This window comes from Hymenobacter fastidiosus (assembly GCF_039539565.1).
Lineage (GTDB): Bacteria > Bacteroidota > Bacteroidia > Cytophagales > Hymenobacteraceae > Hymenobacter > Hymenobacter fastidiosus.
On the sequence record NZ_BAABDJ010000037.1, the window covers coordinates 1 to 56566 of the forward strand.

53 protein-coding genes and 1 tRNA gene (1 of these 54 cut by a window edge) are annotated in these 56566 nt (G+C 61.3%); 32 read left to right on the forward strand and 22 right to left on the reverse strand.

Annotated elements, in window-relative coordinates:
* The first annotated feature begins 132 nt into the window (after positions 1 to 132).
* The gene (locus tag ABD833_RS16220; protein WP_345074399.1) at positions 133 to 870 is read left to right on the forward strand and encodes a ZIP family metal transporter; all 738 of its coding nucleotides are present in this window, start codon (positions 133 to 135) and stop codon (positions 868 to 870) included.
* A gap of 74 nt (positions 871 to 944) precedes the next feature.
* Here ABD833_RS16220 and ABD833_RS16225 read toward each other — a convergent pair whose 3' ends face one another.
* The gene (locus ABD833_RS16225) at positions 945 to 1862 is read right to left on the reverse strand and encodes a DnaJ C-terminal domain-containing protein (protein WP_345074400.1); all 918 of its coding nucleotides are present in this window, start codon (positions 1860 to 1862) and stop codon (positions 945 to 947) included.
* Positions 1863 to 2237: 375 nt separating this feature from the next.
* On the opposite strand from ABD833_RS16225, the gene ABD833_RS16230 reads away from it, so the two are divergent.
* Positions 2238 to 2654, forward strand: coding sequence for a DUF6799 domain-containing protein (locus ABD833_RS16230; RefSeq protein WP_345074402.1), 417 nt, complete (start codon positions 2238 to 2240; stop codon positions 2652 to 2654).
* 57 nt (positions 2655 to 2711) lie between these two features.
* Here the strand turns inward: ABD833_RS16230 and ABD833_RS16235 are convergent, their stop codons facing one another.
* The 3 genes from ABD833_RS16235 to ABD833_RS16245 are packed head-to-tail and all read right to left on the reverse strand — an operon-like array spanning position 2712 to position 4203.
* Complete coding sequence (locus tag ABD833_RS16235) at positions 2712 to 2906, reverse strand: hypothetical protein (RefSeq protein WP_345074403.1); 195 nt, start codon at positions 2904 to 2906, stop codon at positions 2712 to 2714.
* Between the two features lie 54 nt (positions 2907 to 2960).
* Positions 2961 to 3350, reverse strand: a complete 390-nt coding sequence (locus ABD833_RS16240) for a septal ring lytic transglycosylase RlpA family protein (protein WP_345074404.1) — start codon at positions 3348 to 3350, stop codon at positions 2961 to 2963.
* Positions 3351 to 3363: 13 nt separating this feature from the next.
* Complete coding sequence (locus ABD833_RS16245; RefSeq protein ID WP_345074405.1) at positions 3364 to 4203, reverse strand: glycoside hydrolase family 25 protein; 840 nt, start codon at positions 4201 to 4203, stop codon at positions 3364 to 3366.
* Between the two features lie 146 nt (positions 4204 to 4349).
* Between ABD833_RS16245 and ABD833_RS16250 the strand changes: the two genes are divergently transcribed.
* On the forward strand, positions 4350 to 4613 hold the full coding sequence (locus ABD833_RS16250) for a VF530 family protein (RefSeq protein ID WP_345074407.1): 264 nt from the start codon (positions 4350 to 4352) through the stop codon (positions 4611 to 4613).
* Between the two features lie 81 nt (positions 4614 to 4694).
* Positions 4695 to 5021 carry a hypothetical protein gene (locus ABD833_RS16255; protein ID WP_345074408.1) on the forward strand — a complete coding sequence of 109 codons (327 nt, stop codon included), beginning with the start codon at positions 4695 to 4697 and terminating at the stop codon, positions 5019 to 5021.
* 176 nt (positions 5022 to 5197) lie between these two features.
* Here the strand turns inward: ABD833_RS16255 and ABD833_RS16260 are convergent, their stop codons facing one another.
* Positions 5198 to 5506, reverse strand: a complete 309-nt coding sequence (locus ABD833_RS16260) for an Hsp20/alpha crystallin family protein (protein WP_345074409.1) — start codon at positions 5504 to 5506, stop codon at positions 5198 to 5200.
* A gap of 303 nt (positions 5507 to 5809) precedes the next feature.
* Between ABD833_RS16260 and ABD833_RS16265 the strand changes: the two genes are divergently transcribed.
* Positions 5810 to 6580 (forward strand): PPK2 family polyphosphate kinase, encoded by a 771-nt coding sequence (locus ABD833_RS16265; protein WP_345074411.1) that lies wholly within the window; start codon positions 5810 to 5812, stop codon positions 6578 to 6580.
* Between the two features lie 14 nt (positions 6581 to 6594).
* Here the strand turns inward: ABD833_RS16265 and ABD833_RS16270 are convergent, their stop codons facing one another.
* From ABD833_RS16270 to ABD833_RS16285, 4 genes are all read right to left on the reverse strand, one after another.
* Positions 6595 to 7614, reverse strand: coding sequence for a Gfo/Idh/MocA family oxidoreductase (locus tag ABD833_RS16270; RefSeq protein WP_345074412.1), 1020 nt, complete (start codon positions 7612 to 7614; stop codon positions 6595 to 6597).
* Between the two features lie 45 nt (positions 7615 to 7659).
* Positions 7660 to 8265, reverse strand: coding sequence for a porin family protein (locus ABD833_RS16275; protein ID WP_345074413.1), 606 nt, complete (start codon positions 8263 to 8265; stop codon positions 7660 to 7662).
* Positions 8266 to 8311: 46 nt separating this feature from the next.
* Positions 8312 to 8698 carry a hypothetical protein gene (locus ABD833_RS16280; protein ID WP_345074414.1) on the reverse strand — a complete coding sequence of 129 codons (387 nt, stop codon included), beginning with the start codon at positions 8696 to 8698 and terminating at the stop codon, positions 8312 to 8314.
* Positions 8699 to 8787: 89 nt separating this feature from the next.
* Positions 8788 to 9189, reverse strand: a complete 402-nt coding sequence (locus ABD833_RS16285) for an NUDIX hydrolase (RefSeq protein WP_345074417.1) — start codon at positions 9187 to 9189, stop codon at positions 8788 to 8790.
* A gap of 148 nt (positions 9190 to 9337) precedes the next feature.
* Between ABD833_RS16285 and namA the strand changes: the two genes are divergently transcribed.
* The 9 genes from namA to ABD833_RS16330 all read left to right on the forward strand — a co-directional run bounded on the left by namA (position 9338) and on the right by ABD833_RS16330 (position 21090).
* Positions 9338 to 10411, forward strand: a complete 1074-nt coding sequence (namA, locus tag ABD833_RS16290; RefSeq protein ID WP_345074419.1) for an NADPH dehydrogenase NamA — start codon at positions 9338 to 9340, stop codon at positions 10409 to 10411.
* Positions 10412 to 10737: 326 nt separating this feature from the next.
* Positions 10738 to 12861 carry a M13 family metallopeptidase gene (locus ABD833_RS16295; RefSeq protein WP_345074420.1) on the forward strand — a complete coding sequence of 708 codons (2124 nt, stop codon included), beginning with the start codon at positions 10738 to 10740 and terminating at the stop codon, positions 12859 to 12861.
* Positions 12862 to 13273: 412 nt separating this feature from the next.
* Positions 13274 to 13531 (forward strand): hypothetical protein, encoded by a 258-nt coding sequence (locus tag ABD833_RS16300; protein ID WP_345074422.1) that lies wholly within the window; start codon positions 13274 to 13276, stop codon positions 13529 to 13531.
* A 224-nt stretch (positions 13532 to 13755) separates the two neighbouring features.
* Positions 13756 to 14121, forward strand: coding sequence for a BlaI/MecI/CopY family transcriptional regulator (locus ABD833_RS16305; protein ID WP_345074423.1), 366 nt, complete (start codon positions 13756 to 13758; stop codon positions 14119 to 14121).
* Between the two features lie 2 nt (positions 14122 to 14123).
* Positions 14124 to 15479, forward strand: coding sequence for a M56 family metallopeptidase (locus tag ABD833_RS16310; RefSeq protein WP_345074425.1), 1356 nt, complete (start codon positions 14124 to 14126; stop codon positions 15477 to 15479).
* A 615-nt stretch (positions 15480 to 16094) separates the two neighbouring features.
* Positions 16095 to 16700 (forward strand): pentapeptide repeat-containing protein, encoded by a 606-nt coding sequence (locus ABD833_RS16315; RefSeq protein ID WP_345074427.1) that lies wholly within the window; start codon positions 16095 to 16097, stop codon positions 16698 to 16700.
* A gap of 1558 nt (positions 16701 to 18258) precedes the next feature.
* Positions 18259 to 18666, forward strand: a complete 408-nt coding sequence (locus ABD833_RS16320) for a nuclear transport factor 2 family protein (protein ID WP_345074429.1) — start codon at positions 18259 to 18261, stop codon at positions 18664 to 18666.
* Positions 18667 to 18916: 250 nt separating this feature from the next.
* Entirely contained in the window at positions 18917 to 20572 is a 1656-nt protein-coding gene (locus tag ABD833_RS16325) for an MFS transporter (RefSeq protein WP_345074430.1), read from the forward strand.
* A 209-nt stretch (positions 20573 to 20781) separates the two neighbouring features.
* Complete coding sequence (locus ABD833_RS16330; RefSeq protein ID WP_345074431.1) at positions 20782 to 21090, forward strand: hypothetical protein; 309 nt, start codon at positions 20782 to 20784, stop codon at positions 21088 to 21090.
* A 124-nt stretch (positions 21091 to 21214) separates the two neighbouring features.
* Here the strand turns inward: ABD833_RS16330 and ABD833_RS16335 are convergent, their stop codons facing one another.
* Both ABD833_RS16335 and ABD833_RS16340 read right to left on the reverse strand, forming a co-directional pair.
* Positions 21215 to 21982, reverse strand: a complete 768-nt coding sequence (locus ABD833_RS16335; protein ID WP_345074433.1) for a creatininase family protein — start codon at positions 21980 to 21982, stop codon at positions 21215 to 21217.
* 190 nt (positions 21983 to 22172) lie between these two features.
* Positions 22173 to 22245: transfer RNA gene (locus ABD833_RS16340), tRNA-Met, on the reverse strand.
* Positions 22246 to 22551: 306 nt separating this feature from the next.
* On the opposite strand from ABD833_RS16340, the gene ABD833_RS16345 reads away from it, so the two are divergent.
* Positions 22552 to 23667: an alpha/beta hydrolase gene (locus tag ABD833_RS16345; RefSeq protein ID WP_345074434.1), complete on the forward strand. Its 1116-nt coding sequence runs from the start codon at positions 22552 to 22554 to the stop codon at positions 23665 to 23667.
* A 387-nt stretch (positions 23668 to 24054) separates the two neighbouring features.
* Here ABD833_RS16345 and ABD833_RS16350 read toward each other — a convergent pair whose 3' ends face one another.
* A complete protein-coding gene (locus ABD833_RS16350) occupies positions 24055 to 25917 on the reverse strand; it encodes a BamA/TamA family outer membrane protein (RefSeq protein WP_345074436.1) in 1863 nt (620 codons plus the stop codon).
* A 205-nt stretch (positions 25918 to 26122) separates the two neighbouring features.
* Here ABD833_RS16350 and hemW point away from each other — a divergent pair, with 205 nt between their 5' ends.
* The 4 genes from hemW to ABD833_RS16370 all read left to right on the forward strand — a co-directional run bounded on the left by hemW (position 26123) and on the right by ABD833_RS16370 (position 29656).
* The gene (hemW, locus tag ABD833_RS16355) at positions 26123 to 27259 is read left to right on the forward strand and encodes a radical SAM family heme chaperone HemW (RefSeq protein WP_345074437.1); all 1137 of its coding nucleotides are present in this window, start codon (positions 26123 to 26125) and stop codon (positions 27257 to 27259) included.
* Positions 27260 to 27310: 51 nt separating this feature from the next.
* A complete protein-coding gene (locus tag ABD833_RS16360; RefSeq protein ID WP_345074438.1) occupies positions 27311 to 27802 on the forward strand; it encodes a hypothetical protein in 492 nt (163 codons plus the stop codon).
* A gap of 304 nt (positions 27803 to 28106) precedes the next feature.
* Positions 28107 to 28877: a cyclase family protein gene (locus ABD833_RS16365; RefSeq protein ID WP_345074439.1), complete on the forward strand. Its 771-nt coding sequence runs from the start codon at positions 28107 to 28109 to the stop codon at positions 28875 to 28877.
* 77 nt (positions 28878 to 28954) lie between these two features.
* Complete coding sequence (locus ABD833_RS16370; RefSeq protein WP_345074441.1) at positions 28955 to 29656, forward strand: hypothetical protein; 702 nt, start codon at positions 28955 to 28957, stop codon at positions 29654 to 29656.
* 99 nt (positions 29657 to 29755) lie between these two features.
* Here the strand turns inward: ABD833_RS16370 and rpmA are convergent, their stop codons facing one another.
* Together rpmA and rplU are read right to left on the reverse strand one after the other, a co-directional pair.
* Complete coding sequence (gene rpmA, locus ABD833_RS16375) at positions 29756 to 30037, reverse strand: 50S ribosomal protein L27 (protein ID WP_345074442.1); 282 nt, start codon at positions 30035 to 30037, stop codon at positions 29756 to 29758.
* Between the two features lie 90 nt (positions 30038 to 30127).
* Positions 30128 to 30433, reverse strand: a complete 306-nt coding sequence (gene rplU / locus ABD833_RS16380) for a 50S ribosomal protein L21 (protein ID WP_345074443.1) — start codon at positions 30431 to 30433, stop codon at positions 30128 to 30130.
* A 492-nt stretch (positions 30434 to 30925) separates the two neighbouring features.
* Here rplU and ABD833_RS16385 point away from each other — a divergent pair, with 492 nt between their 5' ends.
* From ABD833_RS16385 to ABD833_RS16420, 8 genes are all read left to right on the forward strand, one after another.
* On the forward strand, positions 30926 to 31885 hold the full coding sequence (locus ABD833_RS16385) for a ribonucleoside-diphosphate reductase small subunit (protein WP_345074445.1): 960 nt from the start codon (positions 30926 to 30928) through the stop codon (positions 31883 to 31885).
* A 269-nt stretch (positions 31886 to 32154) separates the two neighbouring features.
* The gene (locus ABD833_RS16390) at positions 32155 to 33885 is read left to right on the forward strand and encodes a T9SS type A sorting domain-containing protein (protein WP_345074446.1); all 1731 of its coding nucleotides are present in this window, start codon (positions 32155 to 32157) and stop codon (positions 33883 to 33885) included.
* 19 nt (positions 33886 to 33904) lie between these two features.
* Positions 33905 to 34198 (forward strand): hypothetical protein, encoded by a 294-nt coding sequence (locus tag ABD833_RS16395; RefSeq protein WP_345074448.1) that lies wholly within the window; start codon positions 33905 to 33907, stop codon positions 34196 to 34198.
* Between the two features lie 546 nt (positions 34199 to 34744).
* Positions 34745 to 37126, forward strand: a complete 2382-nt coding sequence (locus ABD833_RS16400) for a ribonucleoside-diphosphate reductase subunit alpha (RefSeq protein WP_345074450.1) — start codon at positions 34745 to 34747, stop codon at positions 37124 to 37126.
* Between the two features lie 21 nt (positions 37127 to 37147).
* Positions 37148 to 38797 carry an RNA-directed DNA polymerase gene (locus ABD833_RS16405; protein WP_345074451.1) on the forward strand — a complete coding sequence of 550 codons (1650 nt, stop codon included), beginning with the start codon at positions 37148 to 37150 and terminating at the stop codon, positions 38795 to 38797.
* Between the two features lie 82 nt (positions 38798 to 38879).
* Positions 38880 to 39236, forward strand: coding sequence for a 4-fold beta flower protein (locus ABD833_RS16410; protein ID WP_345074452.1), 357 nt, complete (start codon positions 38880 to 38882; stop codon positions 39234 to 39236).
* A 6-nt stretch (positions 39237 to 39242) separates the two neighbouring features.
* Positions 39243 to 39920 carry an SLATT domain-containing protein gene (locus ABD833_RS16415; protein ID WP_345074454.1) on the forward strand — a complete coding sequence of 226 codons (678 nt, stop codon included), beginning with the start codon at positions 39243 to 39245 and terminating at the stop codon, positions 39918 to 39920.
* Positions 39921 to 40382: 462 nt separating this feature from the next.
* Entirely contained in the window at positions 40383 to 41654 is a 1272-nt protein-coding gene (locus tag ABD833_RS16420) for a M48 family metallopeptidase (RefSeq protein ID WP_345074455.1), read from the forward strand.
* Between the two features lie 245 nt (positions 41655 to 41899).
* On the opposite strand, the gene ABD833_RS16425 is transcribed toward ABD833_RS16420, so the two are convergent.
* Together ABD833_RS16425 and ABD833_RS16430 are read right to left on the reverse strand one after the other, a co-directional pair.
* The gene (locus tag ABD833_RS16425) at positions 41900 to 42094 is read right to left on the reverse strand and encodes a DUF433 domain-containing protein (protein WP_345074457.1); all 195 of its coding nucleotides are present in this window, start codon (positions 42092 to 42094) and stop codon (positions 41900 to 41902) included.
* Positions 42095 to 42166: 72 nt separating this feature from the next.
* A complete protein-coding gene (locus ABD833_RS16430; RefSeq protein WP_345074458.1) occupies positions 42167 to 43195 on the reverse strand; it encodes an SMP-30/gluconolactonase/LRE family protein in 1029 nt (342 codons plus the stop codon).
* A gap of 381 nt (positions 43196 to 43576) precedes the next feature.
* On the opposite strand from ABD833_RS16430, the gene ABD833_RS16435 reads away from it, so the two are divergent.
* From ABD833_RS16435 to ABD833_RS16455, 5 genes are all read left to right on the forward strand, one after another.
* Positions 43577 to 44605 carry an SMP-30/gluconolactonase/LRE family protein gene (locus tag ABD833_RS16435; protein WP_345074460.1) on the forward strand — a complete coding sequence of 343 codons (1029 nt, stop codon included), beginning with the start codon at positions 43577 to 43579 and terminating at the stop codon, positions 44603 to 44605.
* Between the two features lie 31 nt (positions 44606 to 44636).
* Positions 44637 to 44960, forward strand: coding sequence for a hypothetical protein (locus ABD833_RS16440; protein ID WP_345074461.1), 324 nt, complete (start codon positions 44637 to 44639; stop codon positions 44958 to 44960).
* An 86-nt stretch (positions 44961 to 45046) separates the two neighbouring features.
* Positions 45047 to 45247, forward strand: a complete 201-nt coding sequence (locus ABD833_RS16445) for a hypothetical protein (protein ID WP_345074463.1) — start codon at positions 45047 to 45049, stop codon at positions 45245 to 45247.
* A 119-nt stretch (positions 45248 to 45366) separates the two neighbouring features.
* Positions 45367 to 46668 carry a TPM domain-containing protein gene (locus tag ABD833_RS16450; protein WP_345074465.1) on the forward strand — a complete coding sequence of 434 codons (1302 nt, stop codon included), beginning with the start codon at positions 45367 to 45369 and terminating at the stop codon, positions 46666 to 46668.
* Positions 46669 to 46820: 152 nt separating this feature from the next.
* Positions 46821 to 47387: a GNAT family N-acetyltransferase gene (locus ABD833_RS16455; protein ID WP_345074466.1), complete on the forward strand. Its 567-nt coding sequence runs from the start codon at positions 46821 to 46823 to the stop codon at positions 47385 to 47387.
* 189 nt (positions 47388 to 47576) lie between these two features.
* On the opposite strand, the gene aspA is transcribed toward ABD833_RS16455, so the two are convergent.
* From aspA to ABD833_RS16485, 6 genes are all read right to left on the reverse strand, one after another.
* Entirely contained in the window at positions 47577 to 48983 is a 1407-nt protein-coding gene (gene aspA, locus ABD833_RS16460) for an aspartate ammonia-lyase (protein ID WP_345074468.1), read from the reverse strand.
* 166 nt (positions 48984 to 49149) lie between these two features.
* Complete coding sequence (locus ABD833_RS16465) at positions 49150 to 50199, reverse strand: UDP-glucose--hexose-1-phosphate uridylyltransferase (protein WP_345074469.1); 1050 nt, start codon at positions 50197 to 50199, stop codon at positions 49150 to 49152.
* A gap of 215 nt (positions 50200 to 50414) precedes the next feature.
* Positions 50415 to 51590: a galactokinase gene (gene galK, locus ABD833_RS16470; RefSeq protein ID WP_345074471.1), complete on the reverse strand. Its 1176-nt coding sequence runs from the start codon at positions 51588 to 51590 to the stop codon at positions 50415 to 50417.
* Between the two features lie 344 nt (positions 51591 to 51934).
* A complete protein-coding gene (locus ABD833_RS16475; RefSeq protein ID WP_345074472.1) occupies positions 51935 to 54418 on the reverse strand; it encodes a DUF5686 and carboxypeptidase-like regulatory domain-containing protein in 2484 nt (827 codons plus the stop codon).
* Positions 54419 to 54805: 387 nt separating this feature from the next.
* The gene (locus ABD833_RS16480) at positions 54806 to 55771 is read right to left on the reverse strand and encodes an NAD(P)/FAD-dependent oxidoreductase (RefSeq protein ID WP_345074474.1); all 966 of its coding nucleotides are present in this window, start codon (positions 55769 to 55771) and stop codon (positions 54806 to 54808) included.
* 136 nt (positions 55772 to 55907) lie between these two features.
* Positions 55908 to 56566, reverse strand: the end of a protein-coding gene (locus tag ABD833_RS16485) for a beta strand repeat-containing protein (protein ID WP_345074475.1). 2596 nt of this gene lie beyond the right edge of the window; the window shows 659 of its 3255 coding nt (coding positions 2597–3255); its start codon lies off the right edge, out of view; the stop codon is at positions 55908 to 55910.

Here is a 56566-nt window from a genome sequence, read left to right on the forward strand (position 1 = left end):
ATAAAGGGTCATATTGAGAAAGCGTTTCAATCCCAAACGAATACGACCACTTAATGTTTTTCAACCATTAGCACATTATTCACATTATTCACATTAGCCCATTAGCCCACCAGCCCATTCAAAAAGAGAACTATGTGGTTTGCCATTTTGCTGTTGTTTCTTACCGTGCTGGGTGCCGGCTGGCTCACCCGGCTGGTACCAACGGCCCGCACTACCTGGATGAAGCCCCTGCTGGCATTCAGCGGCGCTTATCTGTTCACGCTCACCGTTACGCACCTGTTGCCCGAGGCATTGGCGCTGGCTCCCACCGCCACGCACCGCGTCGGCTACTACGTGCTGGCGGGTTTCTTCGGGCAGCTGATTCTGGAAGTGTTTTCGCAGGGAGTGGAGCACGGCCACGTCCACCACAATACGGCCCACGTGGGACGGGTACCGTTTATGCTGCTGTTTTCACTCGTGATCCACTCCTTTCTGGAAGGCAGTGTGCTGGTGAAAGCCCCCGCGGTGGGAGCCATGAGCCAGGATTTCTACGCCATCATGGCCGGAGTAGCCCTGCACCACATTCCGGCGGCCTTCGCCCTGATGGCGGCCTTGCTGCTCCGGCTGAATAGCTTCCAGCGGGCGCTGCCCTACCTCGTGCTGTTTGCGCTGGCCGCCCCGGCCGGGGTTATCGTCAGCAACTACGTGGTGCTGGAGCAGCTGCTGACCGGCGGCCTGTACGCCGCGCTGCTGGGTTTGGTGGCGGGGAATTTCCTGCACGTTTCGACCACCATTCTTTTCGAAACCAGCCCCGAGCACCACCTTAACTGGACTAAGCTGGCGGCCACGCTGGCCGGCTGCGCGCTGGCGCTGGCGATGGATATCATTTAGGCAAACGCTGCCCGCGACAGTTCCTGCGACTTACCCCCGTTGTGCCCTTCTTCGCTGATAGCAGCAGGTTAGTGTTAGTCGGGCCGTAGTGCGGCGAGCTGGTGGAACAGCGCTTTTTCCTGCTCGGTCAGGTGTTGCGGCAGGCTTAGCGTCAGGTTCAGGTACAGGTCGCCGATCTGCTCGGGGTGCTGGTAGCGCGGGAAGCCTTTGCCGCGCAGCCGTAGGCGGGTGCCATTGGCGGTGTCAGGCTTGAGCCTGATTTTGACCGGCCCCGACAGCGTATCCACTACCTGCTCGCCACCCAGCAGCGCTTTGTAGATGCTCACCGGCACGTCCATCGTCAGGTCGTCGCCGGTGCGGGTGTAGCGCGGGTCGGGCTGAATGCGCAGGGTGATGAAAAGGGAGCCATTGGGGCCGCCGTGGCGGCCGGGTCCACCCTGGTCGCGCAGCCGGATAGTTTGTCCGTCTTCCACCCCCGGCTTGATGGTGAGGCGCAGACTTTTGCCGTTCACCGTGAGTGTGCGTGGCCCCCCCTGAAACGCCTCAGCCAGCGTCAGCTCCAACTCGGCCTGGTAATCCGGCCCGGCTCCGGCCCGTTGGCCGCCAGGGGGGCGCTGCCCGCCGCCCATACCGCCGAAGATGGAGCTGAAAAAGTCGGAGAAGTCGGCCCCGCCGAACGGGTCGTTGCCGCCGCCGGCCCGGCCACCCTGGGAATATTGCGACCAGTCGAAGCCGCCGGCCGGGCCGCGCCCGCCGCCCTGCTGATAGCGCTGATAGTCGGCCCCGAGCTGGTCGTACTTGCGGCGCTTGTCGTCGTCGCTCAGCACCTCATTGGCTTCGTTTACCTCCTTGAATTTCTGCTCGGCTTTGGGGTCGCCCGGGTTCACGTCGGGGTGGTGCTGCCGGGCCAGCTTGCGGTAAGCCTTTTTGATCTGGTCGGTCGAGGCGGCTTTCTCCACGCCTAAAATCTTGTAGTAATCTTTGTAATCCACGGGGGGGAGCAGGTTGAGGGGAATGCTAAAGTAACAGGCCGCCGGTATACGATCCTGAAACCAGCTTACCGCTTAGGGAAAGGACAAGTACGCGAATTCACCATCCCGTATTCACAGGCCAGCCCAAGACGGGTGTTTTCGCTCCTGCCTGCGGACCTGAGCCAAGCGGTATTCAGCACTGGTAGCGGAGTGGAAAGGGGGCTGACCGGCGAAAACATTCCGTGAAAAATCTGTGTGCAGCCGCCGTCAACCCTGGTTTGCCCCCCTACGGCGGGTTCCGCGCACGTCGGGAAGCACAGCCCGAACTTTTATCGGGCATTTCGTATTTTACAGGCCTTCGCGCTTCCAATTCTCTCACTCCTCAATCCCACTCGCATGAAGTTGAAAGTTTCTCTTATTGCTGCGCTGGCGGTGGTTGGCGCCGGCCTGACGGTTCAGGCTCAAACCAAGCTCGCACCCCGCAGAACGGCTGCTCCCCGGCAAAAAATAGTCAGCCAAGGCGAGACCCTGAAGGATGGCCTCGTGATGAAAGAAGGCAAAGTGCTGTTCACCCGGCAGGGTCAGACCAACACCGTAACCCAGCCCGTTTTGCTCATCAACGGCACCAGAATCAAGGCCGATGGCACGGTGATTATGACCGATAGCTCGAAGGCCATGCTCAAGGAAGGAGACATGATTTCGCTCAGCGGCCGCATGACCACTATGGCCATGAAACTCGAACAGGACAGCCTGATGATGGTGGCTAAAAATGGTGGGGCCAAAAAAAGCAAGGTGAAGATCAAGAAGAAATAGGCGAACTCCCAAACGCTAAAAAAGCGGGGCCCGGATATTCATCCGGGCCCCGCTTTTTTAGCGTTTGATGTAATCCTGCCAGATAGCCTGCACCTCGGCCTCGTCGCGGGCTTCCACTATTTCATCAATCACGAACTGGACTTCGGCTTCCGACCAGCCTTCATCTTCGGCGGCCTGCACAAAGCTGCTGAGGGCGGCAAACCGGTCGCCCATAGCAGGTGGGGTCCATTGTACTTTCTTACGGATGCGCATAGCAGATACTGTTGAGAGGGAATGAAGCGGAGAAATACCCCGGCCGCCGGGCCGCTAGCGGCGGGGGGAAGTTGCGGCCTTGACTACCTTAAGCTGCACCGGGGCCACCCCCGCATCGATGATAGCAATCTTGCGGGCCGCCTTTTTAGAAAGATCAATGATGCGCCCCTTCGCGTGGGGGCCCCGGTCGTTGACGGTGACTTTTACCGATTTATGGTTGCGCGGGTTGGTGACGCGGACCACGGTGCCGAAGGGGAGGGTATTGTGGGCCGCCGTCAGCTTGTTGGCGCGGTATGCCACTCCGCTGGTCGTTTTGCGGCCCTCAAACTTGTCGGCGTAAAAAGAGGCCTGCCCCGTCTGGGTGAAAGCCCCCCGGCTGCCACAGCCGGTCAGCCACGTGGCCAACAAGAACAAAACGGTAAAACGAAGCAGCAGGGAAGTCATGGCCACGGAAAGGCTACTTGGCGGTTGTAGCGGGTTGGTCGGGAGCCGGAATGCGCAGGGCGAGCAGGCTTTCGAAGCTGCCCTGGTACACGTTGAAGTCAACCGCGCCCCGAATCCCGGGCACGTGGGCTTCGTCGCTGTGCTGCCAGATGATCCACCGCTCGCGGGCCAGCTGTGGGCTCTCGACCTCGTAGTGCGCCAGCCAGAGCGGATACTGATCGAAGTGCCCGGCCAGGTACCGTTTGTAGAAGCTGTAGTTGGAGTACAGGATGGGGCGTACGCCATAATGGCGTTCCACCAGCCGCAGCCAGGTGGCCACGTTGCGGCGCATCACGGCCACATCGTGGAACTGGGGCGCCTCCACGTCGAGCACCGGGGGCAGGTCGCCGGGGGCCCGGGGCACGGTACGCACGAACAGGTTGGCCTGCTGGGCGCCGTCGTAGTTCGGCTGGAAGTAGTGGTAGGCGCCGCGGTACACGCCGGCCTTACGAGCCGCCCGCCAGTTGGCGCTAAAGCGGGAGTCGCGCAGCGTGATGCCTTCGGTGGCTTTGATAAAGGCGAAGCGTACCCGGTGGCTGGCTACCACGGGCCAATCGATACGGCCCTGGTACGACGAGACGTCGATGCCGTGAACGGAGTAGCCCGTCAGTAGCGGCGTCTTTTCCCGGCCGGTAAGGTGGCCGACGGTAAAGGTGGCGTAAGCCCGCCGTACGTAGCGGTTGACCTGCCGGCGGTAGCGGCCGTAACCGATCAGCAGCACCACCGTCAGCAGCAGCGCGCCCAGGCCCAGCAGGCGGCGCCACGAGGCGAAGGGGCGGCGGGCAGCCGGGCGTTTGGGGGAATTCTTCAGCATAACCATCCCAAAGGTAACGCACAACAGGCCGCTCAACGTGCCTTGCCCGGCGTAAAGTGCGGCTCCGGGATGGAAAAGGGGCGCGTAAAATCTGCTTTAACCGGCTTTTGCCGACCTTTGACTTTCTTCACCTGCTTTATTTTCCCATGCCCAATCCTGCCGACGCCCGCGACGAATCCGGCCACCTTATCCGCGAACTGCACGGTATCACCCTGGCCCAGATCCTGGAATACCTGGTCGCCCGCTTCGGCTGGCCGGGGCTGGACGAGCAGATCCGCATCAACTGCTTCTCGGTGAATCCGAGCATCAACTCCAGCCTCACGTTTCTGCGGCGTACGCCCTGGGCCCGGGCCAAAGTAGAAGCGCTCTACGTGCAGACCCGAACGACCGAGCTGCTGGGGAAGCGGTGAAGTTGAGAGAGGTGAAATCGTGGGCTCCCTTTTCCAGTTATCCTTTCGGCACCCCTAAAGCGCTGATCCACCACTTTCCCTATGGCCGACGTCTCCCAAAAATCCGGTTTCCGGGCCCTGCTGGCGGGCCTGGGGTGCTTCCTCGTCTTTGAAGTAGCCGCCTACTACCTGCTGAAATTTGCTACCTCCGGGCTGGGAGTGTCGGACCAGTTTCAGCCCGAGAATACTATCGTGAGCAACTGGGTGAAAACGGTGGTATTTATGCTCCTGCACCTGATACTGGTAGTAGTAGCGGTGCTGGTGCTCAGCAACCGGCTGCCGCGACACTACCGCGGGCAGGTGATGGGCTGGTTTTACCTGTCGCTGTTCACCGGCTTTCTGTTGCTGATTCCGCTGTTTAGCTCCTGAGGCCGGCTCATAAAAAAAGCCACTGGGATGAGCAGTGGCTTGGGTGGAACAAACAATGCCGGTCGGCCCCGGCGATATATATCCTCGTAGCGAAGTAGGGTGCGGGGCTTGCCCCCGCCCGTCGTTGCCCGAAAGCGGTGACCTCCCACTTCACCACGAGGATAGGCAGGCAGCTGCTAGCGCTGCCGGATGGTGATTTCACGCTGCTGCGTGGTCGGATCTTTGTACGGAATCCGTACGCGCAGCTCGTTTCCGGCGTGTACTGCCTCAATCCGGCTCAGATCCAGGGTGAGGGGCAGCTCGATGGTCTGATTGAACAGGGGCGCTGCCAGCTTATCGTCGGCCTGGTGCCGGTACTCGCAGTACACCGTTAGGCTATTGTTGTTGAGCACTACGTGAAAATTCTCGGGCCGCACCGATGGGGCCGCTACCCGAATCACCAATCCCTTCTCGCCTTTATCGACGCGCATTACAGCTTGCGCCATGCCACCGCCCAAGGTATTGAACAGGTTAAGGTGCGGAGCGATATTACGAACGAAATCTTTGCTGATTAAATCCATGGCTTTTGATTCTCCTCTCTTGGTTTCAAAGCACATAAGGCAAATGCTGTACCAACATAGAACCGGCCGCGACTGGAAAGCATAGAAGCCATTATGTCCTGATAGGGCATCGGCGGGGCTTTTTGGGGAGACATTATGGCCGGAATTAGCAGGGGCAGCCCCGCAAAGCCGGGTAAAGTTGTCGGCTGATGAAGGTGCGCGGGCCACGGTTTCCGCCTACCTTCCCAAATGAAATCCACGGCTTCTTTCGATCTGCTCAAAGCTTCCGCCCGCGCGCCGCAGTCCATTTCTAAAGACGAAACCCGGCGCGAAACGGAGCGCATCCGGCAGGAGCTGGTAGGCTGGCAAAACCGCCTGTATGCCGAAAATAAGCGCAGCGTGCTGGTGATTCTGCAGGGGATGGATGCCAGCGGCAAGGACGGCCTGATCCGGCGGGTATTCAGTGGTCTCAACCCGCAGGGCGTGCGGGTGCAGTCGTTCAAAGCGCCCACGGATGAAGAACGGGCCCACGATTTTCTGTGGCGAATCCACGCCCACGCGCCCCGCCGCGGCATGATTCAGATATTCAACCGCTCCCACTACGAAGACGTGCTCATTGCCCGCGTGTCGGGCCTGGTGGGTACGCAGGACGCGCAGCAGCGCTTCACGGCCATTAATGCTTTCGAAAAGCTGTTGCAGCAGGCGGGCACTACCATCCTGAAGTTTTACCTCCACATTTCGGAAGAGGAACAGTACGAACGGCTGCAGGCGCGGGTGAACGACCCGACCAAGCACTGGAAATACGAAGCCGGCGATGCGGAAAAAGCCCGGCAGTGGCCCCGGTATCGCGCCGTATACGAGGATGTATTCAGGCAATGCAGCCCCAAAAGCTGCCCCTGGCACCTGGTGCCCGCCGATCAGAACTGGTACAAAGCTTACGTAGTAGCCCGGGCCCTGCGCGATGCGCTGGTGGGCATGAATCCTCAATATCCGGCTACCAAACAGCTGCGGCCGCGGTAAATTTTTAGCCGAAATCAATCGGCTTGCCGGGCGAGCAGCTCGTTCTGCCAGCGCAGTTCCTCTTCCCGGACCGGATAGGGTACTCCGTGGCGAATAGTCTGGTAAACTGCCTCAAACAGCCCACTATAGTTCCCGGTTGGCGTTGGGTAGGTGGTAGTGGTTTGTGCGTCGGCAGTGGCCCGCGTCAGCGTGCCGGCCCCGGCAGAATTTTCCCGGCCGTACTCCGGCGCCAGCGGCGACACACCCTGGAGCAGCTGCGCTTCCTGCACATCGCCACGGTTTTTAATGAAGCTTCCCTCGGTGCCGTGCAGCACAAACGCCGGTCCCGGCCCGGCAATGAGCAGGCCGCTGGTGACGAACACGTTCAGCCCCCCGGTATAGTGAAGGTGGTAAGTGAAGTAGTCGTCGACCCGGGAGCCGGGGCGGTAGCAGCCGGTCGTTTTACGGCTGCGCACCGGCCGGCCAAACAGGCTGAGCACCTGGTCGAGCAGGTGGGGCCCCAGGTCGTAGAGCAGGCCACTGCCGGGCACGGCGGTTTCCTTGAAGGTCTTGACATTCAGGGCGGGCTTGAAGCGGTCGAAGCGGAAGCTGACTTCGATGAGCCGACCCAGCTGCCCGCTGGCCACCACCTGCCGCACGGCCTGAAAGTCGCTGTCCCAGCGCCGGTTCTGGTAGGCCAGCAGCTGCTTTCCCGTTGTGCGGGCCAGGCTCCACAATTCCTCAAACTCCGCTACGGAGGTGGCCACGGGCTTTTCCAGCAGCACGTGCTTGCCGGCCCGCAGCGCCCGCCGGGCCAGGTCGGCATGCGTGTCGTTGGGCGTGTTGACGACTACCAGCTCGATAGCCGGATCCGCCAGCAGCTCGACCACCGAGTCGTAGCTGATAACTGCGGGGTACGTCTGCTGCGCCTGCTTGCGGCTCCGCTCCACCACGGCGCGGAATCCGAAGCCCGGGTGCGTAGTCAGAAAGGGGGCGTGAAAAACTTTGCCCGACATGCCATAGGCCAGCAGGCCGGTCTGAATCTGGGTGCTCATAGCAAAGGGAAGGGGAAATAGGGAAGGTGTCCGGCCAATGGGTGGTTACTTGCGACCAAACAGATAGCCTACCGAAACCTGTCCGCCGCGGTTGTGCAGGCCGCCGATGCCCAGCTGCTTCCGAAACGCCCGCTCTGCCGCGTCGTTGTTGATATCCGACAAGCCGTAATTCAGGCGCAGGTCGACGACGAGGCCCCCGGCTGTTTCCGCGCCTACCCCCCCTACGAGGGCTCCCTCCACTGATTTATAGGTGCGTTTGTTGCCCACCAGCAGCCCCAGCTGCGGCCCTACGTTTACATAGAACCTGCCACCGATGTACTGCCGCAGCAGCAGGGGCACATTAACGTAAGCGAGGTGGACGGTCTCGGTAGTAGTGGCCCCATTGGGGGAGGAGGGCGCTACTTCCAGCTTAGCCCCCTGGGAACTGAGCAGCGCTTCCACCTGCACGGTGAAGCCCTGGGCGGAGGGCTTCAGTCGCAGCATCGGCCCCATGACGAAGGAAGTGCGCGTGTGCGGAGTAGCATTGATGACTCCACTAAGCGTGGCAATGGAAGCCCCGGCCTTGAAGCCCAAGTGCGTGCCACCGTAAGTTTGTGCTTGGCTGGAGACAGCCGCACCTAGCAGCGCGGCGGCCAGAACAATTTTTTTCATGACGATAGGTTAAGAGTAACAATTACGGGCCGCAAGAAGACCTGTTTTAGCTTCCGATGGCACTATAACGTAGCCGGCAGGGCGAAATGCGGGTTCTGAATGATGCCGAACAGGTTAGCAAACGGATCCTGGGCCAACCCCGGCAGAACGCCGCCGCCCACGCCGTGCGCCGCCCCGCGTGGGCGTGGGCCCCGAGCGCCAGCCGCCGGTCGTAGGCCGCCTGAGCAGCGGGCCCGCCCCGGTAGGTAACCGGGCCCGCTGGCCCGGCCACTGCGCCATCGGGTATCAGCCCCGGCTCGTAGCCGCCCACGTTGAAGCCGATGTAAAACGACTCATCGAAACAGGGCTCCTGTTCCAGCACGGCGCAGTACCCGGCCCGGGCCTGGGGTAGATTACCAACCGGATACACAATAGTGCGCAAGCCTTGCCGCATAGGATGCGAGTGAAAGAGGTGAAGGAGGGGCTCAACCTACGAAAACCAGCCGGTAAAATCCCGCTGAAAGCGCCTTCGCCGGAAATGCTTTAATCGGCCAGCAGCTGTTGATTCCGTAGCCAGTCGAAAATCAGCTGGTCCACGGGCGACACTTCCGGACGGTGGCGGTAGGTGAGCCAGACCATTTCCTCGATTTCGGCGGCGGGCTGTAAAATGCCTTGATAGTGAGCGTAGTAGCACGTCATCCGCACAAGCAGGCCGGTGGGGTGGCCGTGGGCCTGGGCCTCGAAGGTGCCCACGTAGCGCAGGCTCGCCGGGTCGAGGTCTACGGTCAGCTCCTCCCGTATTTCGCGCCGCAGGGTCTGCTCGTCGGTTTCGCCGGCTTCGCGCTTGCCGCCGGGAATATAGTACCGGTCTTTGCCGTAGCTGCGGGTGCTCAGCAGCTGGCCGTCGGCGAGGTACAGCCAGGCAATTTTATCGATGCTGGTCATATCAGAAGGCGGGAGTGGAATGGGCCATGCGGCAAAGGTGCTAAACCCGGCGAGAACCAGCCCGAAGCATCCGGCAAACCCTGGGGCAGAAACCGGAGTTTACGTCAACTCCCGGGCGCAAATCAGTAACCGTTCCTAATCCCGTTTCATGTCCAGTCTATTTACCCCACTGACCCTACGCAGCCTGACGCTCCGGAATAGAATCGTCGTTTCGCCCATGTGCATGTACAGCAGCCAGGACGGATTTGCCAACGACTGGCACCTGGTCCACCTCGGCAGCCGGGCCGTGGGCGGGGCCGGCCTCGTTATCACCGAAGCCGCCGCCGTGTCGCCCGAAGGCCGCATCACCCCCGACGACCTGGGCATCTGGCAGGATGAGCATATTGAGGGCCTGCGGCGCATCACTTCCTTTATTCGGGAGCAGGGCGCGGTGGTGGGAATTCAGCTGGCCCACGCCGGCCGCAAAGCCAGCACCTATACGTCCTGGAAAGGGGCGGGGCGGGTGCCGGAGGCGGAGGGCGGCTGGCAAACCGTAGCGCCCAGCGCCGGGCCTTTTGCCGCCAACTATCCAATTCCCGTGGCGCTGGACGCGGCCGGGCTGAACAAAGTGGTGGCCGATTTCCGGGCCGCCGCCGGGCGGGCCCTGGCCGCGGGCTTCCAGCTGATTGAGCTGCACGCGGCTCACGGCTACCTGCTGCACGAGTTCCTGTCCCCGCTCAGCAACCAGCGGACCGACGCGTACGGCGGCTCCTTCGAAAACCGTATCCGGCTGCTGCTGGAAGTAGTAGCGGCTACCCGCGCCGTGTGGCCCGCCGAACTGCCGCTGCTGGTCCGCCTTTCGGCCACCGACTGGACTGCGGGCGGCTGGACCGCCGACGACTCCGTGGCCCTGGCCGCCATCCTGAAAACGAAGGGCGTGGACCTCATCGACTGCTCCAGTGGCGGCAACGTGCCCACGGCGGCCATTCCGGTCGGGCCATTGTACCAAGTGCCGTTTGCCGAGCGGCTGAAACGGGAAGCAGGCGTGCTTACCGGCGCCGTGGGCCTGATTACCACCGCCGCTGAGGCCGAAGCCATCCTGAGCAATGGTCAGGCCGACCTGGTGCTGCTGGCCCGCGAGTTGCTGCGCGACCCCTACTTCCCACTGCACGCGGCCCACGAGCTGGGTGAAGAAGTAGTATGGCCCGACCAGTACGTGCGCGCCCGGCCCCGCCGGCCCTGATACTGGCGCCGGCAGCGGACTGAATTACCGGCTGATTCTTCCGGGGGCGGGTGCTGGCTGGGCGGGGTAGGGGCCGAAAGAGTCGCGGGGCCGGCCGATGCAGCCTTTGCCCGCCGCCCTGGTCTTTACCAACCGTTGTTCAACTGACCCGGTTTGATTCTGTTTTTGCCTGGTTGAGCTGACCCTTCCGGTCTTTCGGCCCGCTGCCAGGGTGCCTGCCCAACCCGCGCCACCCCGCTACGCCTGAATCTGGTAGCTTTAGGCTGACGACGCGGGGCCTTTGCACCAACTTATTCGCCCTCTTTTCCCCACCCTTACCAACTCCTATGACCAGAAAAAATAACCTGCTGCTGGCCCTTAGTGCGGCCTCGGGCCTCACGCTGTGGGGCTGCGCCACCAGCAAAACCACCGCCCCGGCCACCACCGCCGTAACCCCGGCCGCCGTGAACCCCACGGCCCTGGCGAACGAGGCCCCGGTGCTGAAAGGCGTCGGCCTCGACATGGCTAATGCCGATAAGTCGGTGGCGCCCTGCGACAATTTCTTCCAGTATGCCTCCGGGACCTGGCTGAAGAACAACCCGATTCCGGCTGCCGAGTCGCGCTGGAGCTCCTGGAACCTGCTCATCAACCAGAACGAAGCCGTGATGCGGCAGATTCTGGATGATGCCGCCGCCAACCGCACGGCCACCAAGGGCAGCAACCGGCAAAAGGTGGGCGACTTCTACGCCACGGCCATGGACTCGGCCGCTATTGAAGCGGCCGGTCTGAAATACCTCAAGCCCGAGCTGGACCGCATTGCCGCCATCAAAGACCTGAAGGGGTTGCAACTGAACCTGAACCGGCATCGGGAGCTGCGCACGGGCTCCATATTCAGCCTGGGCGTCAACCAGGACCGCAAGAAAAGCACCGAATACGTCGTGTATATGTCGCAGAGTGGGTTGTCGATGCCCGACCGCGACTACTACCTCAAGGACGACGCGCGCTCCAAAACCGTGCGCGCCGCCTACGTGACCTACCTCACCAACACCTTCCGGCAGCTGGGCGACAATGCCGCCACGGCGCAGAAGAATGCCGCCACCGTGCTGCGCCTCGAAACGCGGCTGGCTAAGGCTTCCAAGGACCGCGTCGCGCTACGCGACCCGTACGCCAACTACAATAAGATGACCGTGGCTCAGGTCAGCCAGCAGTTTCCCAATCTGGCGGTACCTAATCTGCTAAAACAGGCCGGGCTGGCATCAGCCAAGGAGATAATCGTGGGGCAGCCGGAGTTTATGAAGGAAGCCAGCGCGGCCCTGAAAAGCGAGCCGCTCAACGACTGGAAAGCCTACCTGCGCTGGCACCTCGTATCGTCGGTGACCAATGCCCTGCCCAAAACTTACGTGGAGGAAAGCTTCAAATTCAACCAGGTGCTGACCGGCGCCAAGCAGCAGCAGCCCCGCTGGAAGCGGATGCTGCGCGCCACCGACGGCACGCTGGGTGAAGCCTTCGGCCAGCTCTACGTCGACAAGGCCTTCACGCCCGCTACCAAGCAAAAAGCGCTGGAGATGGTGAACAACATCCGCGAGTCGATGGGCGAGCATATCCAGCAGAGCGACTGGATGAGCGCGGCTACCAAGGAGGAAGCCCTGAAAAAGCTGAACGCCTTCGTCGTCAAGATCGGCTACCCCGACCAGTGGAAAGACTATTCGGCGCTGACCATCAGCCGCGAATCGTACCTGAAAAACGTATTGACGGCCCGCGAGTGGGAAACCGCCGATTATCTGAAGCGCTACGGTGGCCCCGTCCGCCGCGGCGACTGGGGCATGACGCCGCCCACGGTGAATGCCTACTACAATTCGTCGCTGAACGAAATCGTATTTCCGGCCGGCATCATGCAGCCCCCGTTTTTCGACCCCAAAGCTGATGATGCCGTGAACTACGGCGGCATGGGCGCCGTAATCGGCCACGAAATCACCCACGGCTTCGACGATAAGGGCCGGCAGTCAGACGCGGAGGGCAACCTGCGCGACTGGTGGACCAAGGAAGACACCGAGAAATTCACCCAGCGCGCCGACATGGTGGGGGCCCAGTACGATGCCTTCATGCCCCTGGATTCGGTGCACGTGAACGGCAAGCTCACGATGGGCGAAAACCTGGCTGACTTCGGCGGCCTGAGCCTGGCCTACTCGGCCCTGCAAAAGCAGCTGCAGAAGCAGTACGGCAGCAACCCGCGCCCGCTCTACGACGGCCTCACGCCCGAGCAGCGCTTCTTCCTGTCGTGGGCCCAGATCTGGCGCACCAATGCCCGTCCCGAGTACCTGCGCCAGCAGGTGCTGACCGACCCGCACTCCCCGGCTCAGTTCCGCACCAACGGCCCACTAATGAACATGCCCGAATTCTACGAGGCCTTCGGCTGCAAGGACGACGCTAAGATGGTGCGTGCGAAGAACCAGCGGGCTAAGATCTGGTAAGTACCCAACAAGAATTAGTTTGACCTATTTGGAACGTCATGCTGAGCTTGTCGAAGCATCTCTAACTAGTCGTTAAACGATTGGTTTAGTGTGCGGTAGAGATGCTTCGACAAGCTCAGCATGACGTTCTTTTTAATGCAAAACGATTTTCGCCACCTACTTAGGTGGGTTAATGTGCTGATGTGGGTTAATGTGCTGATGCGAAAATGTACTGAGGTGGAAATGGGCTGATGCAGTAATTTCTTGATGCGCTGCTTGGCGCGGTCCGACTGTAATACGGCCCTTTTTAGTATCTCACCAGCTCGTCGAAAAGGCGGTTCGCATTAGGCGGGCCGCCTTTTTTGGTGAGATGGGGAGTATAGCTGCCGGGCTGAGGCTTTCGTAAAGCCAGGGCTAAACCACTTCTCCTGCCATGCCGCTGCACCACCGGTTAGCCGAAAAGCGGAGCAAGATTTACGAGCCCTCCGCGCATATCGGGGACGTGTTCAAGGGGTACGATATCAGCTTCGTGACCAACGACCAGGGCGAACCGGTAACGCTGTTTATCGGGACGCGCCGCCCCGATGGGCTGATTGCCGGGGAGCGGTACGTGCGCACTATCAAGCGAGAAACCGCAAGCGCCAAAGTGCGGTCCAGCCACTGGGATCTGAAGGGCGTTACCCGCCGGTAAAGCCGGGCTGACAAGGCCGTCATCGGGTGCCGGCTGAACCATAAAACCCGCCCCGCGCAATGGCCCGCGGCGGCAAGATCCGGAGTGGGCAGAAATACGATCCGGAAGAAAGGCTGCGGTACGTGGGTACAGCAGCCTTTTTGTTGTCGTGAAAAAATAATTCCAGTCGCTGTACACCGGCAATTACGAAATGTTCGTAGTATTACGAAACAATCGTAGATACTATGGAACGACTCACCCAACCCGAGGAGGAAGCCATGCAGGTGCTCTGGCAGCAGGGCGGCGGCTTTATCAAGGACGTGCTGGAACGGCTGCCCGCTCCGGTGCCGCCCTACACCACGCTGGCTTCCACCATCCGCAACCTGGAGCGCAAGGGCTACCTGCGGGCCGAAAAGCTCGGCAACTCCTACCGCTTTGCCCCCCTGATACCGGCCGAGGACTACCGGCAGAAGTTCATGAGCACGTTCGTGAGCGACTATTTCCGCAACTCCTACAAGGAGCTGGTTTCCTTCTTCGCCAAAGAAGAGAAAATCAGCGCCGCCGAGCTGCAGGAAATCATTCGGATGATTGAGGACGGTAAAACCAAATAGCTATGTCGACGCTGCTGCTGTATCTGCTGAAGGCCAATGTGGCCCTGGTGCTGTTCTGGGCCGTGTACTGGCTGGGGCTGCGCCGGCTTACCTTCTACACCCTGAACCGTGGCTTTCTGCTCCTGGCCATCGGCTTCGCGGCCCTCAGCCCGCTGGTGCCGTTGGAAAGCCTGCTAAGTCCGGTTGCCCCGCTCACCGGGGTCGTGTACCAGCTCACTCCCGACTGGACGGCACTGGCCCGGCCGGCGGCCCCGGCGGGCTTCGACTGGGCGTACTGGCTGGCCGTAGCCTACTGGACCGGAGTGCTGGCCTTTCTGCTGCGGCTGGCCGGGCAGTTTGGGGCCCTGTACCAGCTGCACCGGAGCTCGGGGCCGGCGTATCTGGGCGGGCAGCGGTTCCGGCGCGTGGCGGGGGCCGTGAATCCCTTCTCGTTCTGGCAAACCATCTACCTGAATCCCGAGCAGCACCCGGCGGCCGAGCTGCCCGCCATCGTGGAGCACGAGCAGGTGCACGTGCGGCAGTGGCACACCCTGGACGTGCTGCTGGCCCAGGTGCAGCAGGCCTTCTATTGGTTCAATCCGGGCGCGTGGCTGCTGCGGCGGGCCATCCTGGAAAACCTGGAATTCATTACCGACCGGGCCGTGCTGCAAGCCGGGCTGCTCGACAGCAAAGCCTATCAGTACAGTCTGGTCAAGCTTAGTGCGTTGGTGCCGGGGTCGGCGCTGGCGAATCATTTCACCTTTCTTATCCTCAAAAACCGCATTATGATGATGAACAAGCCCCAATCCTCGCCCCTGCACCTGGCCAAGTACGCCCTCGTGCTCCCGCTGGCCGCCCTCACCATGGCCTTCACTGGCTCCCGCCCCGCCGCCCCGGTTGCGCCTGCCACGCCAGCCGGCATGCTGGCCGACGATCCGCTGTACTTCCTGGATGGTCAGCCGGTGAGCAAGGCTGTCGTGGATAAGCTGGACCCCAAAACCATTGAGTCGATGAACATGCTCAAGGGAGAATCGGCCCGGGCGTTCGGCAGCCCGGCTACTAGCGAAGTCATTATTCTGACCACCAAAAAGAACAAGGACTCAGCGGCGGTAAAGGCGTTCAACGAGAAATACAATATCACCTACCGGATGCCCACGGCGGCTGAGCGAAAGCAGCAACTGGATAAGCTGGCGGGCAAGCTCGTTTTCATGGATGGCCAGGAAATCACCACTGAGCAGCTCCAGCAGATTCCGCCCGACCAGATCGAGGTCATGAACGTGTACAAGGGCGAGGAAGCGGTGAAGAAGTTCGGCGAAAAAGCCCGCAACGGCGCCATCGAGCTGAAGATGAAGCCGAAGAAAGGTGGCCCCACCGGCTAGGTCCCCACGGAAAAAGCGGCTACTGCCCGGCAAACCGAAAGCCCGGCGCCCATCAGTGCCCTGCCCCCCGCAGCCCTGGCCCATATCACCAAAACCTACCCCGGCTACCGCCTTATCGGCGTAACGGAGCAGCCGGAACAGGGCCGCCGGCAGCGGCACTACAAAGCCCGGATTGCCAGCGGCCGCCGGCCCCAGTTCGTGGTATTCGATTCGCAGGGGAAAGCAGAATAGCCAGTTGGCTCAGGTAGTATAGTCACTTATGGATAGTTAGGACTGACCGCGGGAAGCCCGCGCCGGTCGGATGATTACACTTGCTAAATCCTTTAAGACTTACGCAAAATGCTTTCACGCAGTGTTTCGCAGTGTTAAACCGCAGTGTTTCGCAGTGTTTAACGTCCTCGCACTGCGAAACACTGCGGTTTAACACTGCGAAACACTGCGTGAAATGGCACCAGGAGGGTTTTGCGTAAGTCCTTATAAAAAAGCAGCCCCCGTTGTCGGGCTGCTTTTGCGTGGGCGGACCGGCAGTGGGTTGCGGACGTCCGCCGGCGTCGTTTGGGGAGCTTCCGGCGCTACCTTTGGAATCCGAAACTGCCACCTGCTACTCCTGCCTCCGTGAAGCCCCGCCGCCAACCCCGCCTGCCGCGCAAGCCCGATAACTTCCCTGCCGGGCAGGTGTTTGACCGCTGGAATGCGGAGCAGCTGCGGCGGCACGGCCGCGAGTTTGAGCAGTGTCACTTCATCGGCGGCGACTTCGCGGGGGCTGATCTGAGCAACCTGCTGTTCGTTGACTGCCTCTTTGAGCGGTGCAATCTGGCCTCGGCCTCGCTGGCGGGTACGAGCCTGCAAAACGTGGCCTTCGACGCCTGTAAGCTGTCGGGGGTGCAGTTCACGGCGTGCCGCGACATGCTGTTCGGCGTCCATTTCGACCAGTGCCAGATGCCCTACACCTCGTTCTACGGCCGCAAAATGCCGGCCACGCGCTTCCGCGGCTGCCTGCTCACGGAGGCGGACTTTGCCAGCGCTGACCTGACCGCGGCCGTCTTCCACGAGTGCCGCCTGGCCGGTGCCCTGTTTGACAACACTCAGCTCACCAGCGCCGACTTCACTACCGCCACTGACTTCCACATCGACCCCGAACTCAACCGGGTGCACCGGGCCCGCTTCGCGCTGGCCGGGCTGCCGGGGCTGCTGGGCAAGTATGAGCTGGGGATAGAGTAAAGGCCCCGGCACTTGGCAACCGGTGAGGTAGAGCAGTGTCGGATATAGTGCCGAAACGGGTGAGGCATCTGTTCAGTTCGGATAAGACCCCGGAGCGCCGCCGGGTTGCGAACCAGGGCTTATTCTCTCCCCGCCTCTCGCTATGGCTGCCGCCGCCGCCGCCGAATTTCTACGCGCTGCCTATCGGCCTGACCCGAATATTGTGGCGCGCCGCTCCAGCGTTACTGCACGCCGTCGTCACCGGACCGGCACACGTTCCACCCAGCGCCGATCAGAGCCAGCCTTTCGGCATTGCTTTCTTCAGCGACGAGGGAGACGCTATTGCTTGGCGGCGTCGATAACGTACTACCTGACTACACCGCGGAAATAAAGCTGGACCGCGTTGAAGCCGTGGGTCATTTGCTTCCATTGCTACCCTGCCCTCTACGCTTGAGTTTTCAGTGCCGCGTGTTCAATAAAAATTTGGCCACCGCCACAAGGGGTGGATCAAACGCATGATTCCACGCTTCAAAGTTAAGGTACTATTTTGATATTTATCTATGGTAATATTATTTGCCAACGGCTGAGTGTACACAAAGAACAAAAAAATTACATCTATAGATAAGGCAATAAAATGATACAATATTCAGTTTGACATTTATTTTATAAAAATTGAATATTTCTCATACAAAGCCTTTACCTTAGTTGAGCGTAGAGTCCGGATCGAATGGTAAGCCCCATTCCTTGTTCGCTACCTGAAGGCCTACTCCTGCTTAAGTCTTTTCTATGTTCAGACTACTACTGTTGTTTTGCGCATTGATAATCCTCGTCGATGTACAGCCAGGAATGGCCGGGCCTCCCGGCAGTTTCTTTTTTCGGTCAAAAGTGCGTGCCAGCACAATTTCACACGGTCCTAACTATAAGAAGTACCGCGGCAACAGTCGTCATAAGGCCCGCAAGCTAGGGGTCTACAAGCGGTGGAGACTGAGGAGTAAAGCCAAGCGCAAAGCCCATCATGTGGCCCGTCCACGGGTGAGCCGAACAACTTTATAAGCCGCGGGAATCTCCCGTTTAAACCTTTGCCCGGCGTTTCTTTTTTGGAAACGCCGGGCAAAGGTTTTGTTTTTTTAGAAGAGGTGATTTCCCAATAAGAGTAAAAAAGGGTATTCGTGCGTCTGAGTAATATGCTGCGGAGCCGAAGCTGAGATCGAACCTTGCGCCGGGTAAAGTTTTATTCTCCAATACCTCCTGTAATTGTAGTGTGCTTAGATGCCAGCTTTGTGGCTGGGGGGCTGGCAGAATACCGCCCCTGAACTGGGAGCGTAGCAAACGTCGGGTTGTTGCTGCCGGTACTGTGGGCTGACGGTTGCCGGAATGGCAGGCTGAAGTGTGCAGTAGTTGCTATCGGCGGTTAGATGAAGCACTTTTCCGAATCTGATACCGGAAAAATGGATTACTTGCCGGTTCGGTAGGCTTATTTACTCGGTAGCGCCATTCGCTTAGCACCGGCATGGCCTGCTTGGGTAAGGGTACCAAACCAACCGGCTTATTCCTTCTTCCAACTACCTGTTGCTCTTTTATGAACGACCATTTTACTGTTGTCAAAGATTACCTCGCGCTGAGTCAGGAATTGGAAGTTAATCCCGCGGCATACGTGGGCGTGTTGCACCCCGACGTGGAGCAGATCGAATACCCGAATCTGCTCACCAGAATCACTCAGCACCGCTCTTTCGAAGCTATTCTGGATAACGTGCGGGCCGGGCGGGAGCTGCTGCAGGATGCCCGGTTCGAGCAAACGCAGTTGCAGCCAGGAGCTGAGGGGAGCGTACTGGTGGAAACGTACTGGCATGCTACCGTGATGGACGATTTCAGCCCATTAGTGCGCGGCAGCCGGTTAGCCGCGCATCTTTGTATGGTTTTCGATTTCAAAGACGACCTGATAGTGCGCCAGCGGACTTACCGCTGCTATGAGCCTTTGGCCGAGTAAGCAGGTTGCAGGCGCTGCGGTGGCTTGTGGTAGCCGGATGCCAGCTGGCCCGGGCATTCGGCTGAGCCCGGCAAACCAGACGGCGCTGGGGGATTGAGGCTCCGGACTGACCGGCCCTGAAGCTGGCTGGTCAGGAAGGCGGGGCCAAGAGCTTAGCGGAGCTGCCGGCCCGAACAATCTTTGCGCGACCAAAGCTCGTACGAAGCTGTTGCTGAAGTGCCACCTGACCGGCTGCTTCCGGCAACCTATTATGACTTCTGCCCCCGCTACCTTTTCCGCTACCAGGCCTACGCTGTGGACGCCGTTGACTTTTGCTGTTTTCCGGGCCATCTGGATTGCCGGGTTGGTGTCGAACGTAGGCACCTGGATGCAGAATGTAGCGGGCGTGTGGCTGGTTACTACGCTCACTACTTCGGCCCTGGTAGTGGCCCTGATGCAGACCGCTACCAGTCTGCCCGCCTTCCTGCTTAGTCTTCCTTCCGGCGTAATGGCCGATCTGATTGACCGCCGTCGGTTACTGCTGTTCACCCAGGCGTTCATGGTGGTGATGGCGGGCATTCTGGGCATCCTCACTCTGCTGGGCGAAATTTCCGCCCTGGGCATCCTGGGCTTCACGTTTCTGCTCGGCATGGGGGCGGCCCTGAACGCCCCCATCTGGCAAACGGTGGTAACGGAGCTGGTTCCGCGGCCTGCTCTGCCGTTTGCCATCACGCTGAACGGGGTGAGCAACAACATTGCGCGCGCCATCGGCCCGGCCGTTGGCGGGCTGGTTATTGCCTACTACTCGCCGGGCTACGTGTTTGTGCTAAATGGAATTTCTTTTCTGGGAACCTGGGCCGTGGTATATGCCTGGCAGCGCGACCCCACGCGGGCAACCGGCCCGGCGGAGAATTTTATCGGCGCGCTACAGGCCGGCATGCGGTATGTGCAGTACTCCCCGGCCCTGTATGGCGTGCTGGTACGCACTTTTGCCTTTTCCTTTGGCGTCAGTGCCATGTGGGCCCTGGTCTCGGTGGTTATTGCCCGCAAGCTACAGCTGAGCTCCGGGCACTACGGTACGATGCTGTCGTGGCTGGGGGCCGGAGCGGTAGCGGGGGCCTTTCTGATGGGCCGCACCGGCTCGCGCCTCAACTTCAATCAGCGGGTGCTGCTGGGGAGCCTGGCGTTTGTGGGCACCAATCTGGCGCTGGCTTTATTCACGAGCGTGTACTGGCTGTATCCGGTTATGTTTGGCTCCGGCGTGGCCTGGCTGATGGTGATGACCAGCTTCAGCACCACGGTGCAGCTAAACGTGCCCAAATGGGTGCAGGCCCGCGTTATCAGCATCTATATGCTGGTGTTTCAGGCGGGCCTTTCAGTAGGCAGCCTCGTGTGGGGGGAGCTGGCCGACCGCACTACGCTCACGCTGTCGCTGGTAGGGGCTGCCGGCTGGATGCTGCTGAGCGTTCTGCTGGCCATCCCATTTCCGATGCGCTCGGCCGAGAATCTGAACCTTGATCCGGCCGGCCATTGGCCGGAACCCAAAGTCCATAGCGCCATCGACCCCGATGACGGGCCGGTGGTGGTGATGATAGCGTATCGGGTAGCCGCGCCCGACTGGCCCGCATTCCGGCAGGCAACGGAGCAGCTCACCCGCCTGCGGCTGCGGGATGGAGCGTTGCGGGCCGGAGTTTTTGCTGATGTAGCGCACCCGGAGCGCATCACGGAATTTTTTTACGTGGCCACCTGGGGTGAGCACCAGCGGCAGCACCAACGGTTTACCAAGGAAGACCAAACGATAGAAGCCCGGGTCAAGCAGTTTCACACGGGATCCGAGCCGCCGCACGTCACCCATTTGCTGGCCTTTCCCCGGACTACCAACGTGGAAGTGGCCACGCCTCTGCAGAATCTGGAAGCGCAGCCGTAAGTCGGCGGGGCGCAGCGGCGGCCTGCCCTGCAATTGCCGCCGCGTTTTGGGCGCTAAATCCCTGCAAGCTGATTGTACGTATTTGATCTGACTATACTCTGTCTTGAGTATGGTAGCCCGTTCTGCCAGGCTGCGCCGGCTCATCTGCACAAGATGGCTTAATCTTTGAGTAAGGGCTGGCGGGTAAAAAACGTTTCAACCTCCTTCGTATGACCAGGCTCCTTCTTCTCCTGCTTTGTGCCTTTCTGGTGCTGGTAGAACCTGCCGCCGCGCTGGCCGACTCGGCTGGCCGCTCCGAAACCCTGACTGAAACGCTCGACTACCCCCGAATACCAAGGCCCGTCTACAAACGCTACCGCGGTAACAGCCGCAGCAAACATCGTAAACCCGGATTTTTCCGCCGCATGAAGCTTCGCCGGCAGGCCAAGCGTAAGGCCTCCATCAATCGGGCTCCCCGCAAAGCCCAGGGCGTAATCAAAGTGGATACCCCAGTGGGTACGATGCCCAAGCGGCAGTAAGCAAGTCCCCGGACTCTGGTAGGGAGTCCTAATAAATAACTGAGCCGCCTTTCCATTGGAAAAGGCGGCTCAGTTATTTATTAGGACTGAGTGAAACTGGCAATCCGTGGGTTCAGCGAAGCTGCTATTCGTACAGATCCTGTGGGTCGGCGGCAGCCAGTTCTACCAGAAACTGCCCGATGCTGGTGGTAGCGGCGTCCAGAAAAGCCTGCCCTTTCTCCGCCGTAGCTTCCATGGGGTTGCCCACCCCGGTATCGGCCGATACTTTGCTCCATTCGCGCTGGGCCCAGGCCCAGCCCTCGCGCAGGGCCCGAATGCGGAACTGCCGGGCGGCTCCGTCCCCAGCCTCGGCCAGGGGGCTGACCAGCTGCGGGGCAATGTGCAGCATGGCACTGGTTTCCAGGGCGTCGGCATGGTCGCCGGGGGCCTGGAAGAACCGGCTGCGGTCGGCGGCTTTAAACCAGTTCACGGTGCTGAGAAACACGCCGGGAAATTCGGCTTGCAGCTCGCGCAGTATCTGGCGGAAGTCGTTGCCGCCGTGTCCGTTCAGGACTACCAGCTTCGGAATTCCCTGCCGGTTGAGCACCTGCACCAAGTCGCGCAAAATCAGCAGCTGGGTGCTCGGGTTCAGGTTTATGTCGAGCGTGATATCCAGCTGGCCGGTGTTCACGCCAAAGGGAACGGTGGGCAGCACCACTACTTTGGCTCCCTGCTCCCAGGCTTTGCGGGCCGCCTCCGCGGCCACGTAGTCGCACTGAAAATTGTCGGTAGCGTAGGGCAGGTGGTAGTTGTGCGCCTCAGTGGCGCCCCAGGGCAGCACGACCACCTCATACCTGGTGTTGCGCACGGTTTGCCAAGTGGTTTCGGCGAGAATGTAGGGACGAGGAGCCATAAATAATAGGTTGGGTAAGGCCGCCAGAGAGCCCAACTGAAAATACCGAAGCCAAAGCCGGCCGCTATTCCCCGACGGCAAGTCGCCCGCAGTATTCGGCCGGCCTGGGTGCCAACAGCGCCAGTAGACCCTCAAGGAAAACAAAAAACCCGGAAGCGACTCGCATTGAGAAGCTTCCGGGTTATCTAGGTAGCGGGGACAGGACTCGAACCTGTGACCTTTGGGTTATGAGCCCAACGAGCTACCAACTGCTCCACCCCGCACTGTTTGGTTCTGCAAATGTAGGAGGGTTTTTTAGAATAACAGTAAGCCCCGCACTTATTGGCTTCTCCAGCCCGCTTTGAGGCTGACTATCAGCTTGATTATTTTTACCGGTGCCTGCCATTTTCCCCGTAAACCCCGGCGTCAGCTAAACGGCAACCGGGAATTGTGGGGGCGGAGCCAACTTTTATACCGCATAGCTACGTACACCGCCGAGTCCGTTCCTCTACTACTTTTTCTTTCCAAAACACATGAAGAGCTTTCCTTGTCTTTCTTCCGGTAGCCGGGCGTGGCTACTTACCCCACTTATGGCGTCCCTGGTAGGGTTAGCGGCCTGCAACAGCAACAAGACCGGCGAGCAGGCCAGTGCTGATGGGGCTATGGCCGACTCCGCCGCGATGATGGCCGATACCAGCGCTCTGGCGGGCACCGCCGGGGCCGTGACGCCCGCCGGACCGGCGCCGGCCTGGGCTCCTAACATCGGACCCGAAATGCTGACCGTAATGGAGAAGCTGGCTAGTCTGAGTGGTCCTACGCCCCCGGAAAAATTGCCGGTAGCGCAAGTGCGCAAAGGGCCTTCCGCCACCGACGCCACAATGGCCGTGATGAAGGACTTTGGCATTCAAACGCCGCCTTCTCCTCTCGATACGATGAGCAAGGAAGTGGCGCCCGGCGTGAAAGCCCGGATCTACATGCCTAAGGGCGCTACCGGCCCGCTGCCGGTGGTGGTGTATTACCACGGCGGCGGTTGGGTTATTGCCAACCTCGATACGTATGATCCGTCGGTGCGCGCCCTGGCCGAGCAGACCGGCGCTATTTTCGTGTCGGTGGCTTACCGGCAGGCCCCGGAATTTAAGTTTCCCACCGCTCACAACGACTCCTTTGCCGCCTACCAGTGGGTGCTGAAAAACGCTGCTTCTATCAAGGGTGACCCCAAGCGGGTGGCCGTGGCCGGGGAAAGCGCCGGGGGCAACCTGGCCGCCGCCGTGTGCATGATGGCCCGCGACAAGGGCGTGATGCAGCCCAAGCACCAGCTGCTGGTATACCCCATTGCCGGCTATGATCTGAACACGCCTTCGTACCAGAAGAATGCCGCCGCCAAGCCGTTGAGTAAGCCCTTCATGGCCTGGTTCTTCGACAAGTACCTGCGTACTCCCGCCGACGGCAAGAACCCGATGATTTCGCTGGTCACGGCCCCCAACCTGAAAGGCCTAGCTCCCGCTACCGTCATTGGCGCCGGCATCGACCCGCTGATGAGCGAGGGCAAAACCTACGCCGACAAGCTCAAAGCGGCCGGTGTTCCGGTCACCTATCAGCTCTACGACAACGTGACCCACGAATTTTTCGGCATGGGCGCCGTAGTGCCCCAGGCGAAGGAAGCCCAGGCCCTGGCCGCCGGCGAGCTGAAGAAGGCTCTTAACTAATGTGGGTTAATGTGCTCATGTGTTGCTAATGTGCTGATGTGGGGTTAATGTGCTCATGTGCTGAGGTGAGAATATCAACCTGTTGTCCTGAGTAACGCACAGAAACTTCCCCGGCTATCCGCTGACATACCTTAACGAGCAAAGCCCTTTACCCGCAATGGTAAAGGGCTTTTTGCATTCCGAAACGGCTCGTGCTCCAATAGGAGGAAGGTCCTTCGCCCTTGCTCAGGATTGCAGGCCGGCATTAACCCATCAGCCCACCAACCTAACTCAGCACATTCCCCCCTCAGCACATTAATACATCAGCCCACCAGCCCACATCAGCACATTAACACATCAGCACATTAGCACATTAAACCCACATGAGCACATTTCCACATTAGCCCATCAAAACCGGCTGGTGATGCCGAAGTGGATTTTGGAGGTGCTCAGGGAGAAGGGCTGATCCTGGGACCGGCCCACGGAGTATACGAACTGAAACAGGCCCGCCCCGGTGCGGAAGCTCAGGCCCGCGCCCAGGCCGGTGGGCGTGTCACTGGTCTGGTCGTTGTCCAGGTCGCGGCGCAGGTAGGCCTGGTCGGCGAAGACGAAGACGAAGGTGTCGCCGCCGGTGAACTGCCGGAATTCGATGGTGCCGATGCCGTAGGAGCTGGCGTAGAAGGCGTATTCGTTGAAGCCCCGCAGCGTGGCCAGCCCGCCCAGCCGGAACATGTCGTTCAGAAACAGCCGCTCGTTCACCAGCGACTCGCCCCGCAGCCGGGCCAGGACCACCCCGTTCTTCCCCACCGGAAGATACTGCTCCACCCGCAGGCCCAGCGTTATCTGGGTGGAGCGCAGCGGCAGGCGCTGGTAGAGGGTGTCGTTGAGGTCGGCGTTCTTGCTGATGCGCTTGGTGCCGACGGCGGCCAGCCCGCTGGCCAGCCGGCCGCGGCGCGGGAAAAACAGGTCGTCGAGGCTGTTCCAGTTGTATTCGAGGCCGTAGGAGTTGTATTCGGAGTCGATGGTGTCGGGCAGCACAGTCCGCAGGCGGAAGGTGGAGTCGGAGAGCAGGCGGGAGCTGCGGCGCTCGGTGAAGAAGGTGATGCGCCCGGCCCGGGCGGTGGGGTAGGTGACCTGCAGGCGCGGCCGCAGCGTCAGGAAGGCATTCGACTGCTTGTAGAGGTTGAAGCTGCCGCCCAGCTCCAGCGGCGTGCCGAAAAAGTTGGGATGAAGATACTGGGCATCAAACAGCTGGGACGACACGTCGAGCTTGCGCCATTGCAGGCCGATCTGCTTGCCGCCCCCGCTCAGGTTGCGCAGGTTGATGGTCACGTCGCCGGTAATCTGCAGCTTCTTCTGGCCCACGCCGGGATTCGGGTTGGGCAGCACCCCCACGATGGCGTCGAACTGGTTGGACGACCGGTCGTCGATGAACAGGTACACCCGGGCCTTGCCCTTGGCGAAGCGCACTTCCGGCTCGCCCCGCACCTGCAGGTAGGGCAGCTGGCGCAGCAGCCGGGCGGCGGCTTCCACCCGCTGCTGACTGTAGGGCTGGTTGGGAAAAATCTGCAGGTACTTGGTCAGGAACTGCTTCCTGGTCTTGGTCTTGCCCACAATCTGGATCGAGTCGAACACCACTACCCGGCCCCGGTCCAGCACCACGCGGCCTTCGATATCGGCCCCGCGCAGTTGCACTGAGTCGAGGCGGACGGTGGCGAAAGGGTAGCCCTGATTTTCGGCTTCGGCCAGGATATGCTGCTGGAGCCTGGTCCATTCCGCCGGCTCGAAGGGCTTGTTGGCGTAAAGCTTTTCGCGGAAGCCGGCCCGGGTCAGCAGCCCGTCGCCGAGGTTGCCGTTGCGCAGGCGGGCCCAGCGGAATTTCTCCCCCACGTACAGCTGCACCCGAAGCGTATCGCGGCTCCAGCGCATGGCGTCGGCGGAGGCCGTCAGGTAGGAATCGGCCTGCAAGGCCAGCACCAGGGCGCGGACCTCCCGCTGGGCCGCGAGCGAATCGGTAGCCGACGGGCGGTGGCGGTAGCGCCGCAGCAAAGCCTGATCGGCCGCCTCCGTCACCACCCGGATGTGGGTGCGCGGCCCTACTGCTATTTTCCGGCGGCTGGTGGTGTCGGGCTGAGAGGAGGTAGGCGGAAAGGCGGGCGTCGGGACCGGAACCTGCCCGGCGGCCGGCAGCGTCTGGGCCCACGCCAGCCCTGACCCCGCCAGCAGCAGCAGCACACTTAGCAGGAAGAAAGCGAGGGGACGGGCGTACATTTGGGAACACAAACGCAGAAACGCGCTTTTAATTTCCCGAAAGTACTGCGGCCGCCAACAGGAGGTAGGCCGCAGCTGCTGAGGGGCTATTCCTGCCGGGTTTCTGCCCTGCCGGATGGCCCGACCACCGCAGTAGCTGAGCCAGGAAACCGTACGCCGGCCCACCTTCTGATTTCCTGTTTACCGAGTCCCGATTACTTCCCCAATGCCCGGCCTTTATCTCCACATTCCTTTCTGCAAGCAGGCCTGCCACTACTGCGACTTTCACTTCAGCACGTCCATGGCGCTGAAAAGCCGGTTGGTGGACGCCATCGTGCGGGAAATGGCACTGCGGGCGGCGTACCTGGGGCCAACGCCCGTGCTGGAAACCATCTACTTCGGCGGCGGCACCCCCTCGCTGCTCACGGCGGCGGAGCTGGACACCATTTTCAGCGCCATCCACCGCCACTTTCAGGTTGCCCCGCAGGTCGAAGTCACGCTGGAAGCCAACCCCGACGACCTTACGCCGGCCAAGCTGCGCGAGCTGGCGGCGGCGCCCATCAACCGCCTGAGCATTGGCCTGCAGAGCTTCCACGAGCCTCACCTGCGCCTGATGAACCGCGCCCATTCGGCCCGGGAGTCGCAGGACTGCGTGCGGCTGGCCCAAGACGTGGGGTTCGAGAATATTTCCATCGACCTAATCTACGGGGTACCCGCGGCCGACCACGGCATCTGGGAGCAGGATATGGCCCAGGCCTTCGCGCTTCAGGTTCCCCACCTGTCCTGCTACGCCCTTACCATCGAGCCCGACACGGTATTCGGCCGCCGCCTGCGCAAGGGTACGTTCGTGGCGCCGCCCGACGAGTTCGTGGCGGCGCAGTTTGAGCGGCTGCTGGCCGGGCTGCCCCGGCACGGCTACGGGCAGTACGAAATATCGAACTTCTGCCGCCCCGGCCGCGAGTCGCGCCACAACGCCAACTACTGGCGCGGGGTGCCCTACCTCGGCCTCGGCCCCAGCGCCCACTCCTTCGATGGCGAGAGCCGGGAGGCCGCCGTGGCCAACAACGCGCAGTATGTAGCGGCCGTGCTGGAGCGGGGCGAAGTACCCATTACCCGCGAAATTCTTTCGCCCACCGACCGGGCTAACGAATATCTGATGACCAGCCTGCGTACCGCCCGCGGCTGCGACCTGACCTATCTGCACCACACCCTGGGTGTGGACCTGCGGAGCCAACGCGCTGATTATCTGGGGCAGCTACAGCAAAACGGCTGGGCCACGGTGCACGATTATACCCTGCGCCTCACCGACCGGGGCAAGCTGCTGGCCGACCAGATTACGCTGGAGCTGTTTCTGACGGCCTGAGTCCCGGCCCGGGCGCTGGGCAGAAGCGGCGGTTTTGCGTATGTTCAGGCAATGAAACGCCTGATTGACGCCCTCGCCGACGATGCCGACTTTTTTGTCGAGCAGATTCAGATTACGGCCATTGTCTTCGACAATACGGACGACGTGACGGTGTGGGCTACCACGTTTTTTGACGAAAGCCTCCATTTCTTCCACCTGGGCCTGCAGTTCCCGTCCCTCGATCTGCTGCTGCGGCTGGCGGGCCCCCGGGCCGAAGCGCTGCAGGAAGACGTGGCCGAAGCCCTGGCCACCGTTACGGAATGGCCCTGCCTGCTGGAGTACAGCACCGAGGACAAGCCGCCCGTGCCCCTGGCCGGCGTGGCCATGAAGCTCTCCTGCACCTACCCCGCCGATGACTTCGAGGACGAAGATGACGAAGCCGACGACGAAGCCGAGACGGACGCGGACTTTGATGGCAATGAGGACGAAGAGGAGGAATACGAAGGCAGCACCCCGCACAACATCTTCTACCTGGAAGGCGTGTTCCTGCGCATCGAGCCGTAGCCGCCGCGAATTCGCCAGCCAGTATCCTTCCGGATATTCGGCCCCGGGGCTGATGAGCGGGACCGGCGGCCTGTGCTGCGCGACACCGGGCCCGGGTACGCCCGCCGGGCCATCGACCGGGCGCGGCACTGGGACAGCCGGGGCCCCGCGCTCCGCATCCACGGCACCCACGACCGGATGCTGCGCCGGCCGGCTGTTTGATTCCGGGCCGCCCGCACCTTATGGTCCTGAGCCGGGCCGCGGAAATCAGCCGGATGCTCAACCAGCTGGCTCACGGGCAGCAACTACTCAACCGACCCTGAATATGCCCGCTACTTACCCCCACAACGGCCGCACCTATTCCTTCGACCCCGCCGCGCCCCTGGATATTTCCCTGCCGCTGGCCCCCGGTATTGAGCAGGTCAACTGCTTCTGGGCCGAGCCGGTCCGGTTCGACGTCATCCGGGTGGGCCGCTTCGTGGGCAGCGTGGCGCTGGGGGGCAGCACCAACTACCAGCGCGTGCACGTTACGCCCCACGGCAACGGCACCCACACCGAATGCTACGGCCACATCAGCCCCGACCCGGCCGCCACGCTCAACCGCTGTCTGCGCCGCTTCCTGTTCGTGGCCCAGCTGATTTCGGTGGCACCGCGCCCGCAGCCCAACGGCGACCTGGTGGTGCTGCTGGCGGACGTGCAGCCCCGGCTGGCCGCCGCCGACGCGCCGGAAGCCCTGATCCTGCGCACCCTGCCCAACGAGCCGGCCAAGCGCCGTCGCCAGTACTCCGGCACCAACCCAACCTACCTCGAACCGGCGCTGGCTCACTACCTCGTGGCTCAGAACATCCAGCATCTGCTCCTCGACCTGCCCAGCGTGGACCGGGAGGAGGACGCCGGGGAGCTGCTGGCCCACCACGCCTTCTGGCAGTACCCCCACGCCCCGCGCGAGTCGGCCACCATCACGGAGCTGATCTTCGTGCCCGACGCCGTTGCCGACGGGCGGTACCTGCTCAATCTGCAGGTCACCAGCCTGGAGCTGGATGCCAGCCCCAGCAAGCCGGTGCTCTACGCGCTACTACCACACCCGCCGGGTTAGCCTGCTGCCCCGGTGCAACTGCTCCGGCTGCCGCGGTATCTACCAGATGAGTTTTCCATTCATCCAGTAGATCCTTTATGCGTCGTCTTCAACTACTATTACCCGGTCTGCTGCTGTTGGGCAGCGCCACGTTCAGCCTTGGGCAGACAAGCGTTAATTCCGCTCAGCCCAGCCCGCCAACAGAACCGGCTGAGGCAACCCCCCGGAAGCTGCTGGTGAAAGTGGGCTTGAACGTGGCGCGACCCTTTCGATACGGGGCCGGCTACTCTGGAATACCCTATCGGCTGCCGGTGGCGGTAGGAGCGGAGTATGTGCTCAGCTCCCGGTTTACGCTCTACGGTCAGCTCGAAGCCGATTTCGCCCTGGCGCGGCAGGATACTTATTTTCAGGAGCGAAATCCTCTGATTCCTACGGGGGCGCTTGGCATCGGAGGCCGCTACTACTACAATCAGGCGGGCCGGGCGCAGCACAACCGCGCTCATGGCAACTTCATCGGCAACTACCTGGCGGTGGAAGTTCACACGGAACGCCAGCGCTACTTCCGGTATCAGGGAGGCTCCCCGCTCAGTCCGTACAGCCCCTTCAGCCTGCACCGCCGGTACACGCCTACGCTCAACGTGCTCTGGGGAATGCAGCGCCGCCTGGGCCGCAGCTTCCTCTTTGATTGCAACGCGGGGGTCGGCTTGGGAGCCAGGCGCAGTGAGGCGAACATCGGCTATTCCTCCGGCGCGTTCAATCCGTCGCTCCAGGTCAACCTGGGTCTGTACTTCGGGAAGTAGTCTGTTGCCTCCGGTAGGGCCAAGACAAAAAGGGACCATCCTCGCGGATGGTCCCTTTTTTATTCTGGTCCGGCTCATACGAGCCGTAACACGCTAGAACTAAGCGGCAGCAGCAACAGCTACTTCGGTCACGGGAACTACCGTTACGAACGAACGGTCCTTGCGGCCCTTGCGGAACTGCACCGTGCCATCGATCATAGCGAACAGGGTGTGGTCCTTGCCGATACCCACGTTCTGGCCGGGGTGGTGCTTGGTGCCGCGCTGACGCACGATGATGTTACCGGCAATGATTTCTTGACCGCCGAAGATCTTCACGCCCAGGCGCTTAGAATGAGATTCGCGGCCGTTGTTGGAGCTACCTACGCCTTTCTTGTGTGCCATTGTTTTATGAGTTGTGAGTTATCAGTTGCCAGTTGCCAGTATGATTGCTGCCAAACACTGGCAACTGGCAACACAAAACAGGCAACTCAATTACCCGATGCTATTGATCATTACTTTGGTGAACTGCTGACGGTGACCGTTCAGCTTCTTGTAGCCCTTACGACGCTTCTTCTTGAATACCAGCACCTTGTCGCCTTTGACGTGCGACAGGATGGTGCCCATCACCGCTACGTCCAGCAGGGGCGAGCCAATGGTGATGGTGCCTTCGCTTTCGGTCAGCAGGGCTTTACCCAGCTCTACCGTATCGCCGACGTTGCCAGCCAAGCGGTGGGCGTATACAAATTTATTGGCTTCGACCTTGGTCTGCTTCCCGGCTATGTTGACAATTGCGTACATCGGCGTCTTCGCGTTTTCTGAAAATTGGAAGGCAAAAGTAGAAGTATCCTGCCACAAAACCAAACCTAACGCACTAATCATCATCTACTCGGCCGGAGAAAGGGCCGCAGAGATACGTTAAGCCACTATTACGCTCAGCAGTAAAGGACGCCCGAACGGGTACGCGAATAGCATTTTTGTGGATAAGCCAACTTGTCCACAGTGCTAATGTGGATAACTTTCCTGAAACAGGACTTTTTAGCTTCGTTTTCCGCCGTTTTTCGGCTCTTCGCGCCGCCGGCCGACAACAATTCCGTAATGTCATACGGAAAAATTAACACACAAAAAACGGAATCCGGGGGCTGTGTTCCGCGGGGTCGGGTTTATATTTGGTGCCCCGACCACGACCTTTTTTCCGGGTGGCGGAGCCAAACATTTCGGGAAGCACCGGGTTGAAAAGCCACTGCTTCCGCCGGGGTTCCGGTTATTCTTTCGCCTCTTTTTTCTCCGCCTATGGAACCGCTGCTCACTGAAAATCCCAACCGCTTCGTACTGTTTCCCATTCAGAACAACGACGTCTGGCAGTTTTACAAGAAGGCCGAAGCCTCGTTCTGGACCGCCGAGGAAATCGACCTGAGCCAGGACCAGAAGGACTGGGACACCCTCAACGACGGCGAGCGGCACTTCATCAGCCACGTGCTGGCCTTCTTCGCGGCCTCCGACGGCATCGTGAACGAGAACCTGGCCGTGAACTTCATGCAGGAAGTGCAGATGCCCGAGGCGCGCTGCTTCTATGGTTTCCAGATCATGATGGAAAACATCCACTCGGAAACCTACTCCCTGCTGATCGATACCTACATCAAGGACCCCAGGGAGAAGGACCGCCTGTTCAACGCGCTGGAAACGGTGCCCTGCGTGAAGAAGAAGGGCGAGTGGGCCCTGAAGTGGATCAACTCCGAGGACTTCGCCGAGCGCATCATTGCTTTCGCGGCCGTGGAAGGCATCTTCTTCTCCGGCTCGTTCTGCTCCATCTTCTGGCTGAAGAAGCGCGGGCTGATGCCCGGCCTGACGTTCTCCAACGAGCTGATTTCGCGCGACGAAGGCCTGCACTGCGACTTCGCCTGCCTGCTCTACAGCTACCTCCAGAACAAGCTCTCGGAAGAGCGCGTCCACGAAATTATCCGCGACGCGGTGAGCATCGAGCAGGAGTTCGTAACCGATGCGCTGCCCGTGAAGCTGATTGGCATGAACGCCGCGACCATGTCGCAGTACATCGAGTTTGTGGCCGACCGGCTGCTGGAATCGTTGGGCTACAGCAAGATTTACAATTCGACCAACCCGTTCGACTTCATGGAAATGATTTCGCTGCAAGGCAAAACCAATTTCTTCGAGAAGCGCGTGGCCGAGTACCAGAAAGCCGGCGTGATGAGCGAGCGGACCGAAAACGCTTTCTCGCTGAACGAGGATTTTTAAGCTCTGGGCGCTGCCCGCCCGTTTTCAGCCCGGCTCATCTGCAAAGAGAGCCGGGCTTGGTTTTGCCGGACTCGCGGCCTGAATACGCCGGGGTAGGTTGGCCGAAACAATCAGCTGCCCGCAACATGCTGGCTGGGCGTCCGATAGGCCCGGGTAGTAAAGCTTGCTGCGTGCTGGGCAAGCTGTTTCATTTCAAGCTTATTAGTTACAGCTCACCACTACCCCAGGGGCGGCCGGGCTTTTTTGTATTACCTCTTTTCTTGTCCTAGATGCGAATTTTTACATACGGGTTTGCCTGCCTTAGAATCGGACTTTGCGCGGGCTTCCTGCTCACGGGCGCAACGTCCTGGGCCCAAAATGCTCCTGGCTGGACGCTGGCCAGGCGGCTGGCCAGTGGCGGCATCGACCCCACGCGGGATGGTGGCTCGGCCGATGGTATCCGGGTGGATGCCAGCGGCAACATGTATGTGGTAGGCGACTTTCACGGCACTCTGGACGTAGGCGGCACGGTCCTGTCGTCGCCGGACGGCTACGACAGCTACCTGGCAAAGTACAGCCCCAGTGGCACCCTGCTCTGGGCTAAGCACTTGAACGGCGCCAACTACGAAACCGTGGCGCCCGCCGTAGCGTTGGATGCCGGCGGCAACGCCTACCTGACCGGCTCCTTCTACGGGTCTGTCAGCGTCGGGGGCATCACGCTTACGGACCCTGCCTACACCCCTGGGAGCACTCAGCTGAATGGCTACGTGGCGAAGTTCAGCCCCACGGGGGGCCTACTCTGGGCCCAGCGCCTGGGCGCGGTCACCAGTAGCAGCAGCGGCAGCGCCGGCGGTAGTGGCATCGCCGTGGATGCCGTGGGCAACGTAGTGCTGGGCGGGTGGTTTTCCGGGTCCGTGACGATAGGGACTGCCACGCTCACCAGCACCTTGTACGTCGACTCCAATGGCTCCTATCCCAGCCAGGATATTCTGCTGGCCAAGCTCGACCCGCAGGGTAAGGTGCTGTGGGCGCGCCAGGATGGCGGCCAGGGCGGCGAAGGTCCCTCGGACCTGAGCGTCGATGCCAGTAACAACATCTACATCGGCGGCAGCTATGATGGCAATGCCGCCTTTGGCACGATAACCCTGCCGGGTACGCTCTACAAGACCGAGGGATTTGTGGCCAAGTACAGCGCGGCCGGTACCCCCCAATGGGCCACCGGCATGCCCTCCGCTATTGCCGGCCTGAGAGAAAACATCGTGCGGCACCTGAGTGCCGACCCGGCCGGCAACGTAAGCCTGATTGGTAATGGCGAAGAGCGGCCCCCGGCCGGGCCCTCTAATTTCCGGTCCTTTGTAGCGCGCTATACTGCGCAGGGCGCTCTGGCGTGGAGCTTCCTTTCCAGCCCCTCCGAGGATAACTACAACGTTGGTATCGTGACGGATGTCGCCGGCAACAGCTACCTCGATCAGGCCTTCATGGGCAGCATCACGCTGGCCGGCGTCACCCTGACCGGCTCCGCGCCTACGGCCGTCAACCTTTGCGTTATTGCCCTGACGCCCCAGGGCACGCCCCGCTGGAGCCTGCGCAACGACAGTGGCGAGATGGGCGGCAGCGGCATTGGCCTCGACCCGAGTGGGCAGGTCTATATTGCCGGGGTCGCCGTGGGGCCGGTGCAGCTCGGCAGCTTCCTGCTGGCCGCCAACAGCGCCACCTACGAGCCTTTCATTGCCCGGCTGACGTCGGGAATAACGGCCACCAAGTCCGGCCAGGTGCTGCCGGCCCTGGCGGTGTACCCCAACCCCACGGACGCCACGACGACGGTAACCCTGCCGTCCCAGCCCCACGCTGGCTACGTAGTAGTGCGCGACCTCACCGGCCGCCTCGTGCAGCAGGTTTCTTTTGCCGCTGCCGCCACCAAAGCTCGTCTACCCCTGGCAGGGGTTGCGGCGGGGCTCTACACGGTGCAGGTCGTGACGGCAGCGGGCTTCAGCCCGCTGGCGCGCCTGGTGGTGCAGTAGCCGGCGGTTGGGGTTGCGCATGGAAATTTTACCAACGGTTCAAGCTAAGGCTAACGACGCCATTTTGCTCCACCTGGGCTCCTGGCTCGACGAGAAGCGCGGTGCTGCTATCCAGGCCGAGTATGGCTTCGCGACCTATTGCTTCGGGCAGGAAGCCTACCGTTTCTCCGTCGATTACCCGGTTGATTGGTCGGTGACAACCTACTCTGAAGCCATAGCCAGCGTGCAACAGGCCCTGCGGGTAGCGTATCCGTTTCTCAAGGAGGAAAGCATTCGTAGGTTGAGCAGCTGCTTTAGCTACGCCTGGAAGTAGCCCTGCTCCTGAATAGCCAAAAAGCCCCCGTAGAAGGACTTGTGCTTCCCCAAAACTTTTGTAGCGGCAGTGAGGAAGCTGCCACGCAGGGTCCCGCAGGGGTAAAGCGCAGGGTTGCGCCGTGATTTTGCTGAATGGCACTGCGAGACACCGCGCTTTACCCCTGCGGGACCCTGCGTGAAGCACATCCGGGCAAGCCCGCTCAAGATTTGGGTAAGAACAAGGCAGAAGGTCGGGGGATTTTTGCGTTTATATCCCCTCGGAGGCAACTCCGATACTATCAAATTTGCGGCAGAACCTCAACCCTATTTACGGATTCATTTTGGGACCGTATAGCTCCCCGCTAATTCCAAAAAAGGGCGTGAACCGCACCGTTTTAGCCTAATGTGGAAAACTTCTAAACTTTCCGTTTGTCGTACCCAACGGAAGGGGATAACTTCCGCATCAGGAACGCCGCACTAGCCCGGCTCCTCTGCTTTTCGAATCTGGTGCCCGCCCTTTCCCGGCGTGGCGACATTATACCCAACTACCTCAACCTGCTCGCTCATGCTAGTACTCAAACGCGACGGCCGCCGCGAATCCGTGAAATTCGACAAAGTCACGGCGCGCATCGAAAAGCTCTGCTACGGGCTCAATCAGAACTTTATCTCGCCGATTGAAGTCGCCAAGAAGGTGATTGACGGCATCTACGACGGCGTGACGACGGTGGAGCTCGACAACCTGGCCGCCGAAACCGCCGCTTCGCTCACCACCAGGCACCCCGACTACGCCATTCTGGCGGCGCGCATTGCCGTGAGCAACCTGCACAAGGTGACTTCCAAGTCGTTCAGCAGCACCATGAAGCGGCTGTATACCTACGAGGACCCCAAGACCGGCGAGAATGCCTCGCTGATTGCGAAGGACGTGTGGGAAATCATCCATAACCACGCCGCCACGCTGGACTCGGCCATCATCTACGACCGCGACTACAACTACGACTTCTTCGGCTTCAAGACGCTGGAGCGCTCGTACCTGCTGCGCCTGGAGGGCAAGGTGGTGGAGCGGCCCCAGCACATGCTGATGCGCGTGTCGGTGGGCATCCACAAGGACGATATCGACTCGGTTATCAAAACCTACAATCTGCTGAGCGAGCGGTGGTTTACCCACGCCACGCCCACGCTGTTCAATGCCGGCACGCCGAAGCCGCAGATGTCGTCGTGCTTCCTGCTGACGATGAAGGACGACTCGATTGACGGCATCTATGACACGCTGAAGAACTGCGCGCTGATTTCGCAGTCGGCGGGCGGTATTGGCCTGTCGGTGAGCAACGTGCGGGCTACGGGCACCTACATCAAGGGCACCAACGGCAACTCCAACGGGCTGGTGCCCATGCTGAAGGTGTTCAACGACACGGCCCGCTACGTGGACCAGGGCGGCGGCAAGCGCAAGGGCGCCTTCGCCATTTACCTGGAGCCCTGGCACGCCGACATTTTCGAATTCCTGGACCTGAAAAAGAACCACGGCAAGGAGGAAATGCGCGCCCGCGACCTGTTTTACGCCCTCTGGACGCCCGATTTGTTCATGAAGCGCGTGGAGGAAAACGGCGACTGGACCCTGATGTGCCCCCACGAATGCCCCGGCATGGACAATAGCTGGGGGCCGGAATTTGAGAAGCTCTACCTGAAGTACGAGAAGGAAGGCCGCGGCCGCCGCACCATCAAGGCGCAGGAGCTGTGGTTTGCCATCCTGGAAAGCCAGACCGAGACGGGCACGCCCTACATGCTGTTTAAGGACGCGGCCAACGGCAAATCGAACCAGCAAAACCTGGGCACGATTAAGTCATCTAACCTTTGCACGGAAATAATTGAGTATACCGACAAGGACGAAATTGCGGTCTGCAACCTGGCTTCGCTGGCGCTGCCCCGCTACCTCGTCACCGACGCCAAGGGCAACACCACCTTCGACCACGACAAGCTGTACGAGGTGACGTACCAGGCCACGCTGAACCTGAACAAGGTGATTGACGTGAACTACTACCCGGTGCCCGAAACGCAGAAGTCGAACTTCCGCCACCGCCCCATCGGGCTGGGCGTGCAGGGGCTGGCCGATACGTTTATTGCCCTGCGCATGCCCTTCGAGAGCGACGAAGCCTGCGGCCTGAACAAGGACATCTTCGAAACCATCTACTTCGCGGCCATGACGGCCTCGAAGGACCTCGCCATCAAGGACGGGCCCTACGAAACCTTCCCCGGCTCGCCCCTGAGCCAGGGCAAGTTCCAGTTTGACCTCTGGAACGTGACGCCCGACTCGGGCCGCTGGGACTGGGAGAGCCTGCGCGCCGAGGTGGTGAAGCACGGGGCCCGCAACTCGCTGCTGGTAGCGCCTATGCCCACGGCCAGCACCGCCCAGATTCTGGGCAACAACGAGTCGTTTGAGCCCTACACGAGCAACATTTACGTGCGCCGCGTGCTCAGCGGCGAGTTTATGGTGGTCAACAAGCACCTGCTGAAGGACCTGGTGGCCCTGGGCCTCTGGAACGACCAGATGAAGCAGGAAATCATTGCCGCCAACGGCTCGGTGCAGGGCATTGCCCGCATCCCCCAGCACATCAAAGACCTGTACAAGACGGTGTGGGAAATCTCGCAGCGCCGCATCATCGACCAGGCCGCCGACCGGGGCGCGTACATCTGCCAGAGCCAGAGCCTGAACCTGCACGTGCTGAACGTGAACTTCGGCAAGCTCACCAGCATGCACTTCCACAGCTGGAAGCGCGGCCTGAAAACGGGCATGTACTACCTGCGCACCAAAGCCGCCGCCGACGCCATCAAGTTCACGGTGCAGAAGCAAGCCGCCGAAACCCTGGAGCCCATGGCGATGGTAGAGCAAAAGCAAAGCGACATGAGCTGCTCGCTGGATAACCCGGAGGATTGCGAGGCGTGTGGGTCGTAAGGCGAAAAGGTATTTGTAATTGTGAGAGAGCAACACCAAGTGTTGCTCTCTCCATTTCAACCAAACGACTTACACCAAATGCCTCATCCAGCACTTACTCTTAATTTGCGCCTAGCTTGGGAGCGAATGAGGAATGAAGTCCCTGACCGTGCTTTTGTGCGTTGTATGCACGAATTGGAGTTAATTAAACTCAACCTCGGAGGGTGGCTTGACGATATTGATAACAAGCTCAAAACTGGAACTTACGTGTTCGGTAATATGAGCATTTGCAATGTTCCTAAAGGTAGATATCTAGTCCGTCCCGGTTCAATCCTAACTCTTGAAGACACTTTGGTCTATTACGGACTAGTAGGCTCTGCTTTTGAGAAAATCTACGATTTAATTGGTTGGTCGCAAGATAGAGTGGACTATTCTTACCGATTAAATGGCGCACAACAGAAATCCGAATGGATTTTGAACAGATTCAAAGGCTGGGAGAACTTTCGCGTCAAGAGTGTCGCAAAGCTTCAGAAGTACTCCCATGTGGTTGTTGCTGACATAGCCGGTTACTATGAAAATATTGACCTATCAATTCTCGGCTCTCAGCTTCGTTCATTGGGAATTTCAGCCGGCGAGTGCGACCTGTTAAGCCGTGCATTAAATAGATGGGCAAGCACATCTGGAAGAGGATTACCACAAGGGTGCATTCCTTCGGACATACTTGCCAAGGTCTACATGGACCCCATCGATAAGGCACTTGCCAACATGGGTTATGACCATTACCGTTACGTAGACGATATCAGAATATTTTGCGACTCTGAACAGGAGGCGAAGAAAGCAGTAATTGCCTTGACGGTCTTGCTTCGTGAAAAAGGACTAAGCTTGCAATCGGCTAAGACAAAAATCTACCATAAACACGATGCTGTAAAAAAGATTGAAGCCATTCAGCCTATCATCATCGATATCATCAATAAACTGAAAAAAGATCCAGTTGAACTGCTGCTTGCAAATGGGTCTGTTGATGACTCTTCTCAAGATGTAGAAGAAGATGAAGAAGATATCAATAAAGTGCATATCCGAATCATAAAGGAAGCGTTTGATACTTTCTTCACGAAGGGTGATTATCCTTTTGATAAGTCGTTGTTCAGGTTCCTAATGAAACGTCTTTATCAGGAGAAAGATGACCATGCGGCGCACTATTGCGACTTCGTATTTTTGATGCATCCTGAGGAAATGCATACAGTTCTCACTTACCTGACGGAGGTAGATTACGGTAATTCTCTAAGTCTAATAGAGGAATTTCTGTGCTCTAATAACTCTGTCTACGAGTACCAGAACTATCAACTTGTGGAATGGCTCAATAACCGTAGTATCATTCCAACCGCAAGACTATTGGCAAGGGTCCGCCAATTAGCTTTTGATAGTTCGAGCCCTGAATATCTCAGTGCTGTAACAACTGAGTTTGTCGGAAGACATGGAAATGCAGCTGACTTAGACCGTTTAGAGCAGATGTGTAAAGCATCTAATGGCCTAGTTCAGACAAAGCTCATGTGTACACTCGCACGGTTAGAAAAAAGCAGGCGCAATGGACTCTTTAGGCGCCTTGAAGATGCGTTTTTCCATAATAAATCAGTAATAGCTTATGTGGCCAATATGGATAATCTAACTCTCAAGGTCAAGAGAAAGAAATAGAAGGTTATTTAGTAATTATAGAGTTGGTAAAATAATTATCCAAGATTTAACAATTAGATAGTCGGAATAACTTTCGTAAAAGATGGAAGAGACATTGTATAATCCCAAAGGGCAACCAATTGCATACATTGAGATGCAATCATCAGTGACGTATCTCTGGAACGGAAAGCCAGTTGCATACCTTGCGGATGAGCACATTTACGGGTTTAACGGTAAGCACTTAGGATGGTTTATTAAAGGAGTAATATGGGACGAAACCGGAAGGAGAGTAGGGTTTACGAAAGCTACTCTTCCCGTTTATGCCTCTTACGAGCCTTATAAGTCATATAAACAGTACGTGCCATATAAGTCATATAAATCGTATCCTCCTTATAAACCTTATTTTTCAAATTCAATATCTTCACATTCACTTGATTCCTTTTTAATGCAAGGAGTATAGCCAATCATGTCTGAAAATAATACTGAGCAGACGCAAGTACCTGTTGTTGTAACAGTTGCCGAAATATTTAAAAAAGATTTAGAGACAAAGCTTTGGATAACTAGAGGCGCACGATTTGTAGCAAGTGATAGGTTTGCTAGCAAGAATAATCTTTCAGGTTGGGCTGTTGGGTGTTTGTCAGCCTATCTTATAATACTATCACTCCTTTCTGCCTATAAGCTAGATATTAATTTGTCAAACGGTGCTTTGTCATTCACATCAACTTCAGTTTCAATTCTGGTGTTAATGTTCAGCCAAATGGAAATATCAGGTGATTATAAAGTTTGGTCGAAGAGCTTTCATCAATGTGCTCTCGAAGTATCAGAAATTTATAATAACTATAAATTGTACAAGAACTTATCGTACACACAAAATATAGACGAATTAGCTTTTATACAAGGTATAGTAACGCAGTATGAAAATATTTTGAAAAAATACGAAAATCATAAACCAGTAGATTATGAGTACTTTCAATGTAATAAGCCGAGTGAGTTTGGCATTAATTTAATTCAAGTTCTGTTTAGAAGAATAAACTATTTTATACAAGGCTCATTCATTTACTATGCACTGATTTTTCTGCCTCCTATCTTGTTCTTTTTATTGGTTTATTTCTTGCCTCAAACTCCTCAACCTGTTTTAAAGTAACTCTAGCTGTCCCAGCCGCCTTCGCCCCCGGTCGCGGCGGGTGGGCGGTTGGGGCCGTAGGGCAACCCCGGCAGTCGCTCGGCTGTGCCGAGTGACTACTACGCTTTGAGCAGCTATGCTGCGAACCAGCCCGGGCCACTTGACCGAAGCCAAGCGGTGCGGGACCCTCGCGGCAGAGCCGCTCCGCGTGATCGTCACCCGGCATAGCCGAGCGACGGCCGGGGCCTTCCCCCGCCGCTGCCGCCCCCGGTAGCGGCTGGTGGGTGGTTGGGGCCGTAGGGCAACCCATCAACCGGCGGGCTTACCATTCCTGCGTGGCAACGTTGCCGATGCGCTTGGTTGCGCCCAATAAAAAATCAGGAAAAATGTCCGGCTCCTGCTTAGCTGTCAGCAACGGGTTTAGCTTTAGGGCCTGATTACGGGGCGCCGGCCTACGGTACTTTCTTCTTTCCTGTCGCTGCGATGACCAATTTCTGCAAACTCCTGCTGCTGTTATTTTCCCTGACGCTGGTGCTGCCCGCGGCGGCGGCGCAACCGGCGGCGCCCGCGGCGGCCCGTAGCGGTCCGGCCTTCGATGTGGAAGCCGCCACCCAGCGCTACCTCGACACGCTGACGCCGGCGCAAAAGGCCCGGTCGGATGCGTATTTTGAGGGCGGGTACTGGCTGCAGCTCTGGGAGCTGGTGTATGGGCTGGGGGTGGCGGCGGTGTTTCTGCGGCTGGGGCTGGGGCGCTGGCTAACCGGCGTGGCGGGGCGGCTGCCCCGGCCGTGGCTGCGGCGGCTGGCGTACCTGTTCGGGTACCTGCTGCTGGCGTGGGGGCTGAGCTTTCCGCTGAGCGTGTACGTGGGCTGGGTGCGGGAGCAGCAGTACGGGATGTCGAACCAGACGTTTGGCGCGTGGCTGGCCGATGCGCTGAAGGGGCTGGCGCTGTCGGCGGTGTCGGGCAGCTTTCTGCTGCTGGGCGTGTACGCGGCGGTGCGGCGCACGGGGCGGCGCGGGTGGGCCTGGGCCACGGGTATTGTGGCGCTGGCGCTGGTGCTGACGGTGTTTGTGGGCCCCGTGTTTGTGGCCCCGCTCTTCAATCAATACACTTCGGTGCCGGCCGGGCCGGTGCGGGAAGGCATCCTGCGCATGGCGCGGGCCAACGGCGTGCCGGCCGACAACGTGTACCTGTTCGATGCCTCAAAGCAGAGCAAGCGCATCAGCGCCAACGTGAGCGGGCTGGGCCGTACCATCCGGTTGTCGCTGAACGACAACCTGCTCAACCGCTGCACGCCCGCCGAAGTACAAGCCGTGATGGGCCACGAGCTGGGCCATTACGTGCTGAACCACATCCCGAAAATGCTGGTGTTTTTCGTGGTGCTCATCGGCCTGGGCTTGTGGGCGGTGGACGTAGTGTTTCATCGGCTGCTGGGCCGCTACGGGCCGGGCTGGGGCATTGCCAGCCTGGGCGATGTGGCCGGCCTGCCGTTGGTGGCGGCCCTGCTGGCGGTGTTCGGCTTCCTGGCCACGCCGGTGTTCAATACCATCATTCGGACCCAGGAACAGGAGGCCGACATGTTCGGGCTGAACACGGCGCGGGAGCCGGACGCCTTCGCCAAGGTGGCGATGAAACTGTCGGAATACCGGAAAATCAATCCGGGGCCGGTGGAGGAAATAATTTTCTTCGACCATCCCAGCGGGCGCACCCGCGTCCATACGGCTATGCAGTGGAAAGCCGAACAGCCGCGCTAAAATCGCCGGGCCAACCGGTCGGTCCTGTTTATTAAAGCCGTTTAGTGCGCCAAAGCGTCCTGTGTTCACGGCCCCGCTGAAAGCCAGGTTTTCCTGCTCTCGCGCCACCCACCATATTTCAGTGTCGCCAAATAGCGCCCCGTCGCTCTCGCCCCCGGGAGCGGCGGGCGGGCGTTTGGGACGTAGTGGGGGCGTGACAGGATGCTTCGCAGGCTCAGCACGACAGGCGGGGGGCTGACCTCGGGTTACGCGGCGTAGTGCAGGGCGGCTTGCAGGTCGAGGGCTTCGAGGTCGGGCATCCCGCCCAGAATCTGCCCGGCGGTTAGGCCGGCGGCGCAGAGCTGGAGCACGTCGGCCCCGCGGATGCGCAGGCCGCGCAGGCAGGGCCGGCCGCCGCACCGGCGCGGGTTGGTGGTGATGCGGGCGAGCCGGGATTCCATGGGGCTGAGATACTGCTGGGTTCGGGTAGCCGCCGGGGTGCCGGCGGCGGCGGGGGCCAGGGAGACCCGGGTTTACTGCCCGCTCAATATCCCCTCCGCTTTGGTTTTAAGGCGGCACAGCCAGGTGCCCGACGCAATGTAGAGCGTACGGCCGTCGTCGCCCCAGGCGCAGTTGGCCGCCACCTCGCCCGTGTCGATGGTGCCGAGCAGCTGGCCGGCGGGCGAGATGATGGAGATGCCGCCTACGCCGGTGGCCCAGACGTTGCCGGCGCGGTCGGTTTTCAGGCCGTCGGGTACTTCCCTGAAGCGGACTTTGGGTAGCGGGGCCATGTCGAAAAACACGCGGCTTTTGCCCAGCTGGCCCTTCGGGCCAAGCGCGTAGGCCATGATGACGGGGCGGAGCGAATCGGAAACGCTGACGTAGAGCGTGCGGCCGTCGGGGCTGTGGGCGAGGCCGTTGGGGCGCGTCAGGTCGGCGACTTCCCGGCTCACCCGGCCCCTGGCATCGAGGCGGTAGACGCCGGCCACGGGCGTTTGGCGGCGCGGGTCCCGCTCCTGCCCGGGGAGGCCGTAGGGCGGGTCGGTGAAGTAGAGGCTGCCGTTGGTGGGGTGGGCCAGCACGTCGTTGGGGCTGTTGTAGCGCTGGCCCCGGTAGTGGTCCGAGACGGTGATTTTGCCGCTCTTTTCGGCCAGGGGCAGGCGGGCCAGGCGGCGGTCGCCGTGGTCGCAGAGGAGCAGGTTACCCTTGGTATCGAGGGCCAGGCCGTTGCTGCCGGGCTCGTCGCTGTAGGGCAGGCGGCCGGTGTAGCCGGTGTTTTCCAGGAATTTGCTCAGGCCCCCGACGGCCGTCCAGCGGTAGATGGTGCGGGTCTTGCTGTCGGTGAAGAGCAGCATGCTGCTGTCGGGCACCCACACCGGGCCTTCGAGGTGGCTGAAGCCGGCGGCCACGATTTCAATCTGCGCATCGGGGGCCAGCACCTGGTCGAGGGCCGGGGCGAGGCGCACCACGCGGCCCGTGGTGGTGAACCGCGCCGATTGGGCCACGGCCGGGGGAGTGGTAACAAGGCTGGACAGCAGCAGGGCCGGGAGTAAGAAACGCAAGAGCTGTTCCCAAATACTCAAACATCCAAAAAAACAGAACGTCATGCTGAGCGAAGCCGAAGCATCTCGCGTGCTGACGTTAGATTTGGCAACGACTGCACGCGAGATGCTTCGACTTCGCTCAGCATGACTCCTTTTTAGTATTTGGGAACAGCTCTGCATCGCAAACAACGGGAAAGAGAAGGACCTGCCCATCTCTACCCGGCCGGGCACGGGAAGGTTGCGTGGAGGCCGGACAAGCTGAACGGTGGGAGCCAACGCTCAACCCTGGCCCAAAACCGGCCGTTAGAAAAAGCCCCGCCGTATTCTTTCGCTGCCGCCCCGATGAAAAAGCTGGTCCTGGTCCCATTCATTCTATTTCTCGCCGTAAACCGATTCATCGTGCAAGCACAATCCACCAAAACGCCCGTGCTGGAAGTGGCTGATTTTGGCCGGCACCAGCCCATCGGGGTGGGAGTTTCCCGGCAGGGGCGCATCTTCGTCACCTTCCCGAAAAAGAAGAAGGACTACGATTTTGGCCTGGCCGAAATCGTGAATGGCCGGCGGGTGCCCTATCCGAATGCCGAGTGGAACCGCTGGGATTCGCTGCAGGCCCCCAACCGCTTCGTGAACGTGCAGGCCGCCGTCGTCGACGCCGCCGACAACCTTTGGGTGCTCGACCCCGCCAACCCCGACGACCAAGCCCCCCTCATCGCAGGCATCAAACTGCTGAAAATTGACCTGCAAACCAACAAAGTCGCGCGCATCTACCGCTTCGAAGACCTGCCCCGCGAGCGCACCGGCCTCAACGACGTACGCGTGGACCCCGGCCGCCAGCTGGCCTACCTCTCCGACCCCAAGCTGGCCGGCATCGTGGTGCTGGATTTGCGCACCGGCAAAAGCCGCCTCGTGCTGCAAGGCGATAAATCGACGGCCGCCGCGCCGGGCTTCGTGCTCCGCCTTGATGGCAAGGAAGTGCGGGACAAAGCCGGCAAGCCCTTCAGCAGCAACGTCAATGGCATTGCCATCAGTCCCGATTTCAACTACTTCTACTACCGGGCCATCAGCCAGACCAAGCTCTACCGCGTGGCCACCGAGGCGCTGCGCAACCCCGCCCTGACGGCCGCCGAGGTGCAAGCCCGCGTGGAGGAAGTAGGCGAAACCGGCGTGAGCCACGGCATGATTGCCGACGCCCAGGGCAACGTCTACCTCACCGATTCGCCCAATCAGGCCATTCGCTACGTCACGCCCGCCGGCCGGCTCGAAACCCTGGCCCAGGACGGCCGCCTCAGCTGGCCCGACACCTTCGCCGTGGGCCCCGATGGCTACCTCTACCTCACCTGCGCCCAAATCAACCGCACCCCCAAGTGGAACAACGGCCAGGACCTGGTGCAATACCCGTTCCGGCTCTACAAAATGAAGCTGCCGTAGCGCGAGCCCCTGGCGGCAAGAGAAGTTGGCCGTGCTCAGCAAGCTGACCGTTTTTGGCCAGGTGCCCGGGTTAGTTGGGCCGTTGCTGAGGCTGCGCGTCGGCCAGCGCCAGGTGTGCCGGCAGGGCCCGCGCATCGCCGATGCGCCCGACGAGCAGCAACTCGGTACGCCCGCGCCCGCGCGGGCCGGGCAGCAAGCACCGGCCCCGGGCCTGGTCTATGGGATGGTGGATGGCCGGATGCTCTTCCCCGACCAGGGGTGGCAGGAAACCAACCCCGGCCGCGTGCCCGCCGACGGGCCTGCCGACGGGCCCGCCGGGCCACACGCTTCTTCCAGCCGCTGCCGCCCCGGGTAGCGGCGGGTGGGCGGGTGGGGCCAGGGGAGGGCACTTTGTAGCAAAGAGCTAAATTTGGCTGCCATCCACGAGCCTTGTTCATCCGCATGAAATTATTCAGCCGCTACCACCGGCGGGGTTCAACCCGTCTGCTTGGGCTACTGCTGGGCCTGACGGCCTGTAGCACCACTAAAAACCAACCCACCTCCGGCGCCGCGGCTACCCCCGCGCCAACCGCCATTCTGCTGCTGGGCTGCGCCCACCGGTATAGCAGGGGCGGGTTGCCGGTCCGGGGACTGCTACGCTAAGGCCCCGCGAAGGGGCGGCATCCGGTGGCCCGGGCCGGAGGGCAGCGGGCAACCCGACTACTTGGCCGGCCGGACCGTAGAAGGTGGGCCAAGCCATTCTACCACCTTGCTTTTCTGCCATGCCCCGCTTTCTGATTCTGCTGTTATTGTTGATGGCGGTCCTGAGCCCGCCCACGCTGGGCCAGCCGGCAACTGTGCTGCCGCCCCGCCCCGTCCCCTTCCGCTTCGTAACCGACCAGGGCAAACTGCTGAGTGCGGCAGAAGCCACCAGCCTGGAAAACGGCCTGCGCCGCTACGCCGACAATACGGGCACCCAGGTCGTCGTCGTGACCGTGCCCAGCCTGGGCGGCCGCGCCGTGGACGACTACGCCCGTTCCCTGGGCAAGAGCTGGGGAATAGGTCAGCGGAATAAGGATAACGGCCTCATCATTCTGCTGGGCGCCGAAGAGCGCCAGCTCACCATTCAGGCGGGTCAGGGGCTGCGGGCCGCCATTACTCCGGCGCTGACCAACCGCGTTATCACCGAGCAGATGATGCCCAGCTTTAAGCTGGGGCGCTACTTCACCGGCCTGCGGGCAGGACTGAATACCCTGCTGCGGGCGGCCAATCCCACGTCGAACCCCCAAAAAAACCAGCTGCCGACAGCGGCGGCACCCATGACCGGGGCCGATGCGGAAGCCCTGGGCTCAGACGTTGATCCAGCCCCAACTCCGACGCCGGCTCCAACTCCGGCTCCGGGTACGGACCCGATGGCTTCCGCGCCCGCGTCGGAGCCTTTTTCGCCTACGGCAGCCGTCCCCGCGCCGGCCGCCTCAGCCTCGGGGCTGGGAATCGGGGCGTTAGCCATCGGCGCCCTGCTCATTGGGGGCGTACTGTGGCTGCTCGTGCGGCTGTTTCGCCGCCGGGCCGCGCCGGCAACCCCGCCGGTTACGCCCGGACCAGCTGCTGCCCCGGATTTTCTGCCAAATCAACCGGGCCGGCCGGCCGGTGGGCCTGCCCGGGGGCCAATGGGGCCGTCCGCCCCCGATTTTCTGAACCGCCCGGGGGGAACCGGGATGGGGGGCAGCGCTATGGGCGGTATTCTGATGACCGGGGCCGCGGCTGCCGCCGGGGCGTACCTGGGCAACCGCATGGCTTCCGGCCAGGACACCACGCCCGATAGCAGCCAGCCGGGTACCGGCAGCCCGGCTCCCGCTCTGGCCCCGGAGACCAACGCCGCAGCCGGAAGCGGCGGATTTCCGGCGCTCGACAATTCCAGCGCTCCGGCCGAATCAGCCCCGGATTACTTCACCGACGATGCGGCGCCAGCCGAGCCCGATTATTTCTCTTCGGATGACACCTCTGCGTACGACGACTCCGCATCGGATGACACCGGCGGCGGCGGGTTCGACGACGATAACAGCAACAGCGGCTCCTGGTAGCTCCTGGTAGCAGCGGGCCTGAAAACGAAACCCTGACCGCACAATAAAGCCCGTTGTCCGGTGGCGGTGGTTGTTTTCCGGCCCGGGGCTACTTTTGCCGGGCCCCGAAACCCACCCTAGCTGTTTGCCACTGCCGGCCCTATCTGTTTGCCATGATTCCTCTGATTGCCCATACTTCCCGTCTCACCCTTATTGCGGCCAGCCGGGCCCTGCTGATTGCCGAGCTGCAGAAGCCCCGCTACTTCCCCATCCTGCTGGGCGCGGCTATGCCGGCCGACTGGCCCCCGGGGGAGTATGACCAGGAAACCGCCGGGTTTTTTCTGGCGCAGCTCACGGCGGGTGGGCGCACGGCGGCCGGCTGGTACGGCTGGTATGCCATTCGTAAAGCCAGCGCCGATACCCCTGCTACGCTGGTGGGCGCGGGGGGCTTCCTGGGGCCACCCGATGCGGCCGGGACGGCTGAAATCGGCTATTCCATTGCCGCCGACTGGCGCGGGCAGGGCCTGGCTACCGAGCTGGTAGCGGGGCTGGTGCAGCACGCCGCGCAAACGGCTATGGTCCGCCGGCTCATCGCCCATACCCAACCCGGGAATGAGGCTTCCCGGCAGGTGCTGCTGCACAATGACTTCCAGCCCACTGCCCCGGCCGCCGATGGACGCCTGCGCTTCGAGCGTATGGTCGAGCCCATTGGGCCGGCGCTGCCCCAACCGGCAAAGTAGGCCGCCCGGGGCGGTTATTTGTCCTTCCCCAAATCCTGGGCGGGCGTGCCCGGATGTACTTCACGCAGGGTCCCGCAGGGTAAAAGCGCAGGGTCTCGCAGGGTCGTTCAACGGACCACTGCGAGACCCTGCGCCCCAACCCTGCGGGACCCTGCGTGAAAACTTCAACGCTGCTGCTACGGAAGCGTGCTACTGCATGAACGAGGGCCGGATCAGGTTCTCGAACGTGAAAATCTCGTCCCACCGGGCCTGGGTAACCAGCTGCCGCTCGGTCACGGTGATGTCGTGGACGGATTTGCCGGTGAGCAGGGCTTCCTTGGCAATTTCGGCGGTGATTTCGTAGCCCAGCACCGGGTTGAGCTGGGTCACGATGCCGATGCTGTTGCGCACCAGGCTCTCGGCGTGCTGCACGTTGGCCGTGATGCCCACCACGCACTTCTCGCGCAGGGTGCGGCAGGCGTTGGTCATGTAGGAAATGGAAGTGAACAGGGCGAAGGAAATCACCGGCTCCATCACGTTGAGCTGGAGCTGCCCGGCCTCGGCCGCCATGGTCACCGTCAGATCGGCGCCGATAACGTAAAACGCGGTCTGGTTCACCACCTCGGGCACCACCGGATTCACCTTGCCGGGCATGATGCTGGAGCCGGGCTGCAGGGCCGGCAGGTTGATTTCGTTGATGCCGCACCGGGGCCCCGACGACAGCAGCCGCAGGTCGTTGCAGATTTTGGACAGCTTCACGGCCGTCCGCTTCAGCACCCCCGACAGCTGCACGTAGGCCCCCGTGTCGTAGGTGGCTTCGATCAGGTCACCGGCCAGACTCAGGTCCAGCCCCGTCACGGTGCGCAGGTGCTCGGTGACCAGCTCGGCGTAGCCCGCCGGGGCATTCACCCGGGTGCCGATGGCCGTGGCCCCCATGTTGATTTCGCTGATCAGGCCGCGGCTGTCGGCAATGCGCAGCAGCTCCTCGCGCAGGTTGGTGGCAAAGGCCCGAAACTCGTCGCCCATGCTCATGGGCACGGCGTCCTGGAGCTGGGTGCGGCCCATTTTCAGCACGTTGCGGAATTCGGTGCCCTTGTCGGCAAAGGCATCGGCCAGCTCGCCCAGGGTCTGGCTGTAGCCCACCAGCTTGTTGCTGAGCGCAATGCGGAAGGCGGTGGGGTAGGCGTCGTTGGTGCTCTGGGAGCAGTTGACGTGGTTGTTGGGGTGGCAGAACTCGTACTGCCCTTTGGGCTTGCCCATCAGCTCCAGGGCCACGTTGGCAATCACCTCGTTGGCGTTCATGTTCACCGACGTCCCCGCGCCGCCCTGAATCATGTCGGTCAGAAACTGGTCGTCGAGCGCGCCGGTACTCACCCGGTCGCAGGCCTGAATGATGAACCCGGCCAGGGTGGGGTCGAGCACGCCCAGGTCGCGGTTGGCCATGGCGGCGGCTTTCTTCACGTAGGCCAGGGCCTGCACGAACAGCGGCTCGGCTTTGATGGGGATGCCCGTGATGGTAAAGTTTTCCAGGGCCCGTAGCGTCTGAATGCCGTAGTAGGCGGATTCAGGAATGGCGCGCTCGCCCAAAAAGTCGTGTTCAAGCCGGGTCGAAATCATGCGGATAGGTTGGGAAGGAGGATAAGGATGCTTCTACGGCAAACCGGGCCGGAAGGCGGAAAACAGGCGCTGGTGCCGGCCGGCCGCCGGTTTTCGGCGCAGGTGCCGTCCCGTTCAGCCGCCCAGCCCGGAGGATTACCGCCTGGCAGTGGGGGCCCGTTTTCCCCTAACGCGGGGCCGGAGTTTTGTAGTGGGTCGTCGGCTGGCTGCGCAGCTTTTCGGCGCTGAACTCGGGCGTGATGTCCCGCTGCGGGTCGCCCAGCATTTCGTAGCCCACCATAAACTTGCGCACCGTGGCCGAGCGGAGCAGGGGCGGGTAGAAGTGCAGGTGCAGGTGCCATGCCGGGTGCTCCTGCCCGTCGGTAGGGCGCTGGTGCAGACCGGCGGAGTAGGGAAAGGAAATCTGAAACAGGTTGTCGTAGCGGATGGTGAGTTGCTGGAGCGCGGCGGCGAAGCTGTCCTTCTCGGCCGCTGTGAGCTGCTCGATGGACGCGACGTGGCGGCGCGGCAGCAGCAGGGTTTCAAACGGCCAGGTGGCCCAGTAGGGCACCAGCCCCACGAAGTGCTCGTTCTCCAACACGATGCGCTGGCCTTCTTTCAGCTCCAGGGCCAGATAATCGGTGAGCAGGCTGCGGCCATGCCCGGCGAAGTAAGCGGCCTGCTGCACGCCTTCCCGGGCGGGCTCGCCCGGCACGGTCTGCTGCGCCCAGATCTGACCGTGCGGGTGGGGGTTGCTGCACCCCATCACCGCGCCCTTATTCTCGAAAATCTGGACGTGGTTGATGTCGGGCCGGGCTCCCAGGGTGAGGTATTCCTGCACCCAGACGTCCACCACGGCGCGGATGTCGGCCACGGGCATTTCGGGCAGGGTCAGGTCGTGGCGGGGCGAAAAGCAGATGACGCGACAGAGGCCGGTTTCAGCTTCGGCCCGCAGCAGCCCGCCAATATTCACCCCGCCGCCCTGGCCCTGGGGCTGCAGGGCCCCGAAGTCGTTGTCGAAAACGTAGGTGCCGGGGTAGGGCGGATTCTGCTGCCCGTTGGCGCGCACGTTGCCGGGGCAGAGGTAGCAGGCAGGGTCATAGGCGGGGCGCGTATCCATCTCCGGGGCTTCCTGCTGCCCCTGCCACGGCCGCAGCGCCCGGTGCGGCGATACCAGAATCCAGTCGCCGGTGAGCGGGTTGTAGCGGCGGTGCGGGTGGTGGGCGGTATCGAACATGGGAATCAGTTAGCAATGAGCAATTAGCAATGAGCAGTTATCAATGAGCAATTATCAATGAGCAATGAGCAATTATCAATGAGCAATGAGCAATTATCAATGAGCATTCAAATGCCGGAGCCGTCTAAGCGCTTGCCTAACAGCCACCAAAATGAGGTAGAATTGCTCATTGCTCATTGATAATTGCTCATTGATAATTGCTCATTGATAATCGCTCATTGATAATTGCTCATTGCTAACGGCTCAACCACTTCCACGCCGTTTACGATGGTAACGTTGTAGGTTTCCAGCGGCCGGCCGAAGTGGCTGTCGTAGGCGGCTTTCACGTGGGTGATAAAGCGTTCGGCGTGTTCGGTGGCCACCAGGTTGATGGTGCAGCCGCCGAAGCCGCCCCCCATCATGCGGGCCCCGTAGATGCCCGGCCCGGTTTGGGCCAGCGCTACCAGCTTGTCCAGCTCCGGGCAGCTCACCTGGTAATCGTCGCGCAGGCCGGCGTGGGAAGCGTAGAGCAGCTGGCCCATCGCGGCCAGGTCGCCGGCGGCCAGGTGGTGGCCGGCCTGCTCTACCCGGTGGTTTTCCTCCACCACGTACCGGCACCGCTTATGCACCACCGGCCCCAGCTCGTCGCGGTGGGCCTGCACCTGGTCTAAGGTGGCGTCGCGCAGGGTCCGGACGTGGGGATAGTAGCGCTGCAACACGGCCACGCCCTGCTCACACTCCTGGCGGCGGGTATTGTATGCGGTGCTGGCCAGGGCGTGCTTCACGCCCGAGTTGCAGAGCACGAGGCGGCAGGCGCGGGTGTCGAAGGGAAAGTACGCGTAGTCCAGGGAGCGGCAGTCGAGGCGCACCACCTGCCCGGCCTGGCCGAACAAGCTGGCGAACTGATCCATCAGCCCGCACTGCACCAGCGCGTATTCGTGCTCCGCCTTCTGCGCCATCAGGGCCAGCGTCATCCGGTCCAGGTTGGTGCCCAGCAGGGTGTTGAGGGCGAAAGCCAGCCCGCACTCCACCGCCGCCGACGACGACAAGCCCGCCCCGATTGGTATGGTGCCACCAAACACGCAGTCGAAGCCCGGCACGCGGATGCCGCGCTTTTGAAACTGCGCCACTACTCCCAGCAGGTAGTTGGCCCAGGCCGTTTCGGTCCGCTGCACGGCGGTTGCTGCTATCGACAGGGCTTCGTTCAGGTCGTAGGCCCGCAGATTGATGGTCGGACTCTGGTTCAGGGCCACGGCGAAGTACATTTCCTTGTCGATGGCCGCGGGCAGCACGTAGCCGCCGTTGTAGTCGGTATGTTCCCCGATCAGGTTGACGCGGCCGGGGGCGCGCACCAGCAGGGGCTCCGGGGTGAAGTGCTGACGAAACGAGGTGACAATGGCCTGGCTAAGCATGGGCTAGCAGATAAAACCGGCGGGAAGGGAAAGCGGCAAGTTGCTGATAAAAAATAAATCACGGCAGTTTCCGGGTCCGGGTACCGCCGCTGGACAACGTGAGGTTTCCCTTCGCGAGTCGTTGCCGGCGGCCCCCGCCGACCCGGGCCGGGCGTCGCGAAGGAAAACTTCGCGGCCTGGATGAGCGGCCCCCCGCCGCGCCGGAAGCATCGGAACCAGGCTACCCGGAACCCCTAACGGCGGCCCGGGCGGTACCGCTACCGACGGCCCCGGGCTATTCCGAGGCCTCACTGGTCAACCGCCGGGCCTTGTCGCGAATGGCCGGACTCCCGCCACGCGATTGGCTAGAGCCGGAACTGCAGGCTGAGCTTCACGCCGAAATTGCGGGCCTCGGGGGCGTCGCGGTAGGTGAGGCGGTGCAGGAAGTCGACCCGGGCCACCTTGAAGATGTTCTCCACGCCGTAGCCGACTTCCGCGTAGGGCACCGCGCCCAGGGCCTGAAACGTGGGCAGCATCTCCCCGTTGGTGGGGTCGAGGCGCGGGCTGAGGCGGCGGTTGGCCTGGCTCACGCCCCCGTAGAGGATGTTGCCGGTAGCCAGCAGCCGCCAGTTCAGCTTCTGAAGCCCGGGCACCGAGTTCAGAAACAAGCCCTCGAAGTGGTCTTCCACCCGCACCGAAACGTACTTGTCGCTCACGAACTCGAAGAAGCGCATCAGGTTGAACGCCGACCCGTTGTAGAACGGCGACTGGTTGCCGAGGTGGGTTTTCAGGATGGGGTAGGGCACCGTGCTCGGGATGTAGCCCGCCTCCACGCGGTAGTCGGCGCGGCCCAGCTGGCCCAGCTGCACACTTTGGGTGATGACGGCGTTGAGCTTCTGGTACTTGAAGTCGCTGCCCAGCACGTGGTTGGCGCCCATGGTGTAGCGGAATACAAACACCGGCCACCGCATCAGGCCAATGGCTTTACGCCGGTTTTCGGTTTCCACCAGCACCTCGTCGCGGGCGTAGCGCGACTCCAGGATAACTTCGGCCAGGGTGAAGTCGGCCGCCGTGGGCGCCCCCGGCTCGCGCCGGTCGGTGTTGTAGTAGGCAAACCGGTAGAGTGGGCGGAAGCTCTGCCGCCGCACGGTTATCTTCTGGGTGAAGCCCCGGAACAGGTCGGTTTGCAGGAAGGCCGACGACAGGTCGCGCATCAGCGGCCGGCCCCGGCGCACGTTGCCCAGGCGGGCGGCGGCATCGAACAGCGGGTTTTCCTGGCCGAACTCATTGTCGAGCAATGCCACCTGGTCGAGGTCGTGGCGGTATTCCACCCCGGCCACGGTCCAGTGGTTCCGCTCGATGATGCGGTTGATGCGCAGGCCATACTTCAGCTCCTCGTCGCGGGTGCCGTAGGCCAGGTAGGCGCGGCTCAGCCAGTTGCGGCTCAGCTCGGGGGTGGTCCGGAAGCCCAGGCGCACCCGGTGGCCCTCCACGTTGTTGAAGCCGTAGGTAGCCAGCACCGGGCCTACGTCCAGCTTGCCCACGCGCTTGTAGCCGTTCACCAGAATATCGGCCAGGTCGAGCACCGAGCGCACGCTGGGCAGCTGCTTCACCGAGTCGAGCATGACGAAGGTGTGCTGCTCGGCCCGGCTGAGCGAGTCGGGCCGGTTGCGGTCAAAAAAGTCCTGGGGCAGCTCGTAAGCATTGGCCGCGGTTTCCATGGGCCGGTCGTAGAAGGCCAGGTCGTGGGCGCGGCTGCGCTCGAAATTAGAGTTGAGGGTAGTGAAGCGCACCAGCATGCCCGCCTGCTTGTCGGCCGGCGTCACGCCGATGGCCACCCGGGTGCGCACCGGCAGCCCGGGGCCGGCGGTGGGTGGGGTCAGCTCCTGAAACACGGTGAGCTGGTTGACGAAGTTGAGGTTGGCCTGGGGGCTTTTCTTCAGCTCGACGCGGCGCAGGGCGTAGGTGTCGGCCGTAATCCAGATGGTGCCCACGAAGGCCAGGTCCTGGGCCCGGCGCGGCGTCACGCCCAGCTGGTAGCACCAGTCCGGGCCGATAAGCACCGAATCCTGCAGGTCGTACTCGTAGGCCAGCCGCCAGCCGTCGGCAATGGGCGAGATGAAGTCCTTGCCCAGGATGTTCTGCCAGTTGGGGTAGAAGTCGTAGTCCTGAAACGAGGAGCCCAGAATCTGGGATAGCACCGACCCCTCGCGCGGCCCCAGCCCCCGCATCTGCGACCGGCGGATTTCCTCGCGCCTGCGGACGGGCCGGTTGTGCACGTAGAAGCGCGACAGAATTTCGGAGGCGAAAATGGGCAGGTTCGCCGGGTTGGCCGCATCGTGGGGCTGGCCCAGGGTGTCGGCCAGGGCCAGCATGTCGCGGATCGCGCGGCGCTTGGCCAGCCGGTCGGGCAGGTTGGTGAGCGTGGTCTGAATCCGGTTGTAGCTGTCGAACTCGAAGGCGTCCAGGCTGCGCTTGTCGTTCTGGGGTTTGTGGGTCTGCACCCGCCGCAGAATTTCGTAGGCCGGATTTTCGCGGGGCCGCACCACCACTTCGCCCAAAGAAAACGCGCCGGAGCCCAGCGCGAAGTTCACCGTTTGGCGGGCCTGGTTGCCCACCCGCTTTTTCAGCACCGCAAACCCCAGTGCCGAGGCCGCCAGCGTGTCGGGGGGCTGCGGCACGCTCAGCTCGTAGCGGCCCTCGGCATCGGCGGTGATGCCGATGGAGGTGCCGGGCACGAACAGCGACGCAAAGGGAATGGGTTGGTCAGTGCCGGCTTCCGTCACCCGGCCCGCGAAAACAATACGCTGCGCCTTTACCGGCGAAACGCCACCCAGCAGCAGGAGCAAAAGCAGAAGCAGCGGGCAAACGTTTCTCATGAAGGCACTAAAGCAGTAGCAAGGAATAAGCTGAAAAAACCGGCGGGGGCTGCCAGCGCCCAAACCCGGATGAGCAAGCTAACCAAAAGGCCGGCCGTTCCCGACGGAATCCGGAAAATTGATTCGTAAGGTTCACCGGCGCCCGCTCACCGGCTGCCGGCCCCGGCCCCGGGGGTTGCCTGGCCCAACGCGGCGCCCACCGGGAAGGTGCTAAAGCCCCTCCGAAATTTATGCTCGTCACGCAGTAGGGGCGGGGCTTGCCCCGCCCCTACTGCGTGACGAGCATACTTATAAACAGGTCGTCGGCTGATGGGCCGGTCAGGTGCCCCGGCTGCTTCAAGGTTCAGCCTTCCACCGCTACCGCGGGCACTCCTCCCGGGTCAGGGTTTCGTTGATGGTCATGGCGGCCTGCACCCCTTCGGCGGCGGCAATCAGGGCTTTCTGCGCGCCGGGCGTTGCGTCGCCGGCGGCGTAGATGCCGGGGCAGCTGGTTTGCCCGCCCTTGTCGACCCACACCGCCCCCGTACTGGTACGGCGGCAGCCCAGCCGCTGAGCCAGGTCGCTGCGCTGGTGTTGGGCCGGGTGAATGAACACTGCCCGGCGGGCCAGCTTTTCCCCGTTTTCGAATACGATGTGGCGTAGCTGCCCGCTCCGGTTACCTTCCAGGTGGCTGATGGGCTCTTCCCGGACCTGAATCTTCTGGTGGCGCAGCCGCCGCCGGGCATTATTGGTCAGGTGGCCCGGTCCATCGGTACACACCACCACGTCCTTCGACCAACGGCTGATTAGCAGGGCCAGCCCCGTAACGGTTTTGCCCTGGCCATACACCGCCAAGGGCGTGTCGCGCACTTCCCAGCCGTGGCAGTAGGGGCAGTGCAACACGCCCCGGCCCCACAGCTCCCGCATGCCCGGCAGGGGGGGCAGCTCGTCGGCCACGCCCGTAGCGAGCAGGATTTTGCGGGTGGTAGCCGTAAACCCGCGGCCGGTGTCGCCTTCCGCCGTCAGCCCGAAGCCGTTGGCCGTGGACTCGATGGCCGTTACGTACGCCGTCCGTACCTGCACGGTGGTATAAGGAGCCAGTTGTTCGCGGCCCAGCCGCAGGAGCTCGGCCGGCTTCACGCCGTCGCGGGAGAAAAAGGCGTGCACGGCCGGCGACGTCACGTTGCGCGGGGCGGCGCTGCCGCAGACCAGCACCCGGCGCAGGCAGCGGCCCAGCAGCAGCGCGGCGCTCAGCCCGGCACTGCCGGCCCCTACTATTATCACGTCGTAGTCGGTGAGCGGTTGCGCGGGGACGGAGTGGCGCGGAGCGGCGGGTCTGGACATGGCAGCGAAGATATCAACTGACCTATACCGCTAAACCGGCGGCGCGGTTGGGCCCGGCCGGCGGCCGCCCACCGCCGCTAAAAACAAAAGAGCCTCTCCGGGGGGGAGAGGCTCTTTGGCCGGCAAGCCCAAAGGCTTATTGTTTCACTAAGGTCTTCGCGATTTTAATCCCCTGACCACGTACCAGCACGAGGTAAGTGCCTGGTAGCAGCCGCTGCATGTCGAGCTTGTGAACGGCTCCGGCAACGTAGCTGTTCGAGCTGAGCGTGCGGCCGGTGGCATCAACCAGAGTCACCTGATACGAGCCGGCGGCCAGCGCCGTCAGATCTACCGTCGTGTTATCGGTGGCGGGGTTTGGATACAGCTCCAGCTTGCCCGCGGCCACATTCTCCGAAGCAAAGCTCAGGGCCCGTACCGGGCTTAGGCTGGTCGTACCGTCGGTGTCGACCTGCTGCAAACGGTAGTACGCTACGCCCGCGCGCCGGGTGCCGATGCCGGCATCGATGAAGCTGTAGCTATGCGACTGGGTGCTGGTGCCGTGGCCCTGGATGGTGCCAATGGCCTCAAACTGATCCTTGCTGATAGAGCGTTCCACCGTGAAGTGGTCGTTGTTCTTCTCCGAAGCGGTGGTCCAGCTCAGACGGGCATCGCGGCCCACGGCTTTGGCTTCGAACACCGTCAGCTCGACGGGCAGCGGGCTGCTGCCGACGTTGATGTTGAAGCCGCTCAGGCTCAGCCCGCCGGTGTTATCCGTCGTTTGCACCTGCATGGGATAGGTGCCGGTCTTGATCAGGT

Excerpts from the sequence above, each read along its gene's own strand:
- ABD833_RS16220 (WP_345074399.1), top strand. The coding sequence starts at position 133 with ATGTGGTTTGCCATTTTGCTGTTGTTTCTTACCGTGCTGGGTGCCGGC.
- ABD833_RS16230 (WP_345074402.1), top strand. The coding sequence starts at position 2,238 with ATGAAGTTGAAAGTTTCTCTTATTGCTGCGCTGGCGGTGGTTGGCGCC.
- ABD833_RS16235 (WP_345074403.1), bottom strand. The coding sequence starts at position 2,906 with ATGCGCATCCGTAAGAAAGTACAATGGACCCCACCTGCTATGGGCGAC.
- ABD833_RS16240 (WP_345074404.1), bottom strand. The coding sequence starts at position 3,350 with ATGACTTCCCTGCTGCTTCGTTTTACCGTTTTGTTCTTGTTGGCCACG.
- ABD833_RS16245 (WP_345074405.1), bottom strand. The coding sequence starts at position 4,203 with ATGCTGAAGAATTCCCCCAAACGCCCGGCTGCCCGCCGCCCCTTCGCC.
- ABD833_RS16250 (WP_345074407.1), top strand. The coding sequence starts at position 4,350 with ATGCCCAATCCTGCCGACGCCCGCGACGAATCCGGCCACCTTATCCGC.
- ABD833_RS16255 (WP_345074408.1), top strand. The coding sequence starts at position 4,695 with ATGGCCGACGTCTCCCAAAAATCCGGTTTCCGGGCCCTGCTGGCGGGC.
- ABD833_RS16260 (WP_345074409.1), bottom strand. The coding sequence starts at position 5,506 with ATGGCGCAAGCTGTAATGCGCGTCGATAAAGGCGAGAAGGGATTGGTG.
- ABD833_RS16265 (WP_345074411.1), top strand. The coding sequence starts at position 5,810 with ATGAAATCCACGGCTTCTTTCGATCTGCTCAAAGCTTCCGCCCGCGCG.
- ABD833_RS16270 (WP_345074412.1), bottom strand. The coding sequence starts at position 7,614 with ATGAGCACCCAGATTCAGACCGGCCTGCTGGCCTATGGCATGTCGGGC.
- ABD833_RS16275 (WP_345074413.1), bottom strand. The coding sequence starts at position 8,265 with ATGAAAAAAATTGTTCTGGCCGCCGCGCTGCTAGGTGCGGCTGTCTCC.
- ABD833_RS16280 (WP_345074414.1), bottom strand. The coding sequence starts at position 8,698 with ATGCGGCAAGGCTTGCGCACTATTGTGTATCCGGTTGGTAATCTACCC.
- ABD833_RS16285 (WP_345074417.1), bottom strand. The coding sequence starts at position 9,189 with ATGACCAGCATCGATAAAATTGCCTGGCTGTACCTCGCCGACGGCCAG.
- namA (WP_345074419.1), top strand. The coding sequence starts at position 9,338 with ATGTCCAGTCTATTTACCCCACTGACCCTACGCAGCCTGACGCTCCGG.
- ABD833_RS16295 (WP_345074420.1), top strand. The coding sequence starts at position 10,738 with ATGACCAGAAAAAATAACCTGCTGCTGGCCCTTAGTGCGGCCTCGGGC.
- ABD833_RS16300 (WP_345074422.1), top strand. The coding sequence starts at position 13,274 with ATGCCGCTGCACCACCGGTTAGCCGAAAAGCGGAGCAAGATTTACGAG.
- ABD833_RS16305 (WP_345074423.1), top strand. The coding sequence starts at position 13,756 with ATGGAACGACTCACCCAACCCGAGGAGGAAGCCATGCAGGTGCTCTGG.
- ABD833_RS16310 (WP_345074425.1), top strand. The coding sequence starts at position 14,124 with ATGTCGACGCTGCTGCTGTATCTGCTGAAGGCCAATGTGGCCCTGGTG.
- ABD833_RS16320 (WP_345074429.1), top strand. The coding sequence starts at position 18,259 with ATGAACGACCATTTTACTGTTGTCAAAGATTACCTCGCGCTGAGTCAG.
- ABD833_RS16325 (WP_345074430.1), top strand. The coding sequence starts at position 18,917 with ATGACTTCTGCCCCCGCTACCTTTTCCGCTACCAGGCCTACGCTGTGG.
- ABD833_RS16330 (WP_345074431.1), top strand. The coding sequence starts at position 20,782 with ATGACCAGGCTCCTTCTTCTCCTGCTTTGTGCCTTTCTGGTGCTGGTA.
- ABD833_RS16335 (WP_345074433.1), bottom strand. The coding sequence starts at position 21,982 with ATGGCTCCTCGTCCCTACATTCTCGCCGAAACCACTTGGCAAACCGTG.
- ABD833_RS16345 (WP_345074434.1), top strand. The coding sequence starts at position 22,552 with ATGGCGTCCCTGGTAGGGTTAGCGGCCTGCAACAGCAACAAGACCGGC.
- ABD833_RS16350 (WP_345074436.1), bottom strand. The coding sequence starts at position 25,917 with ATGTACGCCCGTCCCCTCGCTTTCTTCCTGCTAAGTGTGCTGCTGCTG.
- hemW (WP_345074437.1), top strand. The coding sequence starts at position 26,123 with ATGCCCGGCCTTTATCTCCACATTCCTTTCTGCAAGCAGGCCTGCCAC.
- ABD833_RS16360 (WP_345074438.1), top strand. The coding sequence starts at position 27,311 with ATGAAACGCCTGATTGACGCCCTCGCCGACGATGCCGACTTTTTTGTC.
- ABD833_RS16365 (WP_345074439.1), top strand. The coding sequence starts at position 28,107 with ATGCCCGCTACTTACCCCCACAACGGCCGCACCTATTCCTTCGACCCC.
- ABD833_RS16370 (WP_345074441.1), top strand. The coding sequence starts at position 28,955 with ATGCGTCGTCTTCAACTACTATTACCCGGTCTGCTGCTGTTGGGCAGC.
- rpmA (WP_345074442.1), bottom strand. The coding sequence starts at position 30,037 with ATGGCACACAAGAAAGGCGTAGGTAGCTCCAACAACGGCCGCGAATCT.
- rplU (WP_345074443.1), bottom strand. The coding sequence starts at position 30,433 with ATGTACGCAATTGTCAACATAGCCGGGAAGCAGACCAAGGTCGAAGCC.
- ABD833_RS16385 (WP_345074445.1), top strand. The coding sequence starts at position 30,926 with ATGGAACCGCTGCTCACTGAAAATCCCAACCGCTTCGTACTGTTTCCC.
- ABD833_RS16390 (WP_345074446.1), top strand. The coding sequence starts at position 32,155 with ATGCGAATTTTTACATACGGGTTTGCCTGCCTTAGAATCGGACTTTGC.
- ABD833_RS16395 (WP_345074448.1), top strand. The coding sequence starts at position 33,905 with ATGGAAATTTTACCAACGGTTCAAGCTAAGGCTAACGACGCCATTTTG.
- ABD833_RS16400 (WP_345074450.1), top strand. The coding sequence starts at position 34,745 with ATGCTAGTACTCAAACGCGACGGCCGCCGCGAATCCGTGAAATTCGAC.
- ABD833_RS16410 (WP_345074452.1), top strand. The coding sequence starts at position 38,880 with ATGGAAGAGACATTGTATAATCCCAAAGGGCAACCAATTGCATACATT.
- ABD833_RS16415 (WP_345074454.1), top strand. The coding sequence starts at position 39,243 with ATGTCTGAAAATAATACTGAGCAGACGCAAGTACCTGTTGTTGTAACA.
- ABD833_RS16420 (WP_345074455.1), top strand. The coding sequence starts at position 40,383 with ATGACCAATTTCTGCAAACTCCTGCTGCTGTTATTTTCCCTGACGCTG.
- ABD833_RS16425 (WP_345074457.1), bottom strand. The coding sequence starts at position 42,094 with ATGGAATCCCGGCTCGCCCGCATCACCACCAACCCGCGCCGGTGCGGC.
- ABD833_RS16445 (WP_345074463.1), top strand. The coding sequence starts at position 45,047 with ATGAAATTATTCAGCCGCTACCACCGGCGGGGTTCAACCCGTCTGCTT.
- ABD833_RS16450 (WP_345074465.1), top strand. The coding sequence starts at position 45,367 with ATGCCCCGCTTTCTGATTCTGCTGTTATTGTTGATGGCGGTCCTGAGC.
- ABD833_RS16455 (WP_345074466.1), top strand. The coding sequence starts at position 46,821 with ATGATTCCTCTGATTGCCCATACTTCCCGTCTCACCCTTATTGCGGCC.
- aspA (WP_345074468.1), bottom strand. The coding sequence starts at position 48,983 with ATGATTTCGACCCGGCTTGAACACGACTTTTTGGGCGAGCGCGCCATT.
- ABD833_RS16465 (WP_345074469.1), bottom strand. The coding sequence starts at position 50,199 with ATGTTCGATACCGCCCACCACCCGCACCGCCGCTACAACCCGCTCACC.
- galK (WP_345074471.1), bottom strand. The coding sequence starts at position 51,590 with ATGCTTAGCCAGGCCATTGTCACCTCGTTTCGTCAGCACTTCACCCCG.
- ABD833_RS16480 (WP_345074474.1), bottom strand. The coding sequence starts at position 55,771 with ATGTCCAGACCCGCCGCTCCGCGCCACTCCGTCCCCGCGCAACCGCTC.